This window comes from Acinetobacter genomosp. 33YU (assembly GCF_001990725.1).
GTDB lineage: Bacteria > Pseudomonadota > Gammaproteobacteria > Pseudomonadales > Moraxellaceae > Acinetobacter > Acinetobacter seifertii.
The window spans coordinates 1-48,276 of record NZ_LFZQ01000020.1; the positions used below are offsets into that span (position 1 = coordinate 1).

A 48,276-nucleotide genomic window follows, 5' to 3' on the forward strand; every position below is an offset into this window, starting at 1 on the left:
TTCTTCAATTCTCTTAATGATTTTTCTGCTCTTCGTCAGAGACAGATTCGACACAATACTAAGCTTTTATCTCAACCCTGTAAGCTAAGATATTCTCGTGTATCGCGTCGGGATGAGTGCATTATAGGGAAAAAAAACCGGTACGCAAGCACTTTTATAAATATCTGTGTTCGACCGGTTCTTTTTCACTCAAATAAAGCTTATAAAATTATTAAACATTTGATTTATATCATTAATTTATTTTTTCGATGTTTTGATCTTTATATCTACAATCTTTATAGGCTGTTTTGGCACGTTTTGATGCATGCCATAGTTTGATGTAGGAACCTGAACAATACGGTCAACCACATCCATTCCTTTTACCACTTTACCAAAAACGGCGTATCCTGGATTTCCTGGTGAACGGTTAAGAAATTTATTATCTGCAACATTTATAAAAAACTGACTAGTAGCTGAATCTGGATCTGATGTACGAGCCATGGCTAAAGTACCACGCGTATTTGCAATACCATTTCCTGCTTCATTCTTAATAGGCGCTCGTGTTGTCTTTTCCTGCATATTTGCAGTCATGCCACCACCTTGTGCCATGAAACCTGGAATCACACGATGAAAGATTGTCTCTTTATAAAAACCAGACTTTATATAGCTTTTAAAGTTATTCACACTAATCGGTGCTTTGTCGTCATATAACTCTATTTCGATGTTGCCTAAATTTGTTTGCATCTCAACTAAGCTATTAGCCCATACTGAGTGACTACTTAGACCTAGACAAAACAACATCAATAGCTTTTTCATATTTTCCTACAATAAAATTTATAAAAAGATAATCATTAAATCTAATCGTCTACAGCAAAGAATTCTAGTGAGTATTTATTAAGAATTTTAATTCTATTTTCTAAGTAATCCATGTTCCACGTGAAACATGGATTACTGTGTTTGTTTAACTATTTTTATCCCAGAATTTTCTAAAGTTTTTACTAATTTCGATAGTATGGCGTTTCGCTTTTCTAGAAATTGGTGTCAGATTAATAAAACCATGTGTCTGTTCCGGAAATTCTTCGTAATACATTTTTACGCCATTTTGTCTTAACTTATGACTATATATTTTTGCTTCGTCATGTAAGACATCATGTCCGGCTGTAATCACAAAAGCTGGTGGATTTTTCTTTAGGTTGCCATAGGTAGGTGAAATAATTGGATCATCAAGTTCTACATTATGCTGAGTTGCATAATATTGTGTGACGTAATCAATATCGGTATTTGTTAAAACCAACCCTTCGTTATAAGCATAAAAAGAAGGATGTCTGCTTTTAAAATCTACTGTTGGATAGATAAGTAATTGTGCTTGTGGTGCATAAGCTTTATTTAGTGATCTTTGCGCAACAACAGTACTAATATTTCCACCTGCGCTGTCCCCTGCGACCGCTATTCTATTTTTTAAAATTTTTAATTGTCTGCGGTTTTGATAAACCCATGCTAATGCATCTTCACATGACTGAATTAAATGTTGTGGTGAAACTTCCGGAGCAAGAGGATAGTCGATACTGAGTACCTGTACTTTTGCATATTTAGCTAATAAACGACAAACCTCATCATGGGTATCTAAACCACCTACGACAAAACCACCTCCGTGATAAAACACGATTAATGGCAATTTCTTGTTAGGAGCAGGATGATAATGTCTGGCAAAGATTGTCCCGCTTTGTAGTGGTAGGCGAATATCCTCTACTGAATCAATATAAGTTGGTTTTTGGCGTATAGCCTGCATTTGTGCATCAAACATTCTTCTTGATTGAATGGGGTCAGAGCCAATAAAGCCCTCTTTCCCCTGTTTAATTTGCACAGCCATCATGCATTTAGTAAATGAATCAAGATCTGGATATTGATAAGAATATCCTAAAATTTTCGCAAGAGACTCTTGGGCTAGTCGAGGCAACCTATCGAGTGCTCGAGCGGCAGGGCCTTGCCCTTTATCTAGCAATGTTTGAATTTTTTGATTAAATGCTGTCATGCCTGTCTCCTTGAATCCCTCTTATCCTTCATATTTTCTACAGAATTCTTTGTTGTTTGACTATATTCGCATACAACTCATGCAATCAAGATACAAAGGTAAAAACCAATCTACGCTAATCTGATTTATAGCAAATGTCATTAACAAATCTGTCGATTAAAACAGGACTTTTTTGCCAATTATTGTTAACAGACAAAAAGAGGTACCGCTATGTCAGCAAAACTAGTTGTTACTATGTTAGCAACCAGTCTTTTAACTGTAGGCTGTGTTGCTTACCCAGATGATCCTTATTATCGTGGTGGCGGATACGTTTACCATGACCATGATCGCCGCTATGATCGTGATGATCAACGTCGATATAATGATTGGGAAAGGAAGCGTTGGGAAGAGCGTCAACGAGTATATGAACAACAACGTAAAGATATTCGTGAACAAGAAAAAGATCGTCGTGAATGGGATAAAAGACACCGTGACTGGGATAAAAAACGGGTAGAAGATCGAGATCATGATCGCCGAGATTATCGTCATGATGACTAAACTTACTACTATATAAAAAGCCCCAAAGAAATAAGTCTTTTGGGGCTTTTTTGAGGAATATAAATTCTCTCTAATCTATAGAAAAATGAGTAGCAGCTCATTTCATATATGTATTGGCATCTTGAACATATATGTTCTATAAACTCATATCTCTTATTTTTAGCAGCAAATTACTGAGCAGTTGCAGAGCCTGAAACTGAACCAGAAGCACCAGCATCTACTTGACCTGGTTGTGCTTGACCAGAAACACCTGCATCAATACCAGCACCTGCTTGTACCCCAGATGGGCTAGCACTTGTTTGAGCAGAACCTGATGCGTTTAAACCGGCTTCAGATGCACAACCAACAGCTGTAAAAGCGACACCAGCAAGCACTACAGAGATAAGACCTAATTTTTTCATAATCACTTTCCTTTCATTACGACAAACGTTTAAATGCAAAGTTCATCTTCGCGCTGCCTATAATTCACAATTTTTTTTTCTGGCGTGCGTATCATTGGTTGTCTTTTCTAGTAATAGAAGTACAAATTCTGCAATTTTTTATTAAATTCAATTTTTTAATCTGACCAATCTATTTTATAAATTAAACCATAGATAAACGTTTGTTTAATTTTATCAATTTTTTCTTTTTATTCTGCTGAGCCCTTATATTTAAAATTTTTCCATTTATAGAAACGCTATATAAGGTACGTAGACTGTTACAGAGCTTTTTTACCCTTAAAAGTGGTTTACTCATAAAAAAGCCGCGAATGATCGCGACTTTTTTGAAAGTGAATATGGCTTAAAGGTTAAATTATGGCCACTGCATTTCACCTTTTACAACTTTAGCCCCTAACTCTAAGCTATCAACACTTTGAAGAGTTGGATATTGCTTTTGCATAATTTTGCTCAACTCAGCAGAGTTTTTAGTTGCTTTAGCTGCCTTTTCATAACTATTTAAATAGTTAATCGAGAAATTAACCGCATCGAGACCTTGTGGAGCTCCCTCAACCATATGTGCAGGCACAACAATTTTAGGCTGAAGGGCTTTGATACTTTCTAAAGATTGAATAACTTCCGCACGATCTTTAGTTTTAGGAGTATCGGCCATCCATAAATGAATGCCTGAAGACACAGGGATTCCCCCTACTACTGCTTTTGCAGATGGTACCCATAAATAGGTAAGTTCTTTTTTACCTTTAATTTCGATTGATTCATTTTCAAGTTTTAAAGTTTTAGCTGTATAAGCTTGAGGCACAATAATTTGGCTAGGTGCATTTGCACCCATTTGTGGTCCCCAATATTTAACTTTAAGCGCTTGAGTATCTTGAATATGCTTTACTGTTTCTGGAGTGGCAATAATATGTACATTCGGGAAATACTGTTTAAATACATCTAAACCAAAGTAATAGTCTGGGTCGCCATAGCTTACAAAAATGGTTTTTAACGTTTTACCGCTATCTAGAATATTTGCGGCAATGCGCAATGCTTCAGATTTTGAGAATTGCGTATTAACCAATAGAACTTCTTTATCGCCTTCAATTAAAGTAGACGTCACGCCAAAATGTTCGGGTTTAGCCAGAAAACTCTGGATTTTTAGGTCTTGAGCAAAAGCTGACTGAGCCATAGTTAATGCCGTTGCAGTAGTAAGCGCAGAAGCAGTTAATTTAAATAATTTCATTAGGTATTCTCCTGTTTCATGGAGAACACTTTAAATTGCAATTTATGTAAGATAAATGCACTAATTTAAGATAAACTGTTGCATATATTGTAATAATAGCTAGACATATGGATACTTTAAAAGCGATTCAGGTCTTTGTTTCTATTGCACAACATGGCAATTTGACCAAAGCCGCAGAACATCTTAATTATTCTCGCGCCATGGTTTCACGTTATCTTGAGCACCTTGAACATACATTCTCAACTCGACTTTTTCAGAGAAATACCCGAAAAATATCCCTCACTCCCGCAGGTGAGAAAGCTCTGCTCTACTGTGAAAATATTTTACAACAACAACAACTTTTACAAGAGCTCGCAGCGCCTGAGCAACATAACGGTACAATCCGTTTTACATGCGGTTTATTTTTGTTTGAACTTGGAGTAGCAGAATGTATTCGCCAATTTAAACGTCAGCATCCACATATTAATTTCGATGTTTATTTGACTGAAAACACTATGGATCTTATAGATGCACAAGTGGATTTAGCATTACGTATTACCCAAAAGGTAGCCGATGGTTTAATTGCACGACCAGTTTGTCAGATCGAGTCCGTTTTCTGTGCTCATCCAGATTATTTAAAACAACACAGTCCCCTGCTCCATCCTCGTCAACTGATTCAGCATGAATGTATTGCTCATCATAGTCAGCACCAATACTGGACACTGTTTGATAATGAACAACAACCTCAGAACTATCCTTTGAATGTGACTTTTAAAAGTAATGATGTAAATGCGCTTTACGATATGTGTTTACATGCACAGGGAGTCGCTATGTTACCGTCATTATTAGTTGAAAAAGATTTAAAAGAAAAACGCCTAACCGCTTTATTTAAAAATTTTATGGCTCCTGAGCTAAGCTTGTCGATCGTGTATGCCTCTAGACAACATTTACCTCGAATTACTCAAGAATTTATTGCTTTTATGATCGAAAATTTAGATTTTTACTTAAAACCGCAAAATTAAAAGCTTTAAATTGCCGTGTACGCTTGAATTTTTAGGCAATGCCCATACTTCATCCCTATTAATGAATTACAGCATATGCATGGCAGTTCAGGTTTTACACAGTAAATACTGATGCCAAAAAGGACTGTACATGTTTAAAAACCCATTTAAACGGAGATCATCAATGGCTAATGAGCAAAATGAGCAAGCTCAAGACATTCAAAATGAGCAAGCTGAGCAATCTAACGAGCAAACTCAAGCTGAAGGTGTAGAGCAAGCAAACGACGTTACCGTTGAATCTTTACAAGCGCAAATCACTAAACTAGAAGAAAATCTTAAGCTGGAAAAAGCTCGTACAGCAAATGCAGTTTATGAAGCACAAAAAAGTGTAGAGCGTATTCAACGTGAGTCTGAGAAGCATAAAGAAACTGTGCTTGAAAAATTTGCAAAAGAATTGTTGGACTCTGTCGACAATTTAGAACGTGCAATTCAGGCTGCTGGTGGTGAAGAAACACCAGTACTTGAAGGTATTAAGCTAACCTTGAAGTCACTGTTAACAACTCTTGAGAAATTTGGCGTTGTAGAAGCTGATACTCAAAATGGTTTCAACGCAGATTTACATCAAGCTGTTGGTATTGATCCAAATGCCAAAGCCAATGAAATCGGCACCGTTTTACAAAAAGGCTATACCTTAAATGGTCGTTTGTTGCGCCCTGCTATGGTTATGGTTGGTCAATAAAACGAACAAAAGCGAAGCATCGCTTTGCTAAAAGCACAAGAATTTGAGAGTTTTTTGATTTTTTTTCATAAAAATGCTTGAAAAAAACCGATTGACTCTCATATCGAATAACAAGCAAAACATTGCAACAGAATTTTAGAGGAACACACCAAATGGCAAAAATTATTGGTATTGACTTAGGTACTACCAACTCATGTGTTGCTGTACTTGAAGGCGATAAAGTAAAAGTAATCGAAAACGCTGAAGGCGCACGTACAACTCCATCGATCATTGCTTATAAAGATGGCGAAATCTTAGTTGGTCAAAGCGCTAAGCGTCAGGCAGTAACAAACCCTAAAAATACATTGTTCGCGATCAAGCGTTTAATTGGTCGTCGTTATGAAGATCAAGCAGTACAAAAAGACATTGGTCTTGTACCGTATAAAATCATCAAAGCAGACAATGGTGATGCTTGGGTTGAAGTAAACGATAAAAAATTAGCACCTCAGCAAATCTCTGCTGAAATCTTGAAAAAGATGAAGAAAACTGCAGAAGATTATTTAGGTGAAACAGTTACAGAAGCAGTTATTACTGTTCCTGCTTACTTTAACGATGCTCAACGTCAAGCAACTAAAGATGCAGGTAAAATTGCTGGTTTAGATGTTAAACGCATCATTAACGAACCAACTGCTGCTGCACTTGCGTTCGGTATGGACAAAAAAGAAGGCGACCGTAAAGTTGCAGTTTACGACTTAGGTGGTGGTACTTTTGACGTATCAATCATTGAAATCGCAGACCTTGATGGCGACCAACAAATCGAAGTGTTATCAACTAACGGTGATACTTTCCTTGGTGGTGAAGACTTTGATAACGCGTTAATTGAATACTTGGTTGAAGAATTCAAGAAAGAACAAAGTGTGAACTTGAAAAATGATCCACTTGCGTTACAACGTTTGAAAGAAGCTGCTGAAAAAGCAAAAATCGAGCTTTCTTCATCTAATGCAACTGAAATCAACCTTCCATACATCACGGCTGATGCGACTGGTCCTAAACACTTAGTGATCAACGTAACTCGTGCAAAACTTGAAGGTTTAGTTGCTGACTTAGTTGCTCGTACAATTGAACCTTGCCGTATTGCTCTTAAAGATGCTGGTCTTTCGACTTCTGACATCTCTGACGTAATTTTGGTTGGTGGTCAGTCTCGTATGCCACTTGTACAACAAAAAGTACAAGAGTTCTTCGGTAAAGAGCCACGTAAAGACGTGAACCCTGACGAAGCAGTTGCAATCGGTGCTGCAATTCAAGGTGCTGTATTGTCTGGTGACAAGAATGACGTATTGCTTCTTGATGTAACACCATTAACTTTAGGTATTGAAACAATGGGCGGTGTATTAACACCAATCATTGAGAAAAACACGACGATTCCTGCGAAGAAATCACAAGTGTTCTCTACTGCTGCTGATAACCAACCAGCTGTAGATATTTCGGTTTACCAAGGTGAACGTAAAATGGCTCAACAAAACAAATTGTTGGGTAACTTCCAATTAGGCGATATCCCACCTGCTCCACGTGGTGTGCCGCAAATTGAAGTATCATTTGACATCAACGCTGACGGTATCTTGAAAGTATCTGCGAAAGATAAGAGCACTGGTAAAGAGCAATCGATTCAGATTAAAGCAAACTCAGGATTGTCTGATGCTGAAATCGAAGCGATGATTAGAGATGCTGAAGCGAATGCTGAGGAAGACCGTAAGTTTGAAGAACTCGCAAAAGCTCGTAACGAAGCTGATGCATTAATTTCAAGCTCGAATAAAGCTGTTAAAGATCTTGGTGACAAAGTGACTGAAGATGAAAAAACAGCGGTAAGCACAGCGGTTTCTGAACTTGAAGCAGCAACTAAAGAAAATGATGTTGAAGCGATCAAAGCAAAAACTGAAGCTTTACAAAACATTTTGATGCCGATCACTCAACGTGCTTATGAACAAGCGCAACAAGCTGGTGGTGCTGAAGGTTTTGATCCTAACGCATTCCAAGGCGGTGAAGCTGGTCAGCAAAAAGCTGATGATGGCGTTGTAGATGCTGAATTTACAGAAGTAAAAGACGACAAAAAATAATTTGTCTCTTTAAAAAAAGACCGCGCGAAAGCGCGGTTTTTTTTAAGATAAATCCTGTTGTTCTCAAGTATTGGATTTTTAAATTTTGCCTCAGATGATGAAATCGTACTCCATGCTGAATGAGATGCTTCAAGTAAATATTTTCGGCGTGTAACTTCCTTCACATTTTATTTATCGGTAATTATTTTATTTCAGTACCTTAACTACTGCAGCTGTATACATTGTTGATAAGTAATTGCTAGGATTATGTACATTCAACTTTAGCCAATCAAACTATATCAATTTGATACAGATACAATATTGTATATATAATCTAAAACATTAAAATATCACGCTATAAAAAATGAAAATCGAACCAATTATCACAAAAACCAAATTTAGATTAATGCTTATTTTTTCTCTACTCTTCGCCATTTTTAGTGCAACATTTGATGCCTATGATGAAACGTCTATCTCAATCAATGAGACGTTATCAATAGATCCCCAAAACTGGGAATTAGCCATTACTTGTGTTCTTTCAATTAGTTTTTTGATCATATTCAGTGGCTTGCTTCTATTCAAAGAATGGGCGAGGAAACTATATATTTATACTTTTTTCCCAATTTTACTCATTTATTTATTACCGAGTTACTATTGGACATTAATGTCTGGTCTAAGTACTATTTTTTATGAGCTAGGCAATATTCTCTCTACACTAGTTTGGGGCATTTTAGTTGTACCTAGCCTCTACCAACCTTTATTTAAAAAAGATGCTGAATTTACAGAAGTAAAAGACGACAAAAAATAATTTGTCTCTTTTAAAAAAGACCGCGCGAAAGCGCGGTTTTTTTTATTGCTTACAAAAAATAACAATTTCAATTTATATATTTTTTGAAATAAGTTATTGTCAAAATAGTCACTTATAAAAACTAACTATTTATTATTTATTGTATTTTTTAAAAAATAAAACCACTGTTATTAAATCCATTAATTTTAAAATTAATGCCAAATAAATAGTTTTATTTATTCCGTTTCTTTAGCAAGATCACAAAATGATCGCCTTCTTTGGTCTCCTTTATCACTTTGACGAATCTAAATTCCTCACTAACAATAAGAATTTATTAATATTTATATTTTTATTTTGCCATGAAAAAATTTCTATGGTGGGGGATGAGCTTTTACTTAAGTATGAGCTTACACACAGTTGTTTTTGCTCAAAGCAACTTATCAAGTGTTACTTTTAATCAGCCTTTAAAATATAAGATTGATTTCATAGATCCACGCTTTCATATTACTAAAGAACAATTTATGCAAATTGGTCAAGAAGCTGCTGAAATCTGGCAGAAAGAAACAGGAAAAACTTATTTTATTTATGACTCACAAGCAGAGCTTACAATTAACTTAGTGTTTGATGATTATCAAACTGCTCAAAATGAAAGAAAAATTAATATAAATAAGTTATTACAGCAGCAAGAAGAATGGCGGGAGAAAAATAAAGCTATTCATTTGTTAAAACAACAAATAGATCAGGAAACTGTTCTTCTAAATGAAGAAAAACTTCAGCTTAATAATAAATTTGAACAATATCAGCAAGATGTAACTCTTTATAATCAAGGAAATTTGGGAAAATTCAATCAAGTTGATTTAATCAAACGTCAAACTCAGTTAAATCAACAATCATTAGAGTTAAAAGCTAAATTTATTCAACATAGCAATAAGATAGAAAGTCTTAATTCTCAAATTAAGCAAATAAATCAACAGCAAAACCTACTTAATGAAGCTATTAAACAAATTAATTTAACCACGACTGTTGGTCCAGAAACTTTTCATAAAGGCTTATTCAGTCATAATCAAATTCAGATTTATGGTTTTAGTTCATTCGATGATTTACGCCTAACCCTTGCTCATGAGTTTGGACATGCATTAGGTCTAAAACATACAGCCGACCCAAAGTCTCTAATGTATCCTCGTTTAAAAGAGCAAGATATTCACAACTTCAAATTAACAGATTCGGATTTAGATTTACTAAGCTCATTTTATAGTTCTAATAATGAAAATCATTAAAACTAAACACTTAAATAAAATAGAAATTAATTAAATTTTGCTAATAATTCATTTTTCAAAAGTTTAAAATAATGAGACTAAAGTCTCATTTATTTATTCAAATTGTACATTTTTTGATTGATTTTTCACTTTATATTCTTATAATACGTTTTTTTTAAATCTCCCCCCCTGACGACTATGCGCTTAACATCTTTGTTATTAGGCTTAGCTTTTGCTTTCTCTAATTTTCAGGCCAATGCTCACTTGGCTACTTCTGCAAATACTCAAGTTCAGCAGAAAAATGCTCAACATTTGACATATAAAATTGCTGAAGTTGATCCTCGTTTTGGTTTAAGTCAAGATCAATTGCTTGAGATTACTCAGCAAGCTGCTGATATTTGGAAAGAAGGAACAGGTAAAAATTACTTTACTTATGACCCAAATGCAAAGTTAGAAATTCGTCTTGTATATGACGACAGCCAAAATCGTTCAGCAGAGCGTCAAAAAATTTCTGCTCAGTTTAAACAAGATCAACAACGTCTCATTGATGAACAGCAGCAAATTAAACAGTTGAAGCAAAATCTAAGTCAAACTCAATCTGATCTTGAAAACAAAAAACAGATCTTAAATGAGAAGTTGAAAAATTTTGATCAACAAATGATGCAGTTTAATCAAGGTAAATTAACACCTGAATACACAGCAAAATCGCTTGGTAAAACTCAGAAAGATTTACAGAAACAGACTGTTGCTTTAAAGAAAGATATTGCTGCTTATAATCAACAAGCTGCTGACTTAAATAAAAAGGTTAATCACTTTAACCAAATTAATGATAAGTTCAATCAATCTTTAAATCAGTTTAAGCAAAATGCACAAGCTGATGTATTTAAGAAAGGCATTTATAACGGTAAACAAATCACAATCTATGAATATAGCTCTATCGATGATTTACGTTTAACGATTGCTCATGAGTTAGGCCATGCGCTTGGTTTGAAACATAGCGATCAACCTGGTGCCTTAATGTACTCAGTTCGCAAGGACAGTGATAAAAAAACTAATGTTTTAACTGACGCTGATCGTGATCTACTAAACGCTTTACCTCAATAATTAGATATGAAACATCAATGATGTATCTATTTTATAAGTAGATACATCGAAATTCATGTCAAAGTCATGTTATTGTGGTTGTAAGAGCTGACTAAAATAGAATGGAGATCAAGATGAGTTATTATCATATCCTGATTGAAGTAAATGACCACATTAGTACGATTGAACAAACTCGAGATATCGAACTATTTGATATTATTGAACTTAAACCGTACCTTCATTCTATTTTGTTGCCTTACTTTAACGAGCAAGAAATTGAGCTTGAAGATGAAAATATTGAATATAAAGATATTTTACATCTTGAAGTTAAGCAAACCTTACTCCCTATCGAGCATTTAATCGAAGAAGAACAAAAGCAGTTGCCAAGTGACACTGATGTCACTATTACTGCTTATGAAATCTTCAATGATCGTGATTTAAGCCAAGATGTCACTTCAGTTATTTTGGACATTTTGGAAGCTGTAAAGCTAGATTAATTCATAGTTTAACTGCCAAATAAAAAGGTCTGCATATGCAGACCTTTTTATTTGGTATCGTTACTACTGCATCATTTTTCGAGCTTGCTCTTGGCGAAATGCACGTAAAATCTGTTGCCCTGCCCGTCCATTTGGATTTAAACCTAAACGAGTTTGTTCCTGACGGATAGCAACGCGAGTTTTATCACCAATTAAGCCATCCACAGCACCAATATCATAACCACGATTAATCAAAAACTGCTGAATTTCTCGACGTTCTGCTCGTGAAGTACCAGGGTCATCTGTTGGCCAAGAAGCAACGAATGGTTTACCACCTTTCAAACGATCAGATAAATGTGCAATCGCAAGTCCATAACTTTCTGCTGCGTTATAACTATAAATAGCATCAAAATTTTTAAATACTAAAAAGATTGGGCCATTTGCTCCTGCTGGTGTCATTAAACCAGCAGGCGTATTATCAGACAATGCACCTTGAATTAAAGGTGTACCATCAATTCGGGTTACTCCACGCGCATTCCAGCTACTCAATGATTTTTTAGAGCGACGCCCTTCTCCATCAATTGACATACCTGCTGGGATTTTGACTTCAAAGCCCCATGGCATACCCGTTTGCCAACCAGCTTTATTCAAGAAATTAGCTGTTGATGCCAATGCATCTGCTGTACTCGAGACTAAATCACGACGACCATCACCATCAAAATCAACAGCTAAGCGCTCATAAGTTGATGGCATAAACTGTGTATGACCGAATGCGCCTGCCCATGAGCCTTTAAGCTGATCTTCGGTTAAATCACCACGTTGTAAAATACGCATAGTGGCAAAAAATTCTGTACGGAAATAACTTTGTCGGCGCCCTTCACAACTTAAAGTTCCAAGTGCTTGCAATAAAGGATATTTTCCAGAAATATCACCAAAATTACTTTCAACACCCCACACTGCCACAATTGTTTCTGGCGGTACGCCATAAGTTTGAGATGCACGATTTAAAACATCTCGATATTGCGCTAATTTTTGTTTACCAAGCTCAACACGCTCTTCATCTACAAGACCAGATAAATAGTCCCAAATCGGTGTCGAAAATTCTGGCTGATAATTTAACTTATCAATTACTGAGTAGTCTGGCGTTAAATTTTGTGTATAGCGGTCATAAGTGCTACCTGAAACACCTGCAGCAATCGCTTGCGAACGTAAATTTGCCAAACAACTCTGAAAATTATTATTAGGCGTGTAAGTATTGCTATTCGTTACAGGAACAGTCGCATTACTAGATATTGTAGAAGTAGAACCATTAATTATCAGCTCTGCTTGAGCCTGAGTCATTGTCAAAAATATAGACCCAACAATACAAGAAAAACGTCGCATATTATCCTAGTTCAATTTTTAAATTTAAATTTGTCTTTACCATACCATTATGGACTCAAAATTTTCAGAGAGAAATCGTAAATTTGAATTCATAATTAATTCTTTAAATTCATTTCCAGAGTTTTAAATTCAAATTTCACATCTAGTTTTGAATTTAAAACTTCTTACATAAGATTAATTGGTTTTTAAATTCAAAAATCCCTGCTGTAGTTTAAATTCAAAATACCTCTTTAAATTTAAAAATATAAGCCCAATCCATCTGTGGATAACTTATAAAACCACAGCTCTAAACTACCTCAACCCCTATATTCGCTATGCTCTTCATCATCTTTATATGTTACAACTCCTTCACCACTCAGAGAGATATTTTAAATTTAAAAGTTAGATATAGTTTTGAATTCAAAACACCACCGAGATAACATGCATCTTTTTAAATTCAAAACAAACATAAGCTGATCCACCAGATTTAAATTCAAACTTCGGGTGCTGGGGATAACTTATTTTAAATTCAAAACCACTAAAACACCTTGTTTCATTTTTTAAATTCAAAATAAAAGCCCTCATTTAAATTCAAAAAGCTTAATAAAAGTTATCCACAACAGAACAAGATTAGATTTTTTAAATTTAAAAGACAAAAAAGCGATCCGAAGATCGCTTTTTAGAAATTTTAACTTAATTAAATAGTTATATCAGCTGTCAATGCGAGTGGTTCTGGCAAAATTTTCGCTAATTGACGGCATAAATTCGTCAATTCATTACTATCCACAGGCATTAACGTAATGTGACCCAACTTACGGCCAGCACGTTCTGATTTGTTATAAAGGTGCAGATGAGCGCCATTTAGTGCTAAAACATCTTCAGTTTTAGGATGCTGACCAATAATATTGATCATAACCGTTGGGCGAACAACGTCTGTTGAACCCAATGGTAGTCCTGCAACAGCTCGAACATGATTTTCAAACTGTGAACATACGGCGCCTTCAATTGACCAGTGGCCTGAGTTATGCACACGTGGTGCCATCTCATTTGCACATAAGCCTTGTTCTGTCACAAATAGCTCTAAAGTTAACACGCCAACGTAATTGAGATGATTCAATAAACGCGTAATGTAATCTTGAGCAACTGGTTGTAGAGCTTCACTGTTCGGTGCAGGCACGATTGAGTGCGACAAAATACCGTTGTGATGGTGGTTTTCAGCTAATGGCCAAGTTTTTACTTCACCATTTTGGCCGCGTACTGCAATAATTGAAACTTCGCGAGAAAATTTAACAAAACTTTCAGCAACTAAGCTTTTTGCAGGGCCAAGTTCAGACCAAGCAGTATCAATTTGGTCTTCTGAACGAAGTACAAACTGACCTTTGCCGTCGTATCCACCAGTTGCCGTCTTAAGTACAATCGGCAAACCAAGTTCAGCAACAGCTTTTTTCAAGCTTTCTAGGCTATCTACAGCACGATACGGCGCAACAGGAATCGCAAGTTCATCAAACAATGCTTTTTCAGATAAACGATTTTGTGCAGTTGCTAAAGCAATACGGGGAGGGTGCAATGTTTTGGTTTGAGTCAAAACATCTACGTCCTCAACGGGCGTATTTTCAAATTCAAGACTGAAAATATCAGCACTTTCAATAAACTGCTTTAAACCTTGTTCATCTTGGCTAGAAAAAACTTGACCTAAAACACCTGCTGGACAATCTGTATTTGCTTCAAAAAAAGTACATTGAATATTTAATGGTAAAGCTGCTTGCGCCATCATACGGCCCAGTTGTCCACCACCAAAAATACCGATAGTTTTATCCATTTCAGCCTCTTAAACTTGTCCCGGAATGTTGTTGCTTGCAACTTTATCAGTTTGTGCAGCACGGAAATCAGCAACATTTTTTGCGATTTCAGGACGAGTTAAACCTAAGATTTGAGCAGCCATAATCGCAGCATTAGTCGCACCAGCCGGACCAATTGCCAAAGTACCCACTGCGATACCTGCTGGCATTTGTACGATTGAAAGTAATGAATCTACACCATTTAAAATTGATGATTTAACTGGTACACCCAACACAGGTAAGTCAGTTTTTGCAGCACACATACCTGGTAAATGCGCAGCACCACCAGCACCAGCAATAATCACTTGAATACCACGATCACGCGCAGTTTCTGCATATTCAAATAAACGGTCTGGCGTACGGTGAGCAGATACCACTTCCGCTTCAAATGGGACACCAAGCTGTTTAAGCATATTGGCAGTATGTTCAAGCGTTGCCCAATCGGACTGGGAACCCATGATAATTCCGACTAAAGGTTGGGTATCTGTTGCGACCGCGTTCATTGGCATTTCCAAAGCGTAAAAATGGTAAAAACTCGACTTGTACCAAGCCAAGCATGAGAGAAAAAGATGAGGCCAATATTATAGCTGTTTTTTCACTCACCCCAAAGCCCAAGTTTATGAGGAAAAAGCATGAATCCGATGGATTTAACAACGATCTGTCTGAAAACCCGATTTCAAATAATTTTACTGGCTTCTAAATACAAAATAGACGCAGCCAAACAGGCATAACATGGCCCAAACATAGTCTAATTTAAACGGCTGCTTAAACAGCAACACCATAAATGGCACAAATACAATAAGCGTAACCACTTCTTGGGTAATTTTCATTTCACCCAAGGTCCAGTTTTGATCACTCAAGATTCGAGTTGCTGGAATCATAAAACTATATTCCAGTAGGGCAATAATCCAACCGAATAAAATCGCTTGCCAGAATGGAGCATGGTGCAAAAACTTAAGATGCCCATACCATGCAAGTGTCATAAAACAGTTCGAAATAATTAATAGCACAAAAGCTAAAACCGTTGGGCTCAAAGGCACATCCTTCATCATTACGATGATATAAGTATTAATATGGATCAAAAATATTATAAAAGATAAAACTGTAATTCAGCTTAAATCTAAAAAATAAAGCTGTCCGTTTATAGGCATCTCAAACACATAGAACAACAACGAATTTTGACTATCTTTTCCAGTTGAGCCTTGCTATCGTTGCTGGCAAATTTATCAATAATGAAACCACAGTAAATCATATTTATACTGTGTACAAAAGCAGTGGAGAAGGCGAGCAATGCATCTGCATATCTTGGGTATTTGTGGCACTTTTATGGGCTCTTTAGCACTTTTAGCTCGTGATTTAGGACATAAGGTAACAGGTTCCGATTCAAACGTTTACCCGCCAATGTCTACCCAGTTAGAAAACGCAGGTATTGAACTCATGCAAGGCTATGACCGTAGCCATTTACAGCCTCATCCAGATTTGGTTATTGTCGGCAACGCCATGAAACGTGGTATTGATGCCGTGGAATATATGCTTAATGAAGGCCTGCCATATATTTCTGGTCCACAGTTCCTTGCAGATCATGTTTTACAAGGTAAACATGTGCTTGGTGTAGCGGGTACGCATGGAAAAACAACCACAACAACTATGCTCGCTTGGGTACTTGATCAGGCTGGTTTAAACCCAGGCTTTTTAATTGGTGGTGTACCACTGGGTTTTAGTGAAAGCGCTCGTTTAGGCAGTGGTAAATACTTCTGCGTTGAAGCCGACGAATATGACTCAGCTTTCTTTGATAAACGTTCTAAGTTTGTTCATTATCATCCAAAAACGGCAATTTTAAATAACCTTGAATTTGACCACGCCGATATTTTTGATGACTTAGCAGCGATTCAAAAGCAATTCCATCATCTTGTTCGTACCATTCCAAGTGAAGGCCGTATTATTGCGCCAATTACTGAAACTCATATTGATGAAGTGCTTGAAATGGGTTGCTGGACGCCAGTGATTCGTACAAGTTTAGAAGCAAATGAAAAAGCTGCTTTATCTGCCGAATTAATTTCAATTGATGGCAGCCATTTTAAAGTCCTCGAAAATGGCAATGTCGTTGGTGAAGTGAAATGGAGCATGACAGGGCAACATAGCGTAGCGAATGCTTTGGCAACCATTGCAGCCGCTCAACATGTGGGCGTTGCACTTGCAACAGCTTGTGAAGCTTTATCTAACTTTGGCGGTGTGAAACGCCGTATGGAGTTACTCGGTACCGTGAATGGTATTGAGGTTTATGATGACTTTGCTCACCACCCAACAGCGATTGACACGACTTTGGATGGCGCACGTAAACGCCTAGGCGAACGCCGTTTATGGGCTATTATTGAACCGCGTTCAAATACAATGCGTATGGGCAGCCATAAGGATGGCTTAGCGCATTCAGCACGCTTAGCAGATGACGTTATCTGGTACCAGCCAGAAGGTTTAGACTGGGATTTACAACCTGTAATTGAAGCTGCATCAAACCGTGCTCAAGTCAGCCGTTCACTTGATGAAATTATTAACCGTATTGTTAATGAAGCAGGTGAGGGCGATGCTGTTGTGATTATGTCTAATGGCGGCTTTGGTGGCTTACATCAAAAACTTATAAGCGCATTAAAAGTAAAAGCTGCTTAACTTTCTCTCTAGATGATTTAATAAAAAAACGGGTTTCAGTTTGAAACCCGTTTTTTTAGTTTAATGGTTTTTAAACCTGCTTTGGCTTTATATCTTCTATAAATTTATTCGAGATGAATAAACGTAGCGTATAGACAATACCCATCGCAAATACGCTATATCCCACGTTATTACAAATGAACGGAATACATAAAATAATAAGCGCAGTAATAGGATAAAACCATTTAGAAATTCCAGTTAAACATTCAAACTCGTATAACATCCATATACAAGTGGTATAAAGCACTACACTCACTGCGACAATTACGCCCATATATAAATCAGAGATATGTGCATGATGGGTCGTGACATCTACGGCGGCAGCAAGCGCAGCACCTACGGCAGCAATACTTACAAAGACAAAATAATGGCCATAACCCCATACAAATGGGCGTACACCTTTAAAATGATGATGCTGTTCACTGCGATCAAAGTAAGCCCACCACATTGCAAACATCAACATTAATCCGCCAATCATTAAGAAAACGGCAGGAATATTGATAGATTGAGCCGCAAGCGCATCACGTATGGCATTAAAACTACCTACGATTGATTCGCCTAAAACAATAATCGTGAGTAAGGCATAGCGCTCTACAATATGATGAGGATGCCACGGCGTAGGCGAATGTTTTTCTGCATAGATCGGAACAAATAACTCGAGCACAACCAGACATAAAAATAAAGGTATAGAAAGGACATGAGCAAAGTTAGCCACAAGCCAGCCAATTTGTACCAAGACTATACCGATCGCATAACGATAAGCCGTAACTCGCCGTTCAGGATCATGTTTTGCTGCGCGGAGCCACTGGGTGACTAAAGCTAAGCGCATAATCACATAACCCACAATAATGATGTCAAAGTCCTGACTACGAAATACATCAGGAATACCTGCGGCCATGACCAAGGAACCCACAATCTGTACAAAGGTAAGGCACCGATACAATGCGTCATCATTATCGTAAGCTGAAGCGAACCATGAAAAATTCATCCATGCCCACCACAGCGCAAAAAACACCATTAGGTAGCTTGGCAGTGCATGCCAGAGATGATTTTCAATAATCGCGTGGTGTAACTGCTGACCGGCTGTTGCAATCGCGACCACAAAAATTAAATCGAACAATAATTCGAGGGGAGTTGCTGCTCTATGCGGCTGTTTAGGATCTCTTGGAGATAAAGGCCTCAAACTTAATTTTTTCTGTTTTTCTTGAGTAGTCATAAAATAACGTTCTCGAATAAAGTGCCAACACGTTAACACTTTAATATTAACCACCAGATCACGCATTAAAAATTATTTAGGTCTGCTGTTTAATGTTTAGTCACAAACAAACTATATTTCATTTTTGTGACAATTCTTTATCAAGACAACAGGCTTAATTCTTTATCATAGCCCACGTTTTTTGTTCTTGTTTGGAATATGAATGTCTCTAGAAACACTCAACCTTAGCTTATTCCATGTGATTAATGGGGCTCAGGATGCGAGTCAATTTATCATTCGCCTTGCTATCTTTTTTGCTAATGATCTCCTCTATATTCTTTTATTCATCCTTACATTTTTATGGTTCTACGGCGATCAAGATTTAAAAAATAGGGTCATTAAATCTGTCTTTTTAACCTGCATATCACTTTTAGTGGGTTATGTTATTTCTCTGTTTTATCATCATCCAAGACCATTTGTGATGGGTGTGGGCACCACGTTTATTGAACATGCACCAACAGCATCTTTTCCAAGTAATCATATGCTGATTTTCAGCACCATAGCCCTGTCTTATTTGTTTGCTCAGCGCAAAATGATTGGAATCATTCTGTTATTTTTGTCATTTGTGGTAGCGTGGTCACGTATTTATTTAGGTGTGCATTTCCCTTTAGACATGCTGGGGGCTTTTATTGTCGCGCTTCTGGTCAATACGGCAGGTTATTACTTCTGGAATGCTTACGGTACAAGTTTGACCGCATTCTTTATTCACCTTTACCAAATTATATGCAAACCGCTTTTAGACCGTGGTTTGATTAAATAATCCGTAGATTTTTTTATATTAAAACCACGACATTAAGTTCAGTTGCGTAATTCAAAAAAATCTGCCATTCTATGTGTAATTGGATAGGTTTTATCCAATACAGAATTTAGTTTGACAAGGGGAGTAGCCTCCTCCAAACATAACAGCAATGTTATGTGTCAGATATCGTCAATACACTTTTATTAAAAAGTCGGTATCTGAGCATCGTGAAATTCATGATGTAGGCAAGACCTTGATCATGTTGATACAGATGTTTTAATTCATCTGGCAACTGGTCGAGGTTTTTTTATGCCCAATTGCCGGATGTAGGGAGGATTTATGGAAACAATCGGCAATTTATGGCTGTACGTAGCATTCTTTGGCATAGTCATTGTCATGCTTTTAGTGGACTTTTTAGGCTTTAAGCAAAAACAAGGTCAAGATGTATCAATTAAGCAAGCTGCTTACTGGAGTGTGGCGTGGGTAAGCGTCGCGGTGTTATTTGGTGGCGGTTTATGGCTTTATCTCCAACAAACAGTTGGGGTGACCTTAGCAAACCAAAAAACCATGGAATACTTCGCAGGTTACTTACTTGAAAAGTCCCTCGCAATTGACAACGTTTTCGTCTGGTTAATGATTTTTGCGGCATTTGCTATTCCAGCTGCACTACAACGTAAAATTTTGCTCTACGGCGTATTAGGTGCAATCGTACTGCGTACTCTGTTTATTTTCATTGGTGCATGGTTCGTTCAAGAATTTTCTTGGGTGCTTTATATTTTCGGTGCGTTCTTGGTTTATACAGGCTTTAAGTTCTTAAAGGGCCAAGAAGAAGAAACCAATATCGAAGACATCAAAATTTTAAAATGGCTACGTAAGCACATGCGTATTACCCCACAGCTTGATGGTGACAAATTCTTTGTACGTCAAAATGGTTTACTGTGGGCAACGCCGTTATTTTTAGTATTGATTTTGGTTGAAGCTTCAGATGTGATTTTCGCGGTAGATTCTATTCCTGCTATTTTCGCGGTAACGAGCGACCCGTTTATTGTTTTAACAGCGAACTTAATGGCAATTTTAGGCTTACGCGCAATGTTCTTCTTGCTTGCTGGCGCTGCGTCTAAACTGCATTACTTACCGTATGGTTTAGGCATCATCTTATTGTTCATTGGTGCAAAAATGTTGTTGCTTGATGTATTCCACATGCCAATCTGGATCTCGTTAAGCTTTATCGTAATCGTGTTAGCAATTACCGCTTACCTCTCTTTACGACACAACAAAAAGCAATTGCAGTCTTAATTCATCCTATCAAGGGATCTACATAAAAAAGCACTTTTAAAGTGCTTTTTTATTGGGTCTTTCTTGCAATCAATCAGTGCACTTTAAGTATAAAACGCATAATGAACTTTCATTTTCAAATCTAATTTAGAACAAAAATTCAAAAATAAAATTCCATAAAATTATGTATTTTAATAATTTTACTCTTAATTTCTTTATTAAAAATCAATATTGGCAAACTCTTTGCATCTCCTAAAAAGAAAAAAGCCTAGATTTTAGGGGCTCGAAAGAGCCCTGATTTTTTAAAGGAGAGATGCCATGAATGCGATTCCAACTTTAACGCCACTTGCAATGCCGTGTAACAGCAGCTTTGAAGCAAAAGATTGGGAAATTTTATCTACTCACTGGTATCCAGTTGCGCGTATTCACGATGTCTCCACAGCACCTCAACGAGTTACATTACTAGACGTCAACATGGCTTTATATAAGACAGAAAGTGGTGAAATTCATCTGGTGCGAGACATTTGCCCACATCGTGGCGTTCCTTTAACCAAAGGTTGGGTCGACGGTGAAGAAATTGTGTGTCCTTATCATGGTCTACGCTATAACACTGAAGGGAAATGTACCCAAATACCAGCTCAACCCGAGTTAACTAAAATTTCGGATCGTTTTTCTCTGACCAAATTTCCGGTTGTTGAACGTTATGGCCTGATTTGGACCAGTATTCATGGTCGTGATGTTGCTAAAGCCAATATTCCTGTATTAGATACTTGGGACCATGCAGAGCATCAATCAATTTTACCGCCATTTGTCGATATTGGTGGCTCTAGCGGACGTCAACTCGAAGGATTTATCGATGTCGCACATTTTGCTTGGGTACATCACAATGCCTTTGCCAGTCGCGATAATCCCATTGTCCCTAAATACCATACTGAACGTACCGAATATGGCTTAAAAACGGTCTATATCAGCAATGTCAGTAATTATCCGCATGAGCTAAAACATCTCGAACCAGAAGGTTTTTTATGGAAGCGTACCTTTGATGTCTATCCGCCTTTTTCAGCTGTGCTTACGGTCGATTTCCCAGAAGGTGGGGTCTTAAAAATCTTAAATGCCTGCTGTCCTATCTCAAGCAATAAAACTCGTTTATTTGTTCCACTTACACGTAACTTTGACCAAACAGGGGATTTAGAAAAGGTATATGCATTTAATGCGCAAATTTTTGCAGAAGACCAAGACATGGTCGAATCACAAAAGCCAGAAGACCTTCCGCTTGATTTAATGATGGAGGCACATTTTGAAGCAGACCGTTCATCAACGACTTATCGACGGATTTTAGCAGAATGGGGCCTAAGTAAACGTTATACCGTTTAAATCTTGGCTAAGTGGGGTACAATCAATCGAAAAAAGTGAAAATATAAAGGCTTTCCATGTCATTGATCGCAAATACCACCGTTGTGCGTGGTCGTTTTTTAGATATTCAACAAACTGTCTCTGAGCCAACTGATATTCCAAATCAAGTGTGTTATCTAGAAGATGGTGTATTGATTAGTGAACATGGAAAAATCAAATGGTTTGGTGCATGGGAAGACGCTCAACAGCATCTTCCTGCTGGAGTTGAGGTTCAACATTACCCAGAACAATTGATTGTACCCGGCTTTATTGATACCCATATTCATTTTCCGCAAACTGAAATGGTGGGAGCTTACGGCGAGCAACTTTTAAGCTGGCTTAATACCTATACATTTCCAACCGAAATCCAGTTTCAAGACAAAGCATACGCAAGTGAAATTGCCCAGTTCTTTGTTCAAGAGCTATTAAAACACGGTACAACCACAGCCCTCGTTTTCTGTACAGTTCATCCTGAGTCTGTGGATGCCTTATTTGAAGCCGCAGAACACGTTCAGATGCGTTTAATCGCCGGTAAGATACTCATGGACCGTAATGCCCCTGAAGCGCTTTGTGATACCCCAGAAACGGCTTACAGCGACACTAAAGCACTCATTGAAAAATGGCATGGTAAAGGCCGTGCTCTATATGCAATTACGCCACGTTTTGCACCAACATCTACACCTGAACAGTTAGAAAGAGCAGGGCAGTTAAAACAAGAGTTTCCGGATGTTTATGTACATACTCATTTAAGTGAAAACAAAGATGAAATTGCTTGGGTGAAATCTTTATTTCCAGAACAAGCGGGCTATTTAGATGTTTATCAACATTATGGCCTAACTGGTAAACGTTCTGTATTTGCGCATTGCGTTCACTTAGAAGATCAAGAATGGCAATGTATGCATGATACGCAGTCAGCTATCGCATTTTGTCCAACCTCAAACCTGTTCTTAGGCAGTGGTTTATTCCCATTGAAAAAGACATGGGAAAAACAAGTGAAAGTAGGTTTAGGGACAGATATCGGTGCTGGTACATCATTTAGCTTGCTGCAAACTGTTAACGAGGCTTATAAGGTTCAGCAGTTACAAGGTGATAAACTTTCAGCTTATGAAGCGCTTTATCATGCAACCTTAGGCGGAGCAAAAGCGCTTGATTTACAAGACCAGTTAGGCAACTTCAACGTCGGTAAAGAAGCAGACTTTGTGGTACTAAACTTAAAGCCAACAGCATTACAGCAACTTCGTCAGTCTAAATCCAAATCTGTTGAAGATTCATTGTTTGCATTATTCACTTTAGGTGATGACCGTAATATTGAGGCGACTTATGTTTATGGAAAACGTGCTTATCAAAAAGAAACAGCCCAGTAAAAAAGGCATTATTAAGTTTTTGTTATTATTTGGAATATGTGCTGTTGCGTTAAAGCGTGATCGACATATTCAGCAAAATCATAAAATTTCAGCTCCTTCAAAGGGTGCATGAAACGTCATTTTGCTTTAAAATTTTACCATTAACTCAGTTTTTCGAGGTGTTGCAGGTCAACACCTTTTTTATTTTTTCTTTTATATCTTGTAGGAATCTGCCATGACTGTTGCAATGAGCATCATGATTTCAACCGAAGAAATTCAAGCAAAAGTCAAAGAGCTCGGCGAGCAAATCAATTCTCACTATGCAAATAGTGATAAAGAATTGGTTCTGATTGGTCTACTTCGTGGTTCTGTTATTTTTATGGCAGACTTATGCCGTACCATTACCAAACCACACGAACTCGACTTTATGACAGTGTCTAGCTACGGCGGTGGTACCACTTCAAGCCGAGATGTTAAAATCTTAAAAGATCTTGACGGTGAAATTCGCGGTAAAGATGTACTAGTGGTTGAAGACATCATCGACTCAGGCAACACCTTAAGCAAAGTTGTGGAAATGTTGCAAACTCGCGAGCCAAATTCGATTCAATTGTGCACATTAGTAAGCAAACCGTCTCGCCGTGAAATTGATCTCGAAGTTAAATTTTTAGGTTTTGAAGTTGAAGATAAGTTTATTGTGGGCTATGGCCTAGATTACGATCAAAAATATCGTCATCTGCCTTTTATTGGTGAAATTGGCCTATAAATTTCATAAAAATAGCACCATAAGGTGCTATTTTTTTATATAAGGTTTTATCTTTGAACAAAAAAGACACAAAAAGTCGCAATCTGCTACAGACAAAATAGACAGCTCTGTCGCACGATAGAATATGAAGCAAAATCATTAACTTCATCAAAAAAACAACTGGAGAACAAATATGTGGTCACTTATTGTTGCTATTGTGGTTGGTTTCTTCGCTGGCTTAATCGCTCGTGCTTTGCATCCAGGTGATGACAAGGCAGGCTTTATCGTTACCACTTTAATTGGTATTGCAGGTTCACTTCTAGCCACTTATGGTGGTCGCTTACTTGGCTTTTACGGAGAAAATTCAGCTGCGGGCTTTATCGCTTCGGTAATTGGTGCCGTCATTATTTTGTTTATTTACAATTTGATTGCACGAAAAAGCTAAACTTTAGTTCATTCATAAAAAAAGCACCCTATGGTGCTTTTTTTAATATCTTTATAGACCTAGCTCTTTCCAGACTTCCTGAATTTCTTCAGCAGACCTTGCACCTACTAATTTAAAACCGTTTGCAAAAATCAGAGTAGGAGTAGCATTAAAACCTAATTTTCTTCCAAGCTCCAAGTTTCGGTCAATTGGGTTTATGCAGCTCGCAACCGTTGGTTTAACACCTTGTTCAATTAGCTTTTTCCAAGAGTATGATTGGTTTGGTGCACACCAAACTTGTCTGGAAACGACAATAGACTGAGGTTTTAAAGGATAGATAAACGTGTAAATTGTTACGTCTTTAAGCTTATCTAGCTCAGGTTCGAGCTTTTTACAGTAAGGACAATTTGGGTCAGAAAATACCGCTAAAACATGCTGGCCATTACCTTTAACTGTTTTAATGGAATCTTTTAAAGGCAATTGTTTCCAATCAACTGAGTTTTGCCCTAAAACTAAGTCTTTGGTTAAATTCTTCTGATCTTTTAAGCGAATCATAGAACCTACCAACATATGCTGACCATCTTCACCAAGGTAAATGATTTGTTGATCTAGATTAGCGCTATATAGTCCGGGCATTTCGGTTTTCTGAATATTGCTAATTTTCAAATTAGGATATTGTTTTTTAATATTTTCCCTAACAGTATCCACATTAGCGAAACTCAAACTTGTAGTTAAGCTAAATAATGCCAATATTCCTAATTTTTTAAGCATAAAACCGACTCATAGAGAGGAAAGAATGTCATTTTAATCAGTTCATCTTTTGAAAACAGAACTGATTACCGAGTTATAACCAAACTCCCACTTAGTTAATTCAATGTTTCACGTGGAACATAAACAGCTTTTAAAAGCTTTCTCAATCTGAATTTGATCATGACGTGATACACTATAGCCGTGCATAACATTTAAACCCAATATACTCCCTACCAGTATATTGAATTATTAAGAGAAAACAGATGAGTCACATTGGTCAGGATAAAAAAATTCTTAATCGTGTAAAACGACTAAAAGGGCAAATCAACAGCATCGAAAATGCGATAGAACAACCAGAATCCTCATGCATCGATATTTTGCAGCAAGTTGCAGCGATCAAAGGTGCAATAAACGGTTTAATGAGTGAATTGATGGAACAACACTTACACCACCATGTACTTCAAGGTGCAGAAGTTGATCAAAATGAGTTAGAGGAATTTTTAAAAGTTTTAAAGAGATACGGCTAAGGAAATTACTGGATGACATAGCACTCTACATCATCCAGTTTTTTTATTATTTTCCAATACAGAAAGAACCAAAGATTTTGCCTAATAGGTCGTCAGCGCTAAAGTCGCCTGTAATTTCACCTAAAGCATTTTGAGCAAGGCGTAATGACTCGGCAACAAGCTCACCAGCGTTAAATACAACAAGTTGCTCACGTGCTTCTGAAAGATAGAGTTGTGTGCGCTTCATTGCGTCTAAATGGCGTGTTCTTGCAATAAACGTATCTTCCTCAGGGTGAAAACCTGCATGCGCTGTAATCGCATCTACGAGGCCTTGTACACCCATCTCTTGTTTTGCAGAAACTGTAATATGACGGAACCCCTGAAAATCAGTGATTTCGGCTAATTGACCGGTTAAATCGCATTTATTACCAATTAGCATTAAACGTCGCGGTTCAATATGCTCAGCAAAATATTCTTGAGCGAGTTGTAATGGGTCATCACCTTGATTCAAGTCGTAAACTAACAACAATAAATCGGCTTGTTCAATTTCCTTGATTGCTCTACGAATCCCTTCTTTTTCGACCACATCACCCGTTTCACGAAGCCCAGCAGTGTCTGTTAAAGTGATTGGTAAGCCATTTAAGCTAATTTTTTCATGCAAAACATCGCGAGTAGTACCAGCAATATCAGTCACAATAGCCCGCTCTACACCAGCAAGTGCATTTAACAAGCTCGATTTACCCGCATTCGGTTTACCCGCAATCACAACTTGCAAACCTTCACGCAAAAGTTGTCCTTGTCGTGCAGATGTTTGAACTGCATGTACTGACTGCTGAACATCTTCGAGTAAAGCTAAAATTTTGCCATCTGCTAGGAAATCAATCTCCTCTTCAGGAAAATCAATTGCAGCTTCTACATGCAGTCGTAAATGGATCAGTTTTTCTAAAACTGTATTAATTTTTGTTGAAAAGGCACCTTGTAAAGAACGGACTGCCGAACGAGCCGCAGCTTGCGAAGTCGCATCAATCAAATCCGCAATCGCTTCAGCTTGTACCAAGTCCATTTTGCCATTTTCAAAAGCTCGCATGGAGAATTCACCAGCTTTTGCAGCAATTGCACCAAGCTCAAATAAGCGACCAAGCAAGGCATTTTGAATAACTGGACCGCCGTGACCTTGTAACTCGACAACATCTTCACCAGTAAAGGAGTGCGGATTTGGAAAGCACAACACTATCCCTTCATCCATGATGCTTCCATCTACATCATAAAACTTACGGAAACCAGCCATGCGTGCTTCAGGCAAGTTTTTTTGCGTCAGCTTTTGAGCAATTTCATAGGCCTTAGGTCCAGATAAGCGAATCACGCCCACTCCACCACGCCCTGGTGGCGTTGCAATTGCGGCAATTGTGGTTTGACTTTGCATATTACTCACCTAAAAAACCAAAAATACAGCCAAAGAAAAATCCGCTTAAGATTACCATCTTAAGCGGATTGATTCAGCAAAAGTTCAACGTTTAAGATGCTGATTCAGTCTTGTTTAGACGACTTTTCGCAACACTCTTGTTAATAAACGACTGCTGTAAAATAGTAATACTGTTGTTCACAATCCAGTACAACACCAGACCTGCAGGGAAGAACAACATAAATACCGTGAACATAATCGGCATAATGCGGAATACTTTCGCTTGCATTGGATCAGCAGGTTGCGGGTTCAACATTTGCTGAGCAAACATTGTCGCACCCATAATTAATGGCAAGATGAACCAAGGATCCATTGCTGACAAGTCTTGAATCCAGCCTAACCATGGCGCATGACGCAATTCCACACTTTCCATGAGTACCCAGTACAAAGCAAGGAAAATTGGCATTTGTAGCAATAATGGTAAGCAACCTGACAGTGGGTTAACTTGTTCACGTTTATAAAGTGCCATCATTTCTTGCGAGAAGCGCATACGGTCTTCACCGAACTCTTCTTTCATGCGTTGCATTTCTGGTGCAATCACACGCATTTTCGCCATAGAACGATAACTTTTTGAAGATAAAGGCCACAAAATCATCTTCACCATAATGGTAAGCAAGATGATCGACCACCCCCAGTTACCAACAATACTATGGAAGAATTGAAGACCTAAGAACAACAACTTGGCAATTGGCCATAACCAACCATAGTCAACAGTCTGGTTTAAACCTACAGCCAAATCTTTTAATTCAGATTGTACTTTTGGACCTGAATAAAGCTTCGCATCTACTTCCATTGAAGTGCCAGCTGGAACATTAATTACTGGCGACGTAAAGCCAATAATATTCATATGATCCGCAGACTGACGAGATTCAAGCTTCGCAACATAAGGCTGACCATTTGCTTGGGTCAGTTTAAGATTTCCAGGAATCCAAGCACTAACGAAATAATGCTGAACAATCGCAACCCATCCACCTTTAGCTTCAGTATTTACTTTTTCTTCTGAGAAATTAGCAAATTTAAGCTTGTTATAGTGTGAATCAGGCGTACCCCATGCTCCACCTAAGAAAGTTCCTAGTGTGAAAATACCTTGAGAAGACTTACCAGGATCCTCAGAGTTATCGCGCTTTAATTGTCCAAACATCTGACCTTGCCAATTTTGTTGGCTACGGTTAATGACTTGATGGCTTACAACAATTGGATACTGACCTTGAGTAAAGGTGAAAGTTTTAATAATTTCAACGCCTTCTGGTGTTTTAAATACCATAGGAACGTTTAAAACTTTTTCAGCCTGACCCTTTTGATCTTGTACACCTTTAGCATCAGCCAAAGTATATGATGTTTTTTCAACCGCATATAACGGACGACCACCACGACTACTGTCTGGTCCATTCAAACCAATTAAGCCAGATTGAGCAACATATGTACGCTTGGCATCATTTTCAAGCATAACAAAAGGTTGATTACTGTCTTTGCTTTTGTCGTGAGAGAGTAATTCAATACGAACAATATCACCACCTTTTGGATTAATCCAAATATGGTAAAGGTCAGTTTGTACTGAAATAAGCTGTTGATTCACAGGTGCAGTTGCATCTGTGGTTTGTGACTGCGCAATATTTGCTTGTGGCACATCGGAAGCCACTGTTGCAGTTTTGGCATTTGGCAAATCAGCAGATACTTCATGCGAACTTACAGCCGCCGCTTGTTGTTGCGGTGCAGTTGCAGCATTTCCATAATCTTTTTGCCAAGCCAAAATGAGCAAATATGCGGTGACAAACATGGCCCCGAGAATTGCAAACCTGGCCCATTGTTGCATATCTATTACCCCAAATGGTTAGAGAGATTTTGCTTCATTAAACGATCACGAAAGGGTACAGCAACATGATGCGTTTGAGAATCTATTTGATGAAACGAAATAAAACGAATTGCTTTTGGCGGTACCGGATCATATCCGGAGCCTCCCCATGGATGACAACGGCAAATACGTTTAGAAGATAACCAAACGCCTTTAATTGCACCATGAGTTTGTAATGCTTCTATCGCATATTGGGAACAAGTTGGAATATAACGACAACGGGGTCCAAGAAGCGGACTAATCGCAATTTGATACAGACGAATCAACCAACGCAAAATACGAACCATTGGTCATCTCTTAGTTCTGCGAGGTTGGGACAACTTTAGAATGTTTTTTTGCCAAGCGTTGTAATTTTTGCCAAGCAAAATCTAATTGTTGATATAGCTCAGCATTCGTAATCGTTTCAATACCAACTTTAGGCATTACAACAACATCTATGTCTAACCCAAATTTCGGCTGATTAAGACGAAAGCTCTCACGGGCAAGACGCTTTATTCGATTTCTTTCATGCGCACGGCGCACTTTTTTCTTAGCAACGACAATACCCAAACGGCTATTAGGCTGTTCGGTGAATTTTGCAAGAAATAAAAAATGGGGCTGATGCACTTTAAAAAGCGCACCATCAAATACACTTTTATAATCTGCAGCACAGCGTACACGACGATCTGTGCTAAAACTGTAAAGTGCCATCACACCCAAGTCTGGTCAGCTAACAGTAATTAAACAGTTAAGCTATGACGACCTTTTGCACGACGACGAGCTAAAACTTGACGACCAGCTTTAGTTGCCATACGAGCACGGAAACCATGAACGCGCTTACGCTTTAATTCAGATGGTTGGAAAGTACGTTTCATATTGAAACTCCCAAAAATGATCTTTCTATAAAGGTCCGCGATTTTATTGTGCAATGTTTACGCTGTCAATGAAAAACCGAGAAAGTTTTGTATTTAAGTCAAATTTTTACTTTCCTACCTTCTGTTTATATTTAGCTACTTTTTCTTACTTAAAAGTTATACACAAAGTAATTGTTTATTTTTATTGAGACTTTTAAGATATACACTTCTTATTTACATACTTATCAACAAACCAAGATGTCAAAGTGGTTCTAGTTTGGTATATTTGAATTTAAATTCATATTTTTTAGTTATCCACAATTTGATGTAACCCTATTAAATAAATTCAAATTTTAAAATTTAAATTTATTCTTATTAGTGTGGACTTTTTCTGTGGATTTCGTAGTTTTAAATCTAAAAAACATATATTTGAGTTGTTGATAACTCTGTTTTTATTAACTTTATAGATTGTGGATAAGTTTATGTGTTAATTTATCCACAGGATGTGCAAAAAGTTATTCACAATTGGTTTTGAATTTAAATTTATTCACAAGAGTTTTCTTTTTAGACAAAATCAACTGAAATCGTCATGACAGATGTGGATAACTTGGGTAGAATGGCGACCCCTTCTTATCAGGAAGGGTTAATCTTTAAATGATTTGAATTTAAAACGCAGACATAGGGGATACACATGCTTTGGACAGACTGCTTAACTCGCTTGCGACAAGAGCTCTCTGATAACGTCTTTGCGATGTGGATTCGCCCTTTAGTAGCTGAAGAAGTGGAGGGTATACTACGTCTATATGCTCCTAATCCTTATTGGACGCGTTATATTCAAGAGAATCATTTAGAGTTAATTTCTATATTGGCAGAACAATTGTCAGAAGGACGAGTGCGTCAAGTTGAAATCTTGGTCGATTCCCGTCCTGGTAGTATTTTGTCTTCTAATGAGCAACCTGCAACTACTACAGCAGCTTTACAGACTGCTCCTGTAGCTCATCCTGTTAAGGTTAAAAAGGAAGTAGAAGTTGTTGCTAATAATGTTGTTAATCCTAAAACATCAAAAAAGAAGCTTTTAAATCCACAATTTACATTTTCTTTATTTGTTGAAGGCCGTTCTAACCAGATGGCTGCTGAAACATGCAGGAAGGTTTTAACGCAATTAGGTGCATCTCAACACAATCCTTTGTTTTTATATGGCCCAACGGGCCTTGGTAAAACTCACTTAATGCAAGCAGTTGGTAATGCATTGCTCCAAGCTAAGCCGAATGCGAGAGTCATGTATATGACTTCGGAAAGTTTTGTACAGGATTTTGTGAGTTCCTTACAAAAAGGAAAGGTTGAAGAATTTAAGAAAAATTGTCGTTCTCTAGATTTATTATTAGTTGATGATATTCACCTTTTGGCTGGTAAAGAAGCTAGTCTTGTTGAATTCTTTTATACATTTAACGCCTTACTTGATGAATCTAAACAAATTATTTTAACTTCTGATCGCTATCCTAAAGAATTAACAGAACTTGATCCTCGATTAGTTTCTCGTTTTTCTTGGGGGCTATCAGTCGGTGTTGAACCGCCAGATATTGAAACACGAATCGAAATTTTACTTAAAAAAGCTGAAAATAGTGGCGTTGATTTGCCTAGAAACTGCGCATTATTTATTGCTCAACAAGTGGTAGCGAACGTACGTGAACTTGAAGGTGCGTTGAATAAAGTGGTTGCAATTTCACGTTTCAAAGGTGCTCCGATCGACCTTGATGTCGTACGAGAGTCTTTAAAAGATGTATTGGCGATTCGTGCACGTACAATTAGTGTAGAAAATATACAACGCGTGGTGAGTGAATATTTCCGTATCCCGTTAAAAGAATTAGTGGGTCCAAAACGAACACGAATTTATGCACGACCACGTCAATTGGCGATGGGTCTTGCTCGTGAATTGACGGGTGATAGTTTTCCGGAAATCGGAATGGCTTTTGGTGGACGAGACCATAGCACCGTAATGCATGCGTGTGAAAAAGTGGTTAGTTTGCGGGGAGAAGATCCTATCTTTGACGAAGATTATAAGAACTTATTACGTCTTCTTCAGAGTTAATGAAATCATAAGACGTTGTTGCAAAGTCTCCATAAGTGCAGCATAGTACACAGCTAAAAAATGAAATGTTTGCTCCAAGTTGCTAGAGGAATGAATCGTGCGTTTGAAAATCGCTAAAGAAAGTTTACTCAATGTTTTATCGCATGTTGTCGGTGCGGTAGAACGTCGTCATACCTTGAATATTCTTTCAAACGTCAAAATTCAGACTAATGGTCAAGCACTCACCATTACAGGTTCGGATTTAGAAGTTGAACTGGTGGCGAGTACTGCTTTATCAGAAGGGGCGTGCCTTGAAGCAGGTGAAACAACTGTTCCTGCGCGTAAGTTGATGGACATTTGTAAATCTTTGCCTGCAGCTGCATTAATTGATTTACAAATTACTGAAGATCAACGATGTATTTTAAAGTCTGGTAATAGCCGTTTTGTATTAGGTACTCTGCCAGCTGAAGATTATCCGTTACTCAATACTGAGAATAGCCAAGGTACGCAAGTACAGGTGACTCAACGTGAATTAAAGCGTTTATTTGAAAAAACTGCTTTTGCGATGGCTGTACAAGATGTACGTTTTTATTTAACAGGTACTTTGTTAGAAATTGATGAAAATCAATTACGTGCAGTAACAACTGATGGCCACCGTCTTGCACTTTGTGAAATTTTGGCTTCTTCTAGTTCATCTCAATTAGTACAAGCAATTGTGCCGCGTAAAGCTGTTGGTGAATTACAACGTTTACTGAGTATTGAAGATGAGCAACTTACTTTGCTTATTGGCCGTGAATTATTAAATGTAACGATTAATACGCCAAGTCGTGATAAAGAACAAGGTGATATTACTGTTCGTTTTACGACGAAATTGATTGATGGAAAATTCCCTGACTACCGCCGTGTTATTCCACGTGGTGGTGATAAACATGTTTTGATTGGTCATGATGTATTTAAGCAATCATTACAGCGTGTCGCAATTTTAAGTAATGAAAAATTACGCGGTGTTTTCTTAAACTTTAATCAAGATTCTTTGCAGCTGCGTGCAAATAACCCTGAACAAGATGAAGCGATTGAAGATTTAGCAATCCAATATCAAAATTCACCATTAGAAATGTCATTTAATGCTCAATATTTACTTGATGTATTGGGTGTATTAGATGGTGATGATGTCAACATGAGCATGACTGAGGCGAACCAATCAGTATTGGTACAAGATCCAGCTCATCCTGATCAGACTTACGTTGTTATGCCGATGCGTGTTTAATTTGGTTTAATTCTATGCATCTTACGCGTTTAAACATAGAACGTGTGCGTAATTTAAAAACGGTTGCACTCCATGGTTTGCAACCGTTTAATGTTTTTTATGGCGCCAACGGTTCAGGCAAAACTTCAATTCTGGAAGCAATTCATTTGCTTGCAACCGGTCGTTCATTTCGTACACATATTCCAAAGAATTATATTCAATATGAAGCTGACGACGCGATTGTATTTGCTCAATCAGTGACTGAAAAAATTGGTATGCAGAAACTTGCTTCTGGTGAGCAGTTGATGAAAGTGAATGGCGATACGGTAGCAACACAAGGTCAGCTCGCCAAATTACTTCCTTTACAGCATATTGACCCCCAAAGTACAGATATTATTGATCATGGCGCTAAGCCAAGACGTCAGCTTCTAGATTGGCTGATGTTCCACGTGGAACCTGAATTTTATTTTGCATGGCAATACTACTCCCGTGCATTAAAACAGCGAAATACCTTACTCAAAACAAGACGCAATCTTTCTTTGGCTGATTTAGAGCCGTGGAACAAAATGTTGAGTGATTATGGTGGAATTTTACACTCTCAGCGTTTAAGCATCGTAGAACAATGGAATGTTTATTTTCAAAATGACTTAAGTCAATTGCTGCCTGATTTAGAGATTGAACTGGAATATAGCCCAGGTTTTCATACTGAGCAGGGACTCATGCAAGACTTGTTAAATCAGCATCAAAAAGACATTGAAAGACGTTATACAGAGTATGGTCCACATCGAGCTGATTTGCGCTTAAAAACACCCTTTGGACATGCAGATGATGTTTTATCAAGAGGTCAGAAAAAACTCTTGATAATTGCTCTAAAACTGTCACAAATTGCAATGTTGCATGCGAGTAATAAGGAAACTGTGGTATTATTAGATGATCTGACAGCAGAATTAGACTTAACCGCACAACAACGTTTAATTGAACGATTAAGCCAACTTGGTAGCCAGGTTTTTATGACAACTTTAGATCATGCTTCGGTAAAAAAACACTTACATGATCTGTCCATTTCATATCAATTATTCAATGTTGAATCCGGTCAAGTTAGTCTTGCTTCACCATAATTTTTTGATGTTACCCATCTTTGAATAAACCTATATTTGCTAGGGAGAAACCATGAGTTCAGAGTCTCAATCAGCCTCTCAAACAGAACAAACCAATGAAAAGGCTTATGATTCCTCTAGTATTAAAGTATTACGTGGATTAGATGCAGTTCGTAAACGTCCGGGCATGTATATTGGGGATACAGACGACGGTACCGGTTTACACCATATGGTATTCGAGGTTGTCGATAACGCAATCGATGAAGCCTTAGCTGGCCACTGTGATGAAATCATTGTTACGATTCACGAAGATGAATCTGTGAGTGTTTCAGATAATGGCCGTGGTATTCCAACTGATATTCACCCTGAAGAAGGTGTATCTGCAGCCGAAGTAATTCTTACTATTTTGCACGCAGGTGGTAAGTTCGATGACAACAGCTATAAAGTTTCAGGCGGTTTACACGGGGTAGGTGTATCAGTAGTTAACGCACTTTCAAGTAAATTGCATTTAATTATTAATCGTGCTGGCCAAGTTCATGAGCAAGAATATCAACACGGCGATCCGCAATATCCTTTACGTGTGATTGGCGAAACGGATAGTAGTGGTACAACTGTACGTTTCTGGCCAAGTGAACTAACTTTTAGTCAAACTATTTTTAACGTTGAAATTTTAGCGCGTCGTTTACGTGAGCTTTCTTTCTTAAATGCGGGCGTGCGCATTGTTTTACGTGATGAGCGTATTAATCTTGAGCATGTATATGACTACGAAGGTGGTTTATCTGAGTTTGTAAAATACATTAACGAAGGTAAAACTCATCTCAATGAGATCTTCCATTTCACCGCAGATACCGAAAGTGGTATTGGTGTAGAAGTTGCATTGCAGTGGAATGAAAGCTATCAAGAAAACGTTCGTTGTTTCACAAACAATATTCCACAAAAAGATGGTGGTACGCACTTAGCAGGTTTCCGTGCAGCTTTAACGCGTGGCTTAAACCAGTATCTTGAAAATGAAAACATTCTCAAGAAAGAAAAAGTCAATGTGACTGGTGATGATGCGCGTGAAGGTTTAACGGCGATTATTTCGGTTAAAGTTCCTGATCCAAAGTTCTCGTCTCAAACGAAAGAAAAATTGGTATCAAGTGAAGTAAAACCAGCGGTTGAGCAAGCAATGAACAAAGAGTTCTCTGCTTACTTATTAGAAAACCCGCAAGCTGCAAAATCGATTGCTGGAAAGATTATTGACGCTGCTCGTGCACGTGATGCTGCGCGTAAGGCACGTGAAATGACACGCCGTAAGAGCGCGTTAGATATCGCTGGTTTACCAGGTAAATTAGCTGACTGTCAGGAAAAAGACCCAGCACTTTCTGAATTATATCTTGTCGAGGGTGACTCTGCGGGTGGTAGTGCCAAGCAAGGTCGTAACCGTAAAATGCAGGCTATTTTACCTTTGAAAGGTAAGATCTTGAACGTTGAACGTGCTCGCTTTGACAAAATGATTTCGAGTCAGGAAGTAGGTACATTAATTACAGCACTTGGCTGTGGTATTGGCCGTGAAGAATATAACCCTGACAAGCTTCGTTATCATAAAATTATCATCATGACCGATGCCGATGTCGATGGTTCTCACATCCGTACATTGTTATTAACGTTCTTCTTCCGTCAAATGCCTGAGTTGGTTGAGCGTGGTCATATCTATATTGCACAGCCACCTTTGTATAAGCTGAAAAAAGGTAAGCAAGAGCAATACATCAAAGATAACGATGCATTAGAAACATACTTAATTTCAAATGCGATTGATGAGCTTGCTTTACATATTAGTGCTGAAGCGCCTGCGATTACAGGCGAAGCATTAGCAAAAGTAATTCAGGACTATCAAGTTTCACAAAAGAGCCTACAGCGTTTAACATTGCGTTATCCAGCGAGCTTGCTTGATGCATTACTTGAAATGGAAGCGTTTAAAGCTGACCAGAATCATGATCAAGCTTATGTACAACAATGGGCTGATCAAGTACGTGAAGCTATACAACGACTACAGCCAAGTTTGCGCCCAGAAATTACACTGGAAACCTTTGAGCGTGAAAATGCTCAAGGTGAGAAAACTGCGCATTATTGGCCACGTGTGACAGTTTATGTTCATAACTTACCACATGCTTACTTACTTGATGCTGGCTTACTAAATTCAGCAGAATATGCTCGTCTATTGAAGAACTCGAAGAGTTGGTTCAAATTGATTGAAGACGGTGCATATTTACAGAAAGGTGATCGCCGTATTCAAGTGGCTAACTTCCATCAAGTATGGCAGCACATTTTGCAAGACTCACGTCGTGGAATGATGATTCAGCGCTATAAAGGTCTGGGCGAGATGAATGCTGAACAGCTTTGGGAAACTACAATGGACCCTGAAAACCGTAATATGTTACAGGTGACTATTGATGATGCAATCGAAGCAGATCGTATGTTCTCATGTTTAATGGGTGATGACGTTGAACCACGTCGTGCTTTCATTGAAGAAAATGCATTAAATGCAGATATTGATGCTTAATTGATAGCTAGATTCTAAATCAGTCTAGGGAGAGAAGATGATGAGTCAAAAAATTTTAGCAAGTATGCTGATTTCATGTGCGGCTTTAGTGAGTCATTCTGCATTTGCAGCTGACTTGGAAGCCGACATGAAAACTTTAGCAAAGAGCACAAAAGCCTTTGCTGAAGCGAAAGATCTCAATAACGCAAAACAGCAGCTTGTGATTATGCGTCAGGCAGCATTATCTTCAAAAAAATCTTTACCTCATAAGTTGGAGGGTTTACCGCCTGAAAATGTACAGGTAAAGCAATATCAAGCAGGTTTAGATCAGTTAGTTGCTGAGATTGATCGTGTTACAGTTTTGGTAAATAAGGGTCAATTAGACCAAGCAAAAACGGAAGCAATCAATTTAGTTAATATCCGTAATGAAAATCATAAGAAATTTAGATAACTCCATTTTTATCTAAATAAAATAAAGGGAATGATTCAATCATTCCCTTTATTCATTTAAAGTACTAAATTTAAAAAGATTAATTTTCTACTAAGTCTGTAACCTGAATGAGCGCGTGGCCAAATAAATATCCTGCTGTTAAGAGAATACAAATCCACAAAATAGCTCCAGCGACATTATAGATTAAAAATTTTCCATAACTCATATTGCTAGAGCCCGCAGCTAATGGTGCGAAAGAACGTGCAAAAGGAATAAAACGTGCCAGAAGAATAGTTTTGCCGCCGTGTTGTAAGAAATAACGGTTGGTTTTATTTAAATACTCTTTCTTAATAAAACGTGATTTTGCTTCAAAAATTCTATTACCAAAATGACGACCGATAGAATAGTTCACAATATAGCCAAGCGTTGCAGCTACGGTTAGCAAAGTAATCATGTAACCTAGATGCATCATTTCAATCACTGAACACAAAGCACCAACGGTTAGAAGTAAACTGTCCCCAGGTAAAAAGAACATAAATACAAAAGCTGTTTCAGAAAAAATAATCAAAAAGAGGATGGCATAGACCCATGCGCCATACTCCTGAATTAAAATAGGTAAAAAATGTTCAAAATTAGTAATAAAATCAATAAAATTCATTCAGTTTGTCTGATCCCGAATTAAATACCTACTAAACAAGGGTAAAAACGAAGTTACAGAATTTAGTTAAATTATCTGTGTATGGCAACCCTTAAGATGTAGCTTAAGTTTTATATGTTATCAAATTTGAATCTATCTCAAAAATTTAACAGCTGAATGAAATATTATTCGAAGTCATTCACATTTTTATATAGTAGCGCAAATAAAGCTCTTATTTGAACTAAAAGCCTGTACTGCTATTTAAAAAATACCAGTACAGGCAAGAACTTAGTTCTCGAAAGAGGCTTCCATTTCCTCAAGTTCCATCATGAGTTCTAAAAGTTGCTCTTCATATTGCTCAAGTTTAGCTTTGAGTTCAGTTTGTTCATTCATCAGCTTAAGCAAATCATCTTTACGTGCAGCTTCATATAATGAGCTATCCGCTAGAGCTTCTTCAATCTTAGCAAGCTGTGGCTGTAGCTTTTCAATTTGAGATTCAACTTTTTCAATATTTTTACGAATAGGTCGAGTTTGTTCACGACGACGCGCGGCTTCTTTACGCTGTGCTTCTTTATCGATTTTAGCTGGGACAGAAGTGGTAGAGGACGAGTTATTTTGTGCTACGGCAGTTTGAGCATTAATTTGTTGCTGACGGGCTTCACGTAGCCATTTAGCATAATCCTGCAAATCACCTTCAAACTCGGTACATTTACCGCCGTGTACTAAAAGAAGCTCATCACACACACTGGCAATAAGTTGACGTTCATGGGAAACCAGTACGACAGCACCTTCAAAATCTTGTAAAGCCATGCTCAGCGCATGTCGCATATCAAGATCTAAATGGTTCGTTGGTTCATCGAGAATTAAAACATTTGGACGCTGCCATACAATCAGTGCCAGAGCCAAACGAGCGCGTTCTCCACCAGAAAAGCTTTCACATGGTGTATCCATGCGTTCACCACTGAAGCCGAAACTACCTAAGAAAGAGCGTAGGGTAGCTTCACTAATTTGTTTATCTGCTATACGGGCAAGCTGTAACATTGGGCTAGCGTGACCATCTAAAGCATCCATCTGGTGCTGCGCAAAGTAACCAATATTAAGCAGTTCGGAAGCTTTACGTTCACCTGCTAACAGTGGTAAATCACCCACCAAGCTCTTAATTAATGTTGATTTACCTGCGCCATTCATACCGAGTAAACCAATACGCGAGTTTGGTGTAATTTGAAGTCTAATTTTTTCAGCGATTTGTTTATCGCCATAACCTATGCTGGCATTGTCTAAGGTCAGCAAAGGTGAACTCATTTTTGTTGGTTCACGGAAACTAAAAGTAAACGGCGTATCGACATGAGCGGGTGCGAGTTGTTGCATACGCTCAAGTTGTTTAATACGACTTTGTGCCTGACGAGCTTTAGTGGCTTTTGCTTTGAAACGGTCAATAAATTTTTGTAGGTGAGCACGTGTTTCTTGCTGCTTCTCAAAAGCTTGTTGTTGTTGTGCTAAACGTTCACTTCGAGTTGTTTCAAATGTTGAATAGTTACCCGTATAAAGCGTAAGTTCCTGATTCTCAATATGGAGAATATGATCTGTAATCGCATCTAAAAAGTCACGGTCATGCGAAATGAGGATGAGGGTACCTTCATAGGCTTTAAGCCAGTCTTCTAACCACAAAATTGCATCTAAGTCTAAGTGGTTGGTTGGTTCGTCTAGTAATAATAAATCGGAACGGCTCATAAGGGTACGTGCCAAGTTTAAGCGCATACGCCATCCACCAGAGAAGCTCTCAACGTTTAAACGCAATTGATTTTCTAGGAAACCTAAGCCCGCCATGAGCTGCGCAGCTTTAGATGGTGCTGAATAACCATGAATCTCATCAAAACGACCATGTAATTTAGCTAACTCAAAGTCACTTAGTTGATCTGGATGAGCAAGCTTATTTTGAATATCCCAAAACTCTTCATCACCTGAAAGAACAAAATCAATTGCTGGCATATCCAAAGCTTTTACTTCTTGTGCCATATGTGCAACAGTCCAGCCTGTAGGACGGGTAAGTGAACCTTCATCTGCGCTTAAACTTCCAAGTAACGCTGCAAATAAAGTTGATTTACCTGCTCCATTGACCCCAGTCAGACCAATCTTCCAACCTGGGTGTAATTGCATAGACGCTTTTTGAAATAGAACACGTCCACCGCGGCGTAAAGAAACTTGGTCAAATTGAATCATCTTGTTTTATCGAGGTGAGTTAGGGATGCTGTATTTTAAAGAGAACTGACCGTGAAGACAAAGTTTTAGCAGTTTTAGTTTATAAATGCTGGGATTGCATGGCTTAACCTATCTCTATTTAAGCTATTCGTCTGAAAATATCTAAATTTTTAACGAGATAGACCACTTTTAAAAAAATATGGCTAAAATAAAAACAATTTAAAACTTGGTTGATAAATGAACTCCTAATAAAACTAGACTAAGGAAAGTCAAATGAAAAAAGGATTGGGGATAATTGGCACAGTATTTTGCTGTGCTATGGGAACAGCACATGCTGGGCAAAATGTATGTGTATTCGATTTATTGGGAAAATCAGGTGAATCCTACAAAATGATGGAAGAGTGGGCGCTTGCAGCCAAAAGTTGGCAAGCTGACATTACTTTAATTCCATTTCAAGATGAAGCTTTGGTAGATCGTAGACTGCGAGAGGGAAAATGTGACGCAGCTTATATGACCTCTATGCGAGCAAGAAATTATAATAAATTTGCAGGTTCGATTGATGCGATTGGTGGTGTGACCAGTAATGCAATTGCTCAAAAGGCGATTAGTTACGTTTTAGATCAGCGTAATAGACATCGCATGGTAACTACACAAAATGGAACAAACTACGAGGTTGTGGGTATTGTCCAGATTGGTTTGGCTTATTTGTTTGTAAGAGATAAAAGCCTGAACTCAATTGAAAAAGTACGCGGTACTAAATTTGCTATTTTACAATATGACGCAGCGCAAAAAATTATGGTTGAAAGTGTCGGTGCACATCCTATTCCATCGGAAATTACCGATTTTGTGAAAAAGTTTAATAGTGGCCAAGTCGAAGCAATTGCCGCACCTGCTTATGCTTATAAACCCTTAGAAATTGGTAAAGGCGTAGGAACGAATGGAGCGATGTTCACTTTTCCTGTTGTTAACGTTACAGGGGATTTAATAACAAGAAATGATAGATTTCCAGCCAACTTTGGAATCAAGTCTCGTGAATGGTTTATTAAACAGTTACCGCAAAACTTTAATATGGTAAAACAGTTGGAAGCAGGGGTACCGCCTAGAATTAAATTAAATTTTTCAGCTGAGGATAAGCTGAAATATCAAAAAATATTGCGTGAAGGACGGCTCAAATTAAGCAAGCAAGGTGTCTATGATGCGACCATGATGAGTGTGCTGAAGCGTGCACGTTGTACGATTGAACGGACTAATTTTGAATGTACGCTCAATGATGAGTAGTTTGTTTTTTAATCACAAAATCGCTACACATATTTCAAAGCTGAATATGGGTATGAAAATTGTGAATATAAAAAGTAACTTACGGAAAATTAGAGATTTTTACTTCTAATAAATAATTTAAATAGAACAAACAATGATCCAATCAGATAAAAATATTTGAGTAAAAGCTCTATTTTTTTCTAAAAAACATGATTAATATCTGTGTTTGAAAGGAAACTTCAAACAAAAAATCTATTCCGTGGAAGGATGAAGAAAATGAAAAAAATCGTACTTGCGATGGCTGCCGCTTCTGTTGTTGGTTTTTCTGCTTCAGCACAAGCAGCGAGTACCGTGTGTGTATTCGACCTCTTAGGAAAAGCAGGCGACTCATATAAAATGATGGAAGAATGGGCTCTAGCTGCAAAAGGCTGGGGTACTGAAATTAACTTAGTTCCTCGTCAGGACGAGGCTGTTGCAGATAATGATTTTAAAGCTGGTAAATGTGATGCTGTAGCAATGACTGCTATGCGTGCACGCCAATATAACAAATTCGCAGGATCAATCGACTCGCTTGGTGGTGTTCCTAACAACCAAATCGCACAGCGTGCTATTACCTATGTATTAGATGCACGTAATGCTGCAAAAATGACAACTAACCTTGGTGGTAAAAAATACGAAGTTGCTGGTATCTCTCCACTAGGTTCAGCATTTATTTTCGTACGTGACAAAAACATCAACTCTGTTGAAAAAGCTGCGGGTAAAAAATTCGCCGTATTAGGATATGACGATGCACAAAAAATTATGGTGCAGCGTGTAGGTGCTCAGGCAGTTCTTTCTGATATTTCAAACTTTGCTGCTAAATTTAATAATGGTCAGGTAGATATGGTAGGTGCGCCTGCTTATGCATACAAACCATTAGAACTAAACAAAGGTTTAGGTGCAAACGGTGTAATGTGGAACTTCCCAGTTTTACACGTAACTGCTGACCTTGTATTACGTGCAGATAAATTCCCAGCGGGCTTTGGTCAAAAATCTCGTGATTGGTTTGTAAAACAATTGCCTAAAAACTTTGCAATGATTAACCGCCTAGAAGCACAGATTCCGGGTAAATACAAAATGAACCTAAGTGCTGAAGACAAACTTAAATACCAAAAAATGTTACGTGATGGTCGTATGGACTTAACGAAACGTGGTATTTACGATGCGGGTATGATGTCTGTATTGAAAAAAGCACGTTGTTCTGTAGACAAAGCTAACTTTGAATGTTCAATGGCTGGTGAATAATTCATATTGATCTTAAAAGCCTAGACTTAGTTCTAGGCTTTTTTGCTTTATATAGGCTGTCAATTCAGCCATTGTGGATAGTTAGAAAGACGTTAAGCTAAATTTAGATAAAAACTTCATAAGGAAACATGAAGGTATAAAAATGGATCAAGGACTTGAGTGATTAAAAATAATTGCTAATAGGTAGGTCAGTCACTATCTATTTTTCATGGAAGTAAAATCATAAAAGCAAATTCGGTCTATAAAAATATTCCAACATGATTTTTATATGAAGCCTATCCGACTCATACCTGATCGGTATGAAATTTCTTGGTATCGAAAAACAAAAACTCCACAAGGAAAGGAACAAAGAATATGCAATTTTCCAAAACGCTATTACTTGCTATGGGACTTACCATGGTTTCTTTTGCAGTTCAGGCTAAACAAACGGTATGTGTTTTTGACTTCGTTGGAAAAAATGGCGACGTTTATGCACTCATGAAAGATTATCAACTTGCCGCTAAAAACTGGGGAGCTGATATCGAACTAAAAGTAAACCAGAATGAAGCAGTAATTGCTGAAGATTTTAAAGCGGGTAAATGTGACGGCATTAGCGTATCGGGTATGCGTGGTCGCCAATTTAACTCATTTACTGGTTCATTAGATGCTATTGGTGCAATTCCTGACCTCAAGCTTGCTGTTAAAGTCATGCAAGGTTTAGCGAGTCCTACTTTTAGTAAATATATGGTTAATGGCCGCTACGAGGTTGTTGGTGTTATTCCCGTAGGAGATGCTTACCTTTTAGTAAACGACCGCAGCATTAATACGGTAGCCAAAGCTGCAGGTAAAAAAATTGCTGTACTAGATTACGATGAAGCGCAAAAGATTATGGTTCAGCAGGTAGGAGCACAGGCTGTAAGTGCTGATGTGACTAACTTTGGCGCTAAATTTAATAACCATCAGGTCGATATTATTGGTGCACCAGCAGCAGCGTTTAAACCTTTAGAGCTACAAAAAGGCTTAGGTACGAAAGGAGCAATCGTTAACTATCCAATCTTACAGGTAACTGGAAATATTATTATCCGTCCAGATAAATTCCCAGCTGGATTTGGTCAGAAATCTAGAGAATGGGTGGCAGGTCAGCTGCCTCGTGCCTTTACCATCTTAGGAAAAATGAAAGCGGATATTCCACAAAAATACTGGATGGATGTTCCTGCTGCAGATAAACCGGGCTATCAAAAGCTTATGCGTGAATCACGAATTAATCTTACAAAGCGCGGCGTTTATGATAAACGGATGATGAAACTATTATGGCAATTCCGTTGTAAACAAGATGCGAAAAACTTCGAATGCGGCTTACAAGATGAGAATTACAAATAATCTTGATAAAAATACTCAAGATTCGCTTTAAACTTCGAAGACAGACCCTATATTGATTATGCTATACTCAATATAGGGTCTTTTTTATTTTGAAAGGCACAGCAAAATCCGAGGAACCATCATCATGAATGCCCAAGCTCTAGTTTTGACAGATAATGCTGCCAATAAGGTACGCCAACTCCGTGATAGTGAAGGGAATGACGATCTCATGTTACGTGTATATGTAACAGGTGGTGGATGTTCAGGGTTCTCGTATGGCTTCAATTTTGCTGAAAGCGTAAATGAAGATGACGCAGAATTCGTAAATGGCGATGTAAAAATGCTGGTTGACTCACTTAGCTACCAATACCTTATTGGTTCAGTAGTTGACTATGTAGAAGGTCTTGAAGGTTCGCGTTTTATCGTACAAAACCCGAATGCAACAACAACATGTGGTTGTGGTTCTTCATTCTCGATTTAAAAAAATTTTAAAATTTAAAAAACCTCTCTATTTTGAGAGGTTTTTTTATTGCTTATATCTTTACTCTTCACGGACAGATTCTAAAAAATATTGCACGAGTTCTGGTGCATTTTGATATGGAATCCAATGCGATGCATCCATAAAAACTGCTTCATAACTATTTTTAAAATAATTTGAGTTTAGCTCCGCACTTTTTTCTGTAACGGCAATATCATGCTTACCCCAAATAAACAACGTTGGAACATCTATGGCTTTAAGTGGGTTCCGAGTTTTATCCCAGAAAAATCCTCGATACCAATTCAACGCCGTTGTTAATCTATTTTCTTTTATAAATTCAGTCTCGAATATTTCAATTTGCTGTTCAGTCATGCCTGATGACTTTAGAAACTTACGGCCTAATTTCGGTATCTTTTTAAATAAAAGTTCAGGCACAATCGGTAGCTGAAAAATTGCAAAATAATAAGATTTAAAAAGTTGTCTACTGCTTAAACAAGCTTTTAAAAATGCGGCTTGATGAGGTACAGAAACTAAAGTGAGATGATGAATATATTGTGGATACTTCATGGCTACACTAGACGCAATTACAGAACCCCAGTCGTGCCCAATTAAATAAACTGGTTGACCAATCTGCTTAATAAAGCTTGCCACATCTTCTACAAGTTCACTCAGAGAATACTGAAATCGGCTTTGAGGCCTAGCATTTAAACTATAACCACGTTGATGAATCGCAAGCGTTCTAAATCCATGCTGATGCAATAGTTCAGAAGTTTGCTCCCAACTATGAGCCGTTTCTGGAAAACCATGTAGTAAAACAACGAGCGGACCATCTAGAGGGCCTGAATCAATCACATCGAATGTCCAAGCCCCACGAGTGTATTGATGAATACGGTTGGTCAAATCCATAACAACATGCCTTAAATTATTTTTGTCGGCATTTATCATGAGTTTTTATGTCTATTTACATAACAGCATTTCGGGTCAGTAAATGTGGTATGAGGTCGAATCTAGGTAAAAGAACTTATAAAAAATCTTATACCGCTGTGATTGTTCCTAAAATTCTAAAATCAGATGCACCTGTTACCGCTGGCAAATTACCACTTAAACCATTTACAAAACGCATAGCTAACCATGCAAATGCGGTAGCCTCCACCCAAGTAGGGGAGAGCCCTAAAACATCTGTAGGTTGAACAGACCAATTATGTTTACGTAAACGCCAACGTAATTGCTCTAACAAATAAGAGTTATAAGCACCACCACCACATACATATACTTCACCTGTTTCCATCTCAGAGCGATAAATCGCTTTTTGAATGGCACGCACAGTAAGCTTTAATAAAGTTGCTTGGATATTTTCAGGTGTATCTTCTAACTCATCGTAAGTTAAATCATTACGCCAATCAATTAACTGATCATCTAGCCAGTCAATATTGAAGTCTTCACGTCCTGTGCTCTTAGGTGGTTCTTTAGAAAAATATTCATGCGCATGAAGACGGTCGAGTAAAGAACGAATAGGATGACCATAAGCGGCCCAATCACCATTTTCATCATATGGATGACCTGTATGACGATGACACCATGCATCCATCAAAATATTCGCAGGCCCCGTATCAAAACCAAATACGCCGTCAGGATTATTGGCAGGCAACATACTTACATTGGCAATGCCACCTAAATTCAAAATCACACGATGAATGCTTGGATGTTGAAATAATGCCTGATGAAAAGCTGGAACTAATGGCGCACCTTGTCCGCCAGCAGCCATATCTCTACGACGGAAATCAGAAACAACCGGAATCTGAGTAATTTCAGTAATGATGTTTGGATCGCCAATTTGTAACGTAAAGCCATGCTCTGGACGATGACGAATAGTTTGCCCATGCGAACCAATCGCTTTAATCTGACTACGGTCTAATTGGTGCTTTTCAATTAAGCTATTAATCCCGTGACCAATCATTTTGGCTAGGGCAACATCGGCTTTACCCATACGGTCAATTTCATTGTCATCGGGTAAAGTTAATGCCATAAGCTCATCACGTAACTCGGGTTCGAATGGAACTGTAAGAGTGGCATGAAGCTGTAGTGGCTCAAATGAAGCCGCAACAATATCTACACCATCCATACTAGTGCCAGTCATTACGCCGATATAGATTGCGCTCATATGCAACTTCCCCTGCAAAACGCTGAAAAAATGTTAGTATATCGCACAAATTGAATAACTGATGTGTTTAGGTTTTGTGATGTCAAATTTCTTGCCCGCCGAAGAACAGCTTGCCCTCATCCAACGAGGCACGCACGAAATTATTTCAGAAGAAGATTTACTGAAAAAGCTTAAAGAGAATCGTCCTCTCAAAATTAAAGCTGGTTTTGACCCTACAGCACCAGATTTACATTTAGGACATACGGTTCTTATTAACAAACTAAAAACGTTCCAAGACTTGGGCCATGAAGTTACCTTCTTAATTGGTGACTATACAGCAATGATCGGTGACCCAACTGGTAAAAGCGCGACTCGTCCGCCGTTGTCACGTGAACAAGTAGAAGCTAACGCTAAAACTTATCAAGAACAAGTATTCAAGATATTAGACCCAAATAAAACAAAGGTACGTTTTAACTCAGAATGGTTTAATCAAAAGTCTGCTGCTGACCTTATTCAATTAGCAAGCCAGCAAACTGTATCTCGTATGTTAGAACGTGATGACTTTACTAAGCGTTATAGCAACCATCAGCCGATTGCAATTCATGAGTTTTTATATCCTCTAGTTCAGGGTTATGACTCAATTGCACTTGAAGCTGACGTTGAGTTAGGCGGAACAGACCAGACCTTTAACTTACTTATGGGTCGTACCTTACAAAGCCGTTATGGCCAAGAATCACAAGTATGTATCACTGTGCCGATTCTAGAAGGTCTAGATGGCGTAAATAAAATGTCTAAATCTTTAGGTAACTATATTGGTGTATTTGATACACCAGGGGCAATGTACCAAAAAGTATTATCAATGCCTGACTCTTTAATCGAACGCTATTTCGATTTATTAAGTTTTAAATCTCTCGATGAGATCAAAGCTTTATTAGATGAAATTGCTGCTGGTCGTAACCCACAAGAAGTAAAACGTATTCTCGCGCTTGAGCTAGTTGAACGCTTCCATGATGCAGAAGCTGCTGCTAATGCTCATAAAAGTGCTGGTAACCGTATTACAGAAGGTGAAGTACCTGAAGATACACCTGAAGTGACTATTTCGCGTGGTGAGTTTGGTGGAGAAATCTTTATTGCCACGATTTTACGTGTAGCAGGCCTAAATCCGAATGCTGCAGCTGCAAAAGATGCTGTAGCTCGTGGTGCAGTAAAAGTTGACTGGAATGCTGTTGATGCTGGTTTCTCTGTAAAAGAAAACGGTACTTTCATTATTCAGTCAGGTAAAAAAGCAATTGCACGTGTAACGTTCACTGACTAAGAATGTTCTGTAGTCATAAAAAGCAGGAGTAATCCTGCTTTTTTTATTTCTGAATCATAAAATCAATTAAACGTTCCACGTGGAACCCACTAAACATAATTAATGATAAAAGAAGTAATTTAAAAATAAGAAGAAATATAGGTTAAAATAGAGTATTTACTCTATTGTTTCTTTGGAATCTTTGGAATCT

Annotated in this window: 44 protein-coding genes and 2 pseudogenes; 27 read left to right on the plus strand and 19 right to left on the minus strand. The window is 37.9% G+C overall.

The annotated features are described in order from the left end of the window. Window positions 1–237: 237 nt before the first annotated feature. Entirely contained in the window at window positions 238–795 is a 558-nt protein-coding gene (locus AC056_RS18445; RefSeq protein WP_004706142.1) for a peptidylprolyl isomerase, read from the minus strand. Window positions 796–940: 145 nt separating this feature from the next. Next, window positions 941–2,011 (minus strand): alpha/beta hydrolase, encoded by a 1,071-nt coding sequence (locus AC056_RS18450; RefSeq protein ID WP_039250142.1) that lies wholly within the window; start codon window positions 2,009–2,011, stop codon window positions 941–943. A 210-nt stretch (window positions 2,012–2,221) separates the two neighbouring features. On the opposite strand from AC056_RS18450, the gene AC056_RS18455 reads away from it, so the two are divergent. After that, complete coding sequence (locus AC056_RS18455; RefSeq protein WP_019456661.1) at window positions 2,222–2,548, plus strand: hypothetical protein; 327 nt, start codon at window positions 2,222–2,224, stop codon at window positions 2,546–2,548. A 170-nt stretch (window positions 2,549–2,718) separates the two neighbouring features. On the opposite strand, the gene AC056_RS18460 is transcribed toward AC056_RS18455, so the two are convergent. Then, complete coding sequence (locus AC056_RS18460; RefSeq protein ID WP_004706148.1) at window positions 2,719–2,949, minus strand: hypothetical protein; 231 nt, start codon at window positions 2,947–2,949, stop codon at window positions 2,719–2,721. Between the two features lie 391 nt (window positions 2,950–3,340). Next, complete coding sequence (locus AC056_RS18465; RefSeq protein WP_077164425.1) at window positions 3,341–4,207, minus strand: MBL fold metallo-hydrolase; 867 nt, start codon at window positions 4,205–4,207, stop codon at window positions 3,341–3,343. Between the two features lie 107 nt (window positions 4,208–4,314). On the opposite strand from AC056_RS18465, the pseudogene AC056_RS18470 reads away from it, so the two are divergent. From AC056_RS18470 to AC056_RS18500, 7 genes and pseudogenes are all read left to right on the plus strand, one after another. Beyond that, window positions 4,315–5,243, plus strand: a pseudogene (locus AC056_RS18470) (LysR family transcriptional regulator). 128 nt (window positions 5,244–5,371) lie between these two features. Next, window positions 5,372–5,926 carry a nucleotide exchange factor GrpE gene (grpE, locus tag AC056_RS18475; protein WP_039250138.1) on the plus strand — a complete coding sequence of 185 codons (555 nt, stop codon included), beginning with the start codon at window positions 5,372–5,374 and terminating at the stop codon, window positions 5,924–5,926. A gap of 152 nt (window positions 5,927–6,078) precedes the next feature. Beyond that, window positions 6,079–8,019, plus strand: coding sequence for a molecular chaperone DnaK (gene dnaK / locus AC056_RS18480; protein ID WP_019456665.1), 1,941 nt, complete (start codon window positions 6,079–6,081; stop codon window positions 8,017–8,019). A 343-nt stretch (window positions 8,020–8,362) separates the two neighbouring features. Continuing rightward, window positions 8,363–8,806, plus strand: a complete 444-nt coding sequence (locus AC056_RS18485) for a hypothetical protein (protein WP_213033517.1) — start codon at window positions 8,363–8,365, stop codon at window positions 8,804–8,806. A 338-nt stretch (window positions 8,807–9,144) separates the two neighbouring features. After that, window positions 9,145–10,062, plus strand: a complete 918-nt coding sequence (locus AC056_RS18490) for a matrixin family metalloprotease (RefSeq protein ID WP_077164426.1) — start codon at window positions 9,145–9,147, stop codon at window positions 10,060–10,062. 71 nt (window positions 10,063–10,133) lie between these two features. Then, window positions 10,134–11,145: pseudogene (locus AC056_RS18495) on the plus strand (M57 family metalloprotease). A gap of 101 nt (window positions 11,146–11,246) precedes the next feature. Further along, window positions 11,247–11,621 (plus strand): hypothetical protein, encoded by a 375-nt coding sequence (locus AC056_RS18500; RefSeq protein WP_077164428.1) that lies wholly within the window; start codon window positions 11,247–11,249, stop codon window positions 11,619–11,621. Between the two features lie 63 nt (window positions 11,622–11,684). On the opposite strand, the gene AC056_RS18505 is transcribed toward AC056_RS18500, so the two are convergent. The 4 genes from AC056_RS18505 to AC056_RS18525 all read right to left on the minus strand — a co-directional run bounded on the left by AC056_RS18505 (window position 11,685) and on the right by AC056_RS18525 (window position 15,849). Beyond that, window positions 11,685–12,983 carry a lytic murein transglycosylase gene (locus tag AC056_RS18505; protein ID WP_077164429.1) on the minus strand — a complete coding sequence of 433 codons (1,299 nt, stop codon included), beginning with the start codon at window positions 12,981–12,983 and terminating at the stop codon, window positions 11,685–11,687. 676 nt (window positions 12,984–13,659) lie between these two features. Next, entirely contained in the window at window positions 13,660–14,781 is a 1,122-nt protein-coding gene (locus tag AC056_RS18510) for a 5-(carboxyamino)imidazole ribonucleotide synthase (protein WP_077164430.1), read from the minus strand. A gap of 9 nt (window positions 14,782–14,790) precedes the next feature. Beyond that, a complete protein-coding gene (gene purE, locus AC056_RS18515) occupies window positions 14,791–15,303 on the minus strand; it encodes a 5-(carboxyamino)imidazole ribonucleotide mutase (protein ID WP_000994663.1) in 513 nt (170 codons plus the stop codon). A gap of 183 nt (window positions 15,304–15,486) precedes the next feature. Then, complete coding sequence (locus AC056_RS18525) at window positions 15,487–15,849, minus strand: DMT family protein (RefSeq protein WP_004711246.1); 363 nt, start codon at window positions 15,847–15,849, stop codon at window positions 15,487–15,489. Window positions 15,850–16,090: 241 nt separating this feature from the next. Between AC056_RS18525 and mpl the strand changes: the two genes are divergently transcribed. Further along, window positions 16,091–17,464, plus strand: coding sequence for a UDP-N-acetylmuramate:L-alanyl-gamma-D-glutamyl-meso-diaminopimelate ligase (gene mpl, locus AC056_RS18530; RefSeq protein WP_077164431.1), 1,374 nt, complete (start codon window positions 16,091–16,093; stop codon window positions 17,462–17,464). A 70-nt stretch (window positions 17,465–17,534) separates the two neighbouring features. Here mpl and AC056_RS18535 read toward each other — a convergent pair whose 3' ends face one another. After that, window positions 17,535–18,785 carry a low temperature requirement protein A gene (locus tag AC056_RS18535; RefSeq protein WP_077164432.1) on the minus strand — a complete coding sequence of 417 codons (1,251 nt, stop codon included), beginning with the start codon at window positions 18,783–18,785 and terminating at the stop codon, window positions 17,535–17,537. A 136-nt stretch (window positions 18,786–18,921) separates the two neighbouring features. Here AC056_RS18535 and AC056_RS18540 point away from each other — a divergent pair, with 136 nt between their 5' ends. The 7 genes from AC056_RS18540 (at window position 18,922) to AC056_RS18565 (ending at window position 24,694) form a co-directional block, all read left to right on the plus strand. Continuing rightward, window positions 18,922–19,518, plus strand: a complete 597-nt coding sequence (locus AC056_RS18540) for an undecaprenyl-diphosphatase (RefSeq protein WP_004706173.1) — start codon at window positions 18,922–18,924, stop codon at window positions 19,516–19,518. A 318-nt stretch (window positions 19,519–19,836) separates the two neighbouring features. Further along, window positions 19,837–20,793, plus strand: a complete 957-nt coding sequence (locus tag AC056_RS18545; protein ID WP_004706175.1) for a TerC family protein — start codon at window positions 19,837–19,839, stop codon at window positions 20,791–20,793. A 297-nt stretch (window positions 20,794–21,090) separates the two neighbouring features. Further along, the gene (locus AC056_RS18550; protein ID WP_039250118.1) at window positions 21,091–22,146 is read left to right on the plus strand and encodes an aromatic ring-hydroxylating oxygenase subunit alpha; all 1,056 of its coding nucleotides are present in this window, start codon (window positions 21,091–21,093) and stop codon (window positions 22,144–22,146) included. Window positions 22,147–22,202: 56 nt separating this feature from the next. After that, window positions 22,203–23,528, plus strand: a complete 1,326-nt coding sequence (gene guaD, locus AC056_RS18555; protein WP_077164433.1) for a guanine deaminase — start codon at window positions 22,203–22,205, stop codon at window positions 23,526–23,528. Continuing rightward, window positions 23,491–23,640: a solute carrier organic anion transporter gene (locus tag AC056_RS20025; RefSeq protein ID WP_139344678.1), complete on the plus strand. Its 150-nt coding sequence runs from the start codon at window positions 23,491–23,493 to the stop codon at window positions 23,638–23,640. The genes guaD and AC056_RS20025 overlap by 38 nt, the downstream gene beginning before the upstream one ends. Window positions 23,641–23,742: 102 nt before the next feature. Further along, window positions 23,743–24,270: a hypoxanthine phosphoribosyltransferase gene (gene hpt, locus AC056_RS18560; protein WP_000214980.1), complete on the plus strand. Its 528-nt coding sequence runs from the start codon at window positions 23,743–23,745 to the stop codon at window positions 24,268–24,270. Window positions 24,271–24,442: 172 nt separating this feature from the next. Beyond that, window positions 24,443–24,694: a GlsB/YeaQ/YmgE family stress response membrane protein gene (locus tag AC056_RS18565; RefSeq protein ID WP_004706183.1), complete on the plus strand. Its 252-nt coding sequence runs from the start codon at window positions 24,443–24,445 to the stop codon at window positions 24,692–24,694. A gap of 51 nt (window positions 24,695–24,745) precedes the next feature. Here AC056_RS18565 and AC056_RS18570 read toward each other — a convergent pair whose 3' ends face one another. After that, a complete protein-coding gene (locus tag AC056_RS18570; RefSeq protein WP_077164434.1) occupies window positions 24,746–25,444 on the minus strand; it encodes a DsbC family protein in 699 nt (232 codons plus the stop codon). 242 nt (window positions 25,445–25,686) lie between these two features. Between AC056_RS18570 and AC056_RS18575 the strand changes: the two genes are divergently transcribed. Continuing rightward, a complete protein-coding gene (locus AC056_RS18575) occupies window positions 25,687–25,950 on the plus strand; it encodes a metal/formaldehyde-sensitive transcriptional repressor (protein ID WP_004706188.1) in 264 nt (87 codons plus the stop codon). 46 nt (window positions 25,951–25,996) lie between these two features. On the opposite strand, the gene mnmE is transcribed toward AC056_RS18575, so the two are convergent. The 5 genes from mnmE to rpmH form a co-directional block, all read right to left on the minus strand. Continuing rightward, window positions 25,997–27,352, minus strand: coding sequence for a tRNA uridine-5-carboxymethylaminomethyl(34) synthesis GTPase MnmE (mnmE, locus tag AC056_RS18580; RefSeq protein WP_004706190.1), 1,356 nt, complete (start codon window positions 27,350–27,352; stop codon window positions 25,997–25,999). 91 nt (window positions 27,353–27,443) lie between these two features. After that, on the minus strand, window positions 27,444–29,204 hold the full coding sequence (gene yidC / locus AC056_RS18585) for a membrane protein insertase YidC (RefSeq protein ID WP_004706192.1): 1,761 nt from the start codon (window positions 29,202–29,204) through the stop codon (window positions 27,444–27,446). Between the two features lie 5 nt (window positions 29,205–29,209). Then, entirely contained in the window at window positions 29,210–29,530 is a 321-nt protein-coding gene (gene yidD, locus AC056_RS18590; RefSeq protein ID WP_004706194.1) for a membrane protein insertion efficiency factor YidD, read from the minus strand. Window positions 29,531–29,540: 10 nt separating this feature from the next. Beyond that, the gene (gene rnpA, locus AC056_RS18595; RefSeq protein ID WP_004706196.1) at window positions 29,541–29,933 is read right to left on the minus strand and encodes a ribonuclease P protein component; all 393 of its coding nucleotides are present in this window, start codon (window positions 29,931–29,933) and stop codon (window positions 29,541–29,543) included. A gap of 29 nt (window positions 29,934–29,962) precedes the next feature. Continuing rightward, window positions 29,963–30,097: a 50S ribosomal protein L34 gene (gene rpmH, locus AC056_RS18600; protein WP_000831329.1), complete on the minus strand. Its 135-nt coding sequence runs from the start codon at window positions 30,095–30,097 to the stop codon at window positions 29,963–29,965. Between the two features lie 670 nt (window positions 30,098–30,767). Here rpmH and dnaA point away from each other — a divergent pair. From dnaA to cybC, 5 genes are all read left to right on the plus strand, one after another. Continuing rightward, window positions 30,768–32,165 (plus strand): chromosomal replication initiator protein DnaA, encoded by a 1,398-nt coding sequence (gene dnaA / locus AC056_RS18605; protein ID WP_077164435.1) that lies wholly within the window; start codon window positions 30,768–30,770, stop codon window positions 32,163–32,165. Between the two features lie 97 nt (window positions 32,166–32,262). Further along, window positions 32,263–33,411 (plus strand): DNA polymerase III subunit beta, encoded by a 1,149-nt coding sequence (gene dnaN, locus AC056_RS18610; RefSeq protein WP_004698161.1) that lies wholly within the window; start codon window positions 32,263–32,265, stop codon window positions 33,409–33,411. A gap of 14 nt (window positions 33,412–33,425) precedes the next feature. Next, window positions 33,426–34,508 (plus strand): DNA replication/repair protein RecF, encoded by a 1,083-nt coding sequence (gene recF, locus AC056_RS18615; RefSeq protein ID WP_077164436.1) that lies wholly within the window; start codon window positions 33,426–33,428, stop codon window positions 34,506–34,508. Window positions 34,509–34,560: 52 nt separating this feature from the next. Beyond that, window positions 34,561–37,029, plus strand: a complete 2,469-nt coding sequence (gyrB, locus tag AC056_RS18620) for a DNA topoisomerase (ATP-hydrolyzing) subunit B (RefSeq protein WP_004698165.1) — start codon at window positions 34,561–34,563, stop codon at window positions 37,027–37,029. Between the two features lie 37 nt (window positions 37,030–37,066). Beyond that, complete coding sequence (gene cybC / locus AC056_RS18625) at window positions 37,067–37,459, plus strand: cytochrome b562 (RefSeq protein WP_004698167.1); 393 nt, start codon at window positions 37,067–37,069, stop codon at window positions 37,457–37,459. 79 nt (window positions 37,460–37,538) lie between these two features. Here cybC and AC056_RS18630 read toward each other — a convergent pair whose 3' ends face one another. Both AC056_RS18630 and AC056_RS18635 read right to left on the minus strand, forming a co-directional pair. Further along, entirely contained in the window at window positions 37,539–38,096 is a 558-nt protein-coding gene (locus AC056_RS18630; protein WP_002051888.1) for a VTT domain-containing protein, read from the minus strand. A 267-nt stretch (window positions 38,097–38,363) separates the two neighbouring features. Then, window positions 38,364–40,295, minus strand: coding sequence for an ATP-binding cassette domain-containing protein (locus tag AC056_RS18635; RefSeq protein ID WP_077164437.1), 1,932 nt, complete (start codon window positions 40,293–40,295; stop codon window positions 38,364–38,366). A 252-nt stretch (window positions 40,296–40,547) separates the two neighbouring features. Between AC056_RS18635 and AC056_RS18640 the strand changes: the two genes are divergently transcribed. The 4 genes from AC056_RS18640 (at window position 40,548) to erpA (ending at window position 44,634) form a co-directional block, all read left to right on the plus strand. Then, window positions 40,548–41,552, plus strand: a complete 1,005-nt coding sequence (locus AC056_RS18640) for a putative solute-binding protein (RefSeq protein ID WP_077164438.1) — start codon at window positions 40,548–40,550, stop codon at window positions 41,550–41,552. A gap of 255 nt (window positions 41,553–41,807) precedes the next feature. Beyond that, window positions 41,808–42,815, plus strand: coding sequence for a putative solute-binding protein (locus AC056_RS18645; RefSeq protein WP_004698179.1), 1,008 nt, complete (start codon window positions 41,808–41,810; stop codon window positions 42,813–42,815). Between the two features lie 354 nt (window positions 42,816–43,169). After that, the gene (locus AC056_RS18655; protein ID WP_077164440.1) at window positions 43,170–44,174 is read left to right on the plus strand and encodes a putative solute-binding protein; all 1,005 of its coding nucleotides are present in this window, start codon (window positions 43,170–43,172) and stop codon (window positions 44,172–44,174) included. A 124-nt stretch (window positions 44,175–44,298) separates the two neighbouring features. Then, window positions 44,299–44,634: an iron-sulfur cluster insertion protein ErpA gene (gene erpA / locus AC056_RS18660; RefSeq protein ID WP_002115421.1), complete on the plus strand. Its 336-nt coding sequence runs from the start codon at window positions 44,299–44,301 to the stop codon at window positions 44,632–44,634. 60 nt (window positions 44,635–44,694) lie between these two features. On the opposite strand, the gene AC056_RS18665 is transcribed toward erpA, so the two are convergent. Continuing rightward, window positions 44,695–45,537, minus strand: a complete 843-nt coding sequence (locus tag AC056_RS18665) for an alpha/beta fold hydrolase (RefSeq protein ID WP_077164441.1) — start codon at window positions 45,535–45,537, stop codon at window positions 44,695–44,697. Window positions 45,538–45,664: 127 nt separating this feature from the next. Next, the gene (locus tag AC056_RS18670; RefSeq protein WP_077164442.1) at window positions 45,665–46,792 is read right to left on the minus strand and encodes an anhydro-N-acetylmuramic acid kinase; all 1,128 of its coding nucleotides are present in this window, start codon (window positions 46,790–46,792) and stop codon (window positions 45,665–45,667) included. Between the two features lie 61 nt (window positions 46,793–46,853). Here AC056_RS18670 and tyrS point away from each other — a divergent pair, with 61 nt between their 5' ends. Then, on the plus strand, window positions 46,854–48,086 hold the full coding sequence (gene tyrS, locus AC056_RS18675) for a tyrosine--tRNA ligase (protein ID WP_019456688.1): 1,233 nt from the start codon (window positions 46,854–46,856) through the stop codon (window positions 48,084–48,086). Window positions 48,087–48,276 lie beyond the last annotated feature (190 nt).

Coding starts and splice junctions, on each gene's coding strand:
- AC056_RS18445 (WP_004706142.1), bottom strand. CDS start 795: ATGAAAAAGCTATTGATGTTGTTTTGTCTAGGTCTAAGTAGTCACTCA.
- AC056_RS18450 (WP_039250142.1), bottom strand. CDS start 2,011: ATGACAGCATTTAATCAAAAAATTCAAACATTGCTAGATAAAGGGCAA.
- AC056_RS18455 (WP_019456661.1), top strand. CDS start 2,222: ATGTCAGCAAAACTAGTTGTTACTATGTTAGCAACCAGTCTTTTAACT.
- AC056_RS18460 (WP_004706148.1), bottom strand. CDS start 2,949: ATGAAAAAATTAGGTCTTATCTCTGTAGTGCTTGCTGGTGTCGCTTTT.
- AC056_RS18465 (WP_077164425.1), bottom strand. CDS start 4,207: ATGAAATTATTTAAATTAACTGCTTCTGCGCTTACTACTGCAACGGCA.
- grpE (WP_039250138.1), top strand. CDS start 5,372: ATGGCTAATGAGCAAAATGAGCAAGCTCAAGACATTCAAAATGAGCAA.
- dnaK (WP_019456665.1), top strand. CDS start 6,079: ATGGCAAAAATTATTGGTATTGACTTAGGTACTACCAACTCATGTGTT.
- AC056_RS18485 (WP_213033517.1), top strand. CDS start 8,363: ATGAAAATCGAACCAATTATCACAAAAACCAAATTTAGATTAATGCTT.
- AC056_RS18490 (WP_077164426.1), top strand. CDS start 9,145: ATGAAAAAATTTCTATGGTGGGGGATGAGCTTTTACTTAAGTATGAGC.
- AC056_RS18500 (WP_077164428.1), top strand. CDS start 11,247: ATGGAGATCAAGATGAGTTATTATCATATCCTGATTGAAGTAAATGAC.
- AC056_RS18505 (WP_077164429.1), bottom strand. CDS start 12,983: ATGCGACGTTTTTCTTGTATTGTTGGGTCTATATTTTTGACAATGACT.
- AC056_RS18510 (WP_077164430.1), bottom strand. CDS start 14,781: ATGGATAAAACTATCGGTATTTTTGGTGGTGGACAACTGGGCCGTATG.
- purE (WP_000994663.1), bottom strand. CDS start 15,303: ATGAACGCGGTCGCAACAGATACCCAACCTTTAGTCGGAATTATCATG.
- AC056_RS18525 (WP_004711246.1), bottom strand. CDS start 15,849: ATGAAGGATGTGCCTTTGAGCCCAACGGTTTTAGCTTTTGTGCTATTA.
- mpl (WP_077164431.1), top strand. CDS start 16,091: ATGCATCTGCATATCTTGGGTATTTGTGGCACTTTTATGGGCTCTTTA.
- AC056_RS18535 (WP_077164432.1), bottom strand. CDS start 18,785: ATGCGTGATCTGGTGGTTAATATTAAAGTGTTAACGTGTTGGCACTTT.
- AC056_RS18540 (WP_004706173.1), top strand. CDS start 18,922: ATGTCTCTAGAAACACTCAACCTTAGCTTATTCCATGTGATTAATGGG.
- AC056_RS18545 (WP_004706175.1), top strand. CDS start 19,837: ATGGAAACAATCGGCAATTTATGGCTGTACGTAGCATTCTTTGGCATA.
- AC056_RS18550 (WP_039250118.1), top strand. CDS start 21,091: ATGAATGCGATTCCAACTTTAACGCCACTTGCAATGCCGTGTAACAGC.
- guaD (WP_077164433.1), top strand. CDS start 22,203: ATGTCATTGATCGCAAATACCACCGTTGTGCGTGGTCGTTTTTTAGAT.
- AC056_RS20025 (WP_139344678.1), top strand. CDS start 23,491: ATGGAAAACGTGCTTATCAAAAAGAAACAGCCCAGTAAAAAAGGCATT.
- hpt (WP_000214980.1), top strand. CDS start 23,743: ATGACTGTTGCAATGAGCATCATGATTTCAACCGAAGAAATTCAAGCA.
- AC056_RS18565 (WP_004706183.1), top strand. CDS start 24,443: ATGTGGTCACTTATTGTTGCTATTGTGGTTGGTTTCTTCGCTGGCTTA.
- AC056_RS18570 (WP_077164434.1), bottom strand. CDS start 25,444: ATGCTTAAAAAATTAGGAATATTGGCATTATTTAGCTTAACTACAAGT.
- AC056_RS18575 (WP_004706188.1), top strand. CDS start 25,687: ATGAGTCACATTGGTCAGGATAAAAAAATTCTTAATCGTGTAAAACGA.
- mnmE (WP_004706190.1), bottom strand. CDS start 27,352: ATGCAAAGTCAAACCACAATTGCCGCAATTGCAACGCCACCAGGGCGT.
- yidC (WP_004706192.1), bottom strand. CDS start 29,204: ATGCAACAATGGGCCAGGTTTGCAATTCTCGGGGCCATGTTTGTCACC.
- yidD (WP_004706194.1), bottom strand. CDS start 29,530: ATGGTTCGTATTTTGCGTTGGTTGATTCGTCTGTATCAAATTGCGATT.
- rnpA (WP_004706196.1), bottom strand. CDS start 29,933: ATGGCACTTTACAGTTTTAGCACAGATCGTCGTGTACGCTGTGCTGCA.
- rpmH (WP_000831329.1), bottom strand. CDS start 30,097: ATGAAACGTACTTTCCAACCATCTGAATTAAAGCGTAAGCGCGTTCAT.
- dnaA (WP_077164435.1), top strand. CDS start 30,768: ATGCTTTGGACAGACTGCTTAACTCGCTTGCGACAAGAGCTCTCTGAT.
- recF (WP_077164436.1), top strand. CDS start 33,426: ATGCATCTTACGCGTTTAAACATAGAACGTGTGCGTAATTTAAAAACG.
- gyrB (WP_004698165.1), top strand. CDS start 34,561: ATGAGTTCAGAGTCTCAATCAGCCTCTCAAACAGAACAAACCAATGAA.
- cybC (WP_004698167.1), top strand. CDS start 37,067: ATGATGAGTCAAAAAATTTTAGCAAGTATGCTGATTTCATGTGCGGCT.
- AC056_RS18630 (WP_002051888.1), bottom strand. CDS start 38,096: ATGAATTTTATTGATTTTATTACTAATTTTGAACATTTTTTACCTATT.
- AC056_RS18635 (WP_077164437.1), bottom strand. CDS start 40,295: ATGATTCAATTTGACCAAGTTTCTTTACGCCGCGGTGGACGTGTTCTA.
- AC056_RS18640 (WP_077164438.1), top strand. CDS start 40,548: ATGAAAAAAGGATTGGGGATAATTGGCACAGTATTTTGCTGTGCTATG.
- AC056_RS18645 (WP_004698179.1), top strand. CDS start 41,808: ATGAAAAAAATCGTACTTGCGATGGCTGCCGCTTCTGTTGTTGGTTTT.
- AC056_RS18655 (WP_077164440.1), top strand. CDS start 43,170: ATGCAATTTTCCAAAACGCTATTACTTGCTATGGGACTTACCATGGTT.
- erpA (WP_002115421.1), top strand. CDS start 44,299: ATGAATGCCCAAGCTCTAGTTTTGACAGATAATGCTGCCAATAAGGTA.
- AC056_RS18665 (WP_077164441.1), bottom strand. CDS start 45,537: ATGGATTTGACCAACCGTATTCATCAATACACTCGTGGGGCTTGGACA.
- AC056_RS18670 (WP_077164442.1), bottom strand. CDS start 46,792: ATGAGCGCAATCTATATCGGCGTAATGACTGGCACTAGTATGGATGGT.
- tyrS (WP_019456688.1), top strand. CDS start 46,854: ATGTGTTTAGGTTTTGTGATGTCAAATTTCTTGCCCGCCGAAGAACAG.